This window comes from Streptomyces sp. NPDC102514, assembly GCF_055584525.1.
In genome coordinates, this window is record NZ_JBVJLW010000007.1 from 199,679 (window position 1) to 256,418 (window position 56,740).

Sequence of the window (56,740 nt, forward strand, 5' to 3'; positions counted from 1 at the left end):
TGGTGCCGGCGCCGCGGACGAGCGGCAGCCTGGGGGTGCCGTAGTTGTCCATGAGCGCGCCCTGCCAGCGCTGGGTGAGTTCCTCGTTGGCAGTGTTGGCGGTGTTGGCGGTCATGCGTCAGCGTCCCCCTCCGCATCGGGCACGACCATCGTGCCGATGCCTTCGTCCGTGAAGATCTCCAGCAGGATCGAGTGCTGGACCCGGCCGTCGATCACGCGGGCGGTGGTCACGCCGTTGCGTACGGCGTGCAGACAGCCCTCCATCTTCGGCACCATGCCGCTGGCCAGCTCGGGCAGCAGCTTCTCCAGCTCCTTGGCGGTGAGCCGGCTGATGACCTCGTCGGAGTTCGGCCAGTCCTCGTAGAGGCCCTCGACGTCGGTGAGGACCATCAGTGTCTCGGCGCCCAGCGCCGCAGCGAGTGCCGCAGCCGCCGTATCAGCATTGACGTTGTAGACATGTCCGTCGTCCTGACTGCGGGCGATCGAGGAGACGACCGGGATCCGGCCGTCGGCGAGCAGTGCCTCGATCGCGCCCGTGTCGATCGCGGTGATCTCGCCCACCCGCCCGATGTCGACCAACTCACCGTCGATCTCGGGCTGGTGCTTGACCGCGGTGATGGTGTGCGCGTCCTCGCCGGTGAGTCCCACGGCGAGCGGACCGTGCTGGTTGAGCAGTCCGACGAGTTCGCGCTGGACCTGTCCGGCGAGCACCATGCGTACGACGTCCATGGCGTCCTCGGTGGTGACCCTGAGGCCCGCCTTGAACTCGCTGACGATGCCGTGCCGGTCCAGGGCCGCGCTGATCTGCGGGCCGCCGCCGTGCACGACGACGGGCTTGAGCCCGGCCTGGCGCAGGAACACGACGTCCTGGGCGAACGCGGCCTTCAGGTCCTCGTCGATCATGGCGTTGCCGCCGAACTTGATGACGACGGTCCTGCCGTTGTGCCGGGTCAGCCAGGGCAGCGCCTCGATGAGGATCTGCGCCTTGGGAAGCGCGGTGTGCTTACGGGTGGCGCTCATGACGAGTACGCGCTGTTCTCGTGGACGTACTCCGCCGTGAGGTCGTTGGTCCAGATCGTGGCGGTCTCGGTGCCGGCGGCGAGGTCGGCGACGATGTGGACCTCCCGGTAGCGCATGTCGACCTGGTCGCGGTCCTCGCCCACAGAACCGTTCTTGCAGACCCAGACGCCGTTGATGGCGACGTTCAGCAGGTCGGGCTCGAAGGCGGCGGAGGTCGTGCCGATGGCGGAGAGCACGCGGCCCCAGTTGGGGTCCTCGCCGTGGATCGCGCACTTGAGGAGGTTGTTGCGGGCGATGGAGCGGCCCACCTCGACGGCGTCGTCCTCGCTCGCCGCGTTGATCACCTCGATCCTGATGTCCTTGCCGGCGCCCTCGGCGTCCCGGATCAGCTGCTGGCCGAGGTCGTCGCAGACGGCCCGTACGGCTTCGGCGAACTCCGCGTACTCGGGGGTGACCTCGGAGGCGCCGGACGCGAGCAGCAGCACGGTGTCGTTGGTCGACATGCAGCCGTCGGAGTCGACGCGGTCGAAGGTGACCTTCGTGGCCGCCCGCAGCGCCCTGTCCAGGCTGTCGCTGTCGACGTCGGCGTCCGTGGTGAGGACGACGAGCATCGTGGCGAGGCCGGGGGCGAGCATGCCGGCGCCCTTGGCCATGCCGCCGACGGTCCAGCCGTCGCCCTGCACGACCGAGGTCTTGTGGACGGTGTCGGTGGTCTTGATGGCGATGGCGGCCTTCTCGCCGCCGTGTTCCGACAGGGCCTCGGCGGCCTGCTCGACGCCCGGCAGGAGCTTGTCCATGGGGAGCAGGATGCCGATGAGCCCGGTGGAGGCCACAGCCACCTCGGCGGCGTTCTGGCCGAGGACGTCGGCCACCTTCTCGGCGGTGGCGTGCGTGTCCTGGAAGCCCTTGGGTCCCGTACAGGCGTTGGCGCCGCCGGAGTTGAGGACGACGGCGGTCAGCCGGCCGCCCTTGAGGACCTGCTCGGACCACAGCACCGGCGCGGCCTTCACGCGGTTGGAGGTGAAGACGCCCGCGGCGGCGAAGCGGGGCCCGTTGTTGACCACGAGGGCCAGGTCGGGGTTGCCGTTCTCCTTGATCCCGGCGGCGATGCCGGCCGCCGTGAACCCCTTGGCTGCCGTGACACTCACGGTGCGACTCCGATCGTGGAAAGCCCGGTGGCCTCGTCGAGCCCGAGGGCGATGTTCATGCTCTGGACGGCACCGCCCGCGGTGCCCTTGGTGAGGTTGTCGATGGCGCTGATCGCGATGATGCGCCCGGCGGCCCCGTCGTACGCGACCTGCACCTGAACGGCGTTGGAACCGTGGACGGACGCGGTGGCCGGCCACTGTCCCTCGGGCAGCAGGTGCACGAACGGCTCGTCCGCGTACGCCTTCTCGTAGGCGGTCCGGACGGACTCCGCGGTGACGCCGGGCTTCGCCCTGGCGCTGCACGTGGCGAGGATGCCCCGGGACATCGGGGCGAGGGTCGGGGTGAAGGAGACGGTGACGGGCCCGTCCGCGACCGCGCCGAGGTTCTGGATCATCTCGGGGGTGTGCCGGTGGCCGCCGCCGACGCCGTACGGGGACATGGATCCCATGACCTCGCTGCCGAGCAGATGCGTCTTGGGGGACTTGCCGGCGCCGGACGTCCCGGACGCGGCGACGACGACGGCCTCGTTCTCGGCGAGGCCCGCCGTATATGCGGGGACGAGCGCCAGCGTGACGGCCGTCGGATAGCAGCCGGGGACGGCGATGCGCTTCGACCCTTCCAGCGCCGCGCGGGCACCCGGCAGCTCGGGGAGGCCGTAGGGCCAGGTCCCGGCGTGCGGTGAGCCGTAGAACCGCTCCCAGTCGGCCGCGTCCTTCAGCCGGAAGTCGGCACCCATGTCGACGACGAGGACCTCCGGGCCGAGCTGCTCGGCCACGGCGGCGGACTGCCCGTGGGGCAGCGCCAGAAAGACGACATCGTGCCCCGCGAGCACCTCCGGCGTGGTCTCCTGGAGTACGCGGTCGGCGAGCGGCAGCAGATGCGGTTGCAGGGCGCCGAGCCGCTGTCCCGCGTTGGAGTTGCCGGTCAGGGCGCCGATCTCGATCTCGGGGTGCACCAGGAGCAGACGCAGCAGTTCCCCGCCCGCGTACCCACTCGCTCCGGCCACTGCCGCACGTACCGCCATGGAACCCTCCTCTTGGATGGCATGACTATACGTTTCGCTGCACGTTTATGCAATCTTGCCTGGGTGAGGGCTCGCGTCACAGGGGCTATATTCTTCGTCCTCAGGGCGGAGCGAAGTAACGGTGGCACCGGAACCGACATCCCGCCGCAGAGAGTCTTGGACACCAGCCCCGTCCCTACGGACGCGCGTGTCTCGACTGCCTGGAGGGCGTGTCAGGTGTACCCGCTGCAAGATTCCGACCCGACGAACATGGGCCGCTACCGTTTACTGGGACGGCTCGGTTCCGGCGGCATGGGAAGCGTCTACCTCGGCCGCACGCCCGGGGGACGGCCCGCCGCGGTCAAGGTCATCAACGCCCATCTCCAGTACGACCCGGCGGCGTTGCAGCGCTTCCGTCGTGAGGTGGAGACGCTGGGGACCATCCGCAACGCCTTCACCGCGGCGCTCATCGACGCCGAGGTGGACAGCCCGCCGTTCTGGATGGCCACCGAGTACGTGCCCGGCCCGACGCTGGCCGACGCGGTCGCTGCGGCGGGGCCCTTCCCGGTCGACCTCGGTCGCGCCGTGCTGGCCGCGCTGGCCGAGGGGCTCGCCGACGTCCACGTGCACGGTGTGCTGCACCGGGACATCAAGCCCCAGAACGTCATCCTGTCGGCCACGGGTCCCCAGCTCATCGACTTCGGGATCGCCCGCAGCGAGGACATGGCGAACATCACGCAGGTCGGCACCGCGATAGGCACCCCGGGGTTCATAGCCCCGGAGAGCCTGACCCGCAGCGAGGCGGGTCCGCCGTCCGACGTGTTCGCGCTCGCCGTCACGCTGGCCTACTGCCTCACCGGCCGCGCGCCGTACGGGCAGGGCTCGTTGGCGACCGTCTCGTACCGCACCGTGCACGAGGAGATGGACCTCGCCGGGGTCCCCGCGGAGATGGCCGAGCTGCTCGCCCTCTGCGCGCACAAGGACCCGGCGATGCGCCCGGAGCCGCAGCGCATCGTGGAACTCTGCGCCAGCGAGACCGACATCGTGCGGCACCCCGCCTACCAGCGGATCATCGCCATGGCGCCCGCCTCGGACATGGCGGCGGCCACCGCTCCGCCCACGCCGCCCGCACCCTCGGCGCCGTACGCCCCCACCAGGGTCGACGCCACCGCACCCACCGCGGCGGTCGACGCCTCGGCCCTGCCGGGCGCCCTGCCCTCATCTCCGGCCCCGGCCCCGGCGACCGTCGCGCAGACCCGGTTCCTGGCGTCCGGGCCGCCGACCGAACCGCCCGGCACTCCGCCGCGGGGCACCGGGCGCCCCTGGTACCGCCGCACCCCGCTCATCGCCGCGGGCGCCGTGGTCACGGTCGCCGTCGTGGTGGGCGCCGTGTTCGCCCTGCAAGGCTCCGGCGCGGACGCCGACACCAAGGACCCGAAGGGGTCCGCGAGCCGCGGCGAATCCCACCGGGACACGGCCGACGCCGGCGATCCGGAGGCCGGCAAGGAACCGGAGGCGAGCAAGGAGCCCGAGAGCCCCGCGCCCCTGCCGGAGACGCTGACGGTCGAGCCCCGGCGGACCCTGCAGACGGGCGAGTTCCTGCAGACCGCGCACATGAAGCTGATCATGCAGCCGGACGGCAACCTCGTCGCCTACGACGTGGACGACAAGGCCACCTGGGCGTCCCTCACCTCCGGCGAGAACTACAAGGCCGTGTTCCAGGAGGACGGCAACCTGGTCGTCTACACCGCCGACGACAAGCCGGTGTGGGCCACCAACACGGGATACCCTGACGGAGGGGCCGTCCTCGAACTGCGCGCCGACGGCAGCTTCGCCGTCACGAAGAACGGCCAGGACCTGTTCCTGAGCACCAACGACACCACCGAGAAGGGCTGACCCGTCCTCGCGCGCCGGGGCGGTCCGGACAGCTGTCACCACGCCCGGACCGCCCGGCCGGTCACCCCTTCCTGATCCGCAGGAACGTCACCGAGTTCGCCGGGAAGGTGTACGTGAACTTCCTCGCGACTCCCGGGAAGGTGGACGTGACCGGTGCGACGGCCGTGTCCGTCTCGGTGTTCACGGCGTCGGCCGCGGCGGCGAGTGTCGTCACCTCGGCCTTCGGGCGGACCTTCGCGCTCCCGAGGTCGACGGCCGTACGGGCGTCCACCGCCTGGGCGTTGACCACCTTGACGATCAGGTCGCCGGTCCTCTTGTCCTTGGTGACGACCTGCCGGAACGGCTCGGCGGGCTTGTCGTCGGTGAAGCTTCCCCACTCCTCGCCGTCGAGGTAGAGGGTCACCTGCCGGCCGCGGACCTTGATGTCGATGTCGTAGGCGCGGCCCGTCCCGACCGACCCGGCCTTGGAGATCAGCGTCGACTTGCCGCCGTCCACGGCCTGTTCGACGGCGGACTGGGTGTTGTTCCAGCCGCCCAGGTTCCACCAGTAGTAGTTACCGGTGTCCTTGACGCCGAAGGCGACGAGGAAGCCCTCCTTGCCCGCCTTCTTGGTGGCCTTCACGTGCAGGTCGTAGTCGTGCCAGGCGGGGTCGCCCGCGGAGACCATGGTGTTCTCGGCGGCCTCGTCGCTCTGCACGTACTGCCCGTCCTGGACGCTCCAGTTGCCGCCGCCGGTGTGGGTCCACTGCGAGGCGTCACCGGAGAAGTCGTCGGCGAGCAGTTCCGTGCCGTCCGCGCCGGTGACCTTGACGTCGTCGTACGCGGCGCTCGTCGCCCACGTCGACAGGCCGACCGCGCCCGCGATGGGACCGCTCAGGGACGGTGTGCCGGTCGCGCTCGACGGGACGACCCGGTCGCCGGTGTTGCGCATGAAGAGCTTCTGGACCTCGTAGTTGGCGGAGTTCCAGGAGGCGTGGTTGTTGAACCAGATGAGGTCCGGGCGCCACTGCACGTAGTCCTCGTTGGCGAGCAGCGGGGCGTACGAGGCCAGCTTCACGACGTCCGCGTTGCGCTCCAGGCCGGTCATGAACGCCGCTTCGGAGAGGGCGTTCTTGAAGGTGTTGCCCTGGGAGGCGTACTCGCCGAGGAAGACCTTGGGGCCGCTGCGGTCGTACGAGTCGTAGCGGTCGTTGTTCTGCAGGAACCACTGCGGGCTGTTGTAGTAGTGCTCGTCGACCAGGTCGACGTTCGCCTCCCGGTTGAGCTTCCAGGCCGTGTCGAAGGTCGAACCGCTGTCGTCGGGGCCGGAGTTGGAGACGACGGTGACGTCCGGGTACTTCGCCTCGACGGCCGCACGGAACTGCTTGAAGCGCTCGAAGTATTCGTTCGGCAGGTTCTCCTCGTTGCCGACCGCGAGGTGGGTGAGGTGGAAGGGCTTCGGGTGGCCCATCGCGGCCCGCTTCCCGCCCCACTCACCGGTCACCGGCCCGTTGGCGAACTCGATGAGGTCCAGGGTGTCCTGGATGTGCCGCTCGAGGAGCGCGTCGTCGTCGACGGCCTGGTTCTGGCCGCAGCCGGTGACGAGGGCGGGCACCACGGGCAGCGGCATGGCCCCGATGTCCTCGGAGAACTGGAAGTACTCGTAGTAGCCGAGGCCGTAACTCTGGTTGTAGCCCCAGAAGTTGGCGTTCGTGGCGCGCTGCTCGACCGGGCCGATCGTGTCCTTCCACTGGTACGCGCGCCTGCGCTCCCAGCCGGACCCCTCGTCGTACCCCTTCATGCTGCCGGTGTTGACCAGGCAGCCGCCCGGGAAGCGGACGAAGCCGGGGTCCAGGGCGGCGATCTTCCCCGCGAGGTCCGCGCGCAGGCCGTGGCCCTTGTACGTGTCGCGCGGGACGAGCGAGATCATGTCGAGCGCGGCCGGGCCGTCCGACGCCACCGTGAGACGGCCGGTGGCGCTCGTGCGGGTCGCGGTGAGGCGTGCCGTGTACTTGGCCCAGCCGCCGCGCGCGGTGACACGGCGGGCCTGCGCCAGCTCGCCGTCGGCGTCCTGGAGGGTCACCGTGAGGGCGGAGGAGCCGTCGGCGCGGGCCCATACGGAGAAGTCGTAGGCCTTGCCCGCCTGCACCGAAAGGCCGGAGTTGGTGACGGAGGAGTCCGCACCCAGGGCGAGGTAGGTGCGGTTGCGGGCGTTCAGCCGGCCGTCGTCGTCCGCGGTCGTCGCGGTGCCGGTGGTGGCCCAGGAGGTGAGCGGGGTGTACGAGCGGTTGTCGGCGGTCGAGTACTCGAACGACCGGTTCTGCACAAGCTCCGCGTACAGCCCGCCGTCCGCGGCCCGGTTGATGTCCTCGAAGAAGACGCCGTACATGGTGTCGTCGATCTTCGCGCCCGTGGCTTTCGGGTCGACGGTGATCGCGTAGTCGGTGGCGTCCTCGGCGGCGGCGTCCACGGGCGTGGCGCTCACCGGGGGCGGCACGAGGAAGGAGGCGACCAGCAGTGCGGTGGCCGTGAGGGCGAGTCTCCAGCGAGTGCGGGTGCGGGCATGTGACATGGATCCTCCGCGGCTCTGGGAGGCGTGTCCGAGAAACGTGTCCGAGAGGTCGATGCGTTCGACATGCCGGACGCTGATCAATACTTCGAACGGCAAGATAGGGAGGGGGCAGGATCACGTCAATGGGTTGGACAGGAGAGGCCGCGGTGACGGAGGGGATGGCCGGATTCCGGCCGGTGGGCGACGTACTGGCGTACCTGGCCGGGAGCTGGCAGGTGGAACGCTCGGTGCGGGATCTCGCGAGCGGGGCGACGGGTGCCTTCAGCGGGACGACGGTGTTCGAGCGGCTGGACGGCGACGGCTCCGGCCCCTCCGGGGGGCTGCTCCACCACGAGTCCGGCACCTTCGTGTGGCAGGGCGTGGCCCGGCCCGCCGAGCGCACCCTCAGGTTCCTGCCGGGCGACGGGGCGAGCCGGGCCGACGTACGGTTCGCCGACGGCCGCCCGTTCCACGACCTGGACCTCGCCACCGGCCGGCACGTCACCGACCATCCGTGCTCGGCGGACCTCTACCGGGGCGAGTTCACCGTGTACGACGCGGACCGCTGGCGGACGGTGTGGCGGGTGGGCGGCCCCGCGAAGGACCTGCTCCTCACGACGGACTACACGCGGTCGTGACCGGCCACACGCGGTCGTGACGGACTACACGCGGTCGTACTGAGCGTCGAAGCGCAGGTTCCAGCGGCCCGCCCAGCCGATCAGGGCGGCCGTCGACAGCGGGCGCACGTCGAAGTTCCAGTACGTCGACGGGTGCGCCTTCAGGGCGTAGACGAGCGCGGCGCGGACGACCGCCGGTTCCGCGACGGCGACGATCCGGCCGCCGTCGTCGGCGGGGCGGGTGTCCAGCCAGCCGCCGACCCGCCGGATGAACTCCGCGAGCGGTTCGCCGCCGTGGGCCGCGGAGTACGGGTCGGCGAGCCAGGCGTCCACCGCCTCGGGTTCCCGGGCCATCGCCTCGCCGAGGGTCAGCCCGCGCCAGCGGCCCATGTCACAGTCCCGCAGCGCCGGCTGGACCAGCGGCGCGAGGCCCAGCGCGTCACCGGTGGCCCGGCTGCGCGGAGTCGGCGAGCAGTACCGCAGCTCGGCCGCGGCGAGCGGTATCAGGGCATGGGCGACGCGCTGCACCTCGCCCCAGCCCGCCTGGTCCAGCGGCCGGTCGTCGTCGAAGCGCTCGGCGAGCAACGAGGAACCGCGGGCGGCGGCGATCAGCGTGACCCGAACATGCATGCGGCGATCGTGAGCGCCGGAACTGCGCAGGTCAAGAGCTGATCCACGGCACACACGGAATACTCACGCGAAGGCCCGCACAAAGTACGTGGACGACCCACGGAAGGAGAATCGGGACACCGTCCGTCAGGACACCGTCATTCGAAGCTCAGCGCCATCCACCGGTCGGGCCGGTCCAGCACCCTGAACCCGAGCTTCTCGTACACCCCGTGCGCGTCGTGGGTGGCGAGCAGCACGCGGCGCAGGCCGAGGGGGCGCAGGTGGTCGCGGACGGCGGTGACCAGGGCGGTGCCGAGCCCCTTGCCCCGCGCGGACCGGTCCACGTACACGTCGCAGAGCCAGGCGAAGGTGGCCCCGTCGGTCACCACGCGCGCGTACGCCGCCTGGTCGCCCGAAACCGTCTCGTACGCCCCGAAGTTGAGCGATCCGGCGATCGCCAGCTCCTGCTTCTCGCGCGGTCGGCCGAGCGCCCAGTACGCGTCGTCGGCGAGCCAGCGGTGGACCCGGTCGACGTCGATGCGCGCGGGGTCGGTGGAGATCTCGTAGCCCTCGGGCGGGCCTGGTATGTCGGTCATGGCGGGAGAGTCGCAGGTCAGGCTTCCGCTGTCGAACCGGTTTCGGCGCAGGCCGTGTGCAGCCTGCGGACGCCCTCGGTGATTTCGGCGGTGCTCGCGACCGCCGCGAAGCTCAGGCGCAGGTGGGCCGCCGGGGGTTCGGCGCTGAAGTAGGGGCGGCCCGGGGTGACGGCCACGCCCGCGCGCAGGGCGGCGGACACGAGCGCCCGCTCTCCCCCGGAGCCGAAGGCCTGGGAGGTGCCCCCGGTGCCGTCGGGCAGGCGCAGCCACAGCTGGTAGCCGCCGGACGGGATGTGCGGCAGGGCGAGTTCGGGCAGCCGCAGGCGCAGTGCGGCGGCCATCGCGTCGCGCCGGACGCGCAGTTCGGCCGAGACGGCCCGCAGATGGCGGGGCCAGGCGGGCGAGCCGACGAGTTCGAGGGCCGCCTCCTGGAGGGGGCGCGGCACGAAGAAGGTGTCGACGACCTGGATCGCCCGCAGCCGTTCCAGGACGGGCCCGCGGGCGGCCAGCGCGCTCACCCGGAAGCTCGGCGAGGTGGCCTTGGTCAGCGAGCAGACGTGCACGACGACTCCGTCGGGGTCGTCCGAGGCCAGCGGTCGCGGCAGCGGCCCCGAGTCCTCGTGCACGAGCCGGCGTACGAAGTCGTCCTCGATGACGAACGCGCCTGCCTCGCGGGCGATCCGCAGCACCTCGCCGCGCCGCTCGGGGGCGAGCACCGCGCCGGTCGGGTTCTGGAACAGCGGCTGGCAGACGAAGACGCGGGCGCCGGTGGCCCGGAAGGCGTCGGCGAGCAGGTCCGGTTTCACCCCGTCCCGGTCGACGGGCACGGGCACGGGCCGCAGTCCGGCCGCGCGGGCGATCGCCAGCATGCCGGGATAGGTGGGCGACTCGACGAGGACGGGGGCGCCGGGCGGGGCGAGTGCGCGCAGCGCGGTGGTCAGCGCGGACTGGCCGCCGGCCGTGATGAGCACCTCGGCGGCGGTGATGGCGCCGCCGATGCCCCGCGCGAACCACTCGCGCAGCTCGAGCAGCCCCTCCACCGGCGGGCGCGCCCAGACACCCGGGCGGCGGCCGGCCCGGGACAGCGCCGCGGCCATGGCCCGTTCCGGCTGGAGCGAGGGATGCAGATAGCCGCCGTTGAACTCGATGACTCCCGGCGGCGGGGCGGCCAGCGAGACGAGCACGCCCGAGGCGTCCACGGTGCGGGGTACGAGTTCGGTCGTGGCGTCCGCGCTGAGGGCGACCTCCTGCCAGGAGGTGTCCCCGACAACCGGGCCTGACGCACGCGGCCCGGCCCGGAAGGCTCCCGCTCCGGGCCGGGTGACCACCAGGCCCTCGGCGGAGAGCTGGGCCAGTGCCCGGGACACGGTCACGGGGCTCACGCGGAACCGTTCGACGAGCGTCCGGCTGGACGGCAGCTTTCCACCAGGAGAGTAGCGGTCCAGCTCTCCCCGCAGTCGATCGGCCAGGTCAGCGACACTGCTACGCTCATGCATGAGAGTAGAGAATAGCGCTACCACACGGACCTCGATAGCGGTGTCCGGCACACCCGGAGCGTCCGGCACACCCGGCAGCCCGTCCGGGAACGCCCGGGACTTCAGCCGGCCGAACCCCCGTACCGGGACCCTCATGGCCGCGCTCGGCGTCGTCGCCTTCTCCCTCACCTTCCCCGCCACCGCTTGGGGGCTTGAGGGCTTCGGCCCCTGGTCGCTGGTGGCCGTGCGGAGCGTCCTGGCCGCGATCGTCGCGGGCGGCTGTCTGCTCGCCCTGCGCGTCCCCCTGCCCGGCCGCCGTCACTGGGCGGGGCTCGCCGTCGTCGCCGCCGGAGTCGTCCTCGGCTTCCCGATGCTCACCACCCTCGCCCTGGAGACGTCGACCACCGCGCACGCCGCGGTCGTCGTCGGCCTGCTCCCCCTGACCACCGCCCTGTTCTCGGCGCTGCGCGTCGGCACCCGCCCCTCCCGCACCTTCTGGGCGGCGGCGTCCGCGGGCGCCGCCGTGGTCATCGCGTTCACCGTGCAGCAGAGCGGCGGCGCCCTGAGCAGCGCGGACGCCTACCTCTTCGGCGCCCTCCTGATCTGCGCGGCGGGCTACACGGAGGGCGGCCGGCTGGCCCGGGTGATGCCGGGCTGGCAGGTCATCGGCTGGGCGCTGGTCCTGTGCCTGCCGCTCACGGTGCCGGTGGCCGCGATCGCCCTGTCGTACGAGCCCGTGGAGCTGACCGCGCACAGTGTGACCGGGCTGCTGTGGGTCGCGGCCGGCTCGCAGTTCGTCGGCCTGGTCGTCTGGTACCGCGGGATGGCCGCGATCGGCATACCGAAGGCCAGCCAGCTGCAGCTGGCCCAGCCGCTGCTCACCCTGGTGTGGTCGGTGCTGCTCCTGGGCGAGCACCTGACCCCGGCCGCCCCGCTGACGGCTGCCGCCGTACTCGTCTGCATCGCGGTCACCCAACGGGCCCGGAGCTGACCGATTCGTCCGGCCCGGCCCCAACGCGCGCTACCCGCCGTAGACTTGCGGTCACGAATCGCCACTCCCGTGCGGAACGAGGAGGCCCTACAGATGCAGGCAACCGTAGGCGACCATCTGCTGGTGCACGGCAGGATCGTCGGGCAGCACGACCGGGTCGCGGAAGTCATCGAAGTGCTCGGGCAGCAGGGGAACCCCCCGTACCGGGTCCGCTTCGAGGACGGTCACGAGACCCTGATGTCTCCCGGCCCCGACTGCGTGGTCCAGCACCACGAGGACACTCCCCGCTGAATCAGCGTGAGGGCTTCGCCGGCTGCTGGTAGTGGTCGGCGACCACCCTCGCCATGGCTCCGATCCGGTCGGCGGCCACTTCCTTGGCCGAGAAGAAGACGTGCCCGCCCACCTGCGGATGGTTCGCAGCCAGCGTGAGATGCGCGGACAGCTCGGCCGGGTCCTGCCAGGCCGCGGGCTGCGCCGGGTCACCCGCCTTGTACAGCGCCTCACCCACGTACAGCTTCGTCCTGCTGCCCTGTGCGACCTGCGACCACCAGGGGACGAGCTTCGCGTAGTCGGCCGCGGCGAAGCCGATGTTCCAGTACAGCTGCGGGCAGATGTAGTCGATCCAGTTCTCCCGGACCCATTTCCTGGTGTCCGCGTGCAGGTCGTCGTACGTCTGCACGCCGGCGCGGCTGTCCGAGCCCAGCGGGTCGGTCGTGGCGTTGCGCCACACCCCGAAGGGGCTGATCCCGAACTGTGTGCCGGGCCTGACCTCCCTGATCCGGGCAGCCGTCTCCAGCACCAGGCGGTCGATGTTGTTGCGCCGCCACGCGGCCCGGTCGGGGAACTGCCCGCCGTGCGCGGCGTACGCGGCGTCGTCGTCGAAGACCTGGCCCGCGACCGGGTACGGATAGAAGTAGTCGTCCCAGTGGACGGCGTCCACGGCGTACTTCCCGACCGCGTCCAGCATCGCGTCCTGCACGAAGGCGCGGACCTCGGGCAGCCCGGGGTTGTAGTACAGCTTCCCGCCGTAGGGCACGATCCAGTCGGGGTGGACGCGGGCCGGGTGCGAGGCGACGAGCCGCGTCGGGTCGGTGTGGTTGGCGACGCGGTACGGGTTGAACCAGGCATGCAGTTCGAGCCCCCGCGCGTGGGCCTCCGTGACGGCGGTGCCCAGCGGGTCCCAGCCGGGGTCCTTGCCCTGGACCCCGGTCAGGTACTGCGCCCAGGGCTCGAAGGGCGAGGCCCACAGGGCGTCGGCCGTGGGGCGCACCTGGAAGATCACGGCGTTCAGCCGGCGCTCCACCGCCGTGTCGAGGTGCGCGAGCAGCTCGGCGCGCTGCTGCGCCGCGGTCAGGCCCGGCTTCGAGGGCCAGTCGCGGTTGGCCACGGTCGCCAGCCACATCCCGCGCAGCTCACCCGCGGGGTCGCGGCGCCGACGCCGGTGCCGGCGGCCGTCGTGCCCGCCTCCGCCTCCCCCACCGCTCCCTCCACCGGACATCTCCGCCGCCACGGCCACTCCCGCGGTGACGAGTCCCGACAGTCCGGCCGCCGCGGTCATCGCGAATCCCCGTCGTGACATACGCCCCATGCCGTACCCCAAACACAGTGGGTCCGCCCGGTCACGGACCGTCTACCTCGCACAGCATGCACGACCCGCCCCGTCGTACGGGGACAGATCCGGAGTAACGTGCGTGGCGTCGGCGGGTACCGGACAACGGACACCCGCCGGACCCATGACAGTGAGAGCGGACAGTCAGAGCGAAAGGGACGATGTGACCGACATCGAACGCGTCGGAGTGGTGGGCTGCGGCCAGATGGGAGCGGGCATCGCCGAGGTGTGCGCCCGCGCCGGCCTGGATGTGAAGGTCGCCGAGACCACTGGTGAGGCGTTGGAGATTGGCCGGACCCGGCTCTACAACTCGCTCTCCAAGGCCGCCGAGCGCGGCAAGATCTCCGAGGAGGAGCGGGACGCCACCCAGGCGCGGCTCTCCTTCACGACCGACCTCGGCGAGTTCTCCGACCGCGATCTGGTGATCGAGGCGGTCGTCGAGAACGAGCAGGTGAAGACGGAGATCTTCCAGGTCCTCGACCAGGTCGTGCTGCGCCAGGACGCGATCCTCGCCTCGAACACCTCCTCCATCCCGCTGGTGAAGCTCGCCGTCGCCACCTCGCGTCCCGACCAGGTCATCGGCATCCACTTCTTCAACCCGGCCCCGGTGCAGAAGCTCGTCGAGCTGATCCCGGCGCTGACCACGTCCGAGGGCACCATCAGCCGGGCGCAGTCCCTGGTGGAGAAGATCCTCGGCAAGCACGCGATCCGTGCGCAGGACCGCTCGGGCTTCGTGGTCAACGCGCTGCTGATCCCGTATCTGCTCTCCGCGATCCGGATGTTCGAGTCCGGTATGGCGAGCCGCGAGGACATCGACAACGGCATGGAGCTGGGGTGCGCGCACCCCATGGGGCCGCTCAAGCTGTCCGATCTGATCGGGCTCGACACGGTGGCTTCTGTCGCCTATTCGATGTACGAGGAGTACAAGGAGCCGTTGTACGCGGCTCCGCCGCTGCTTCAGCGGATGGTTGACGCCGGTCGGTTGGGGCGGAAGTCGGGATCCGGGTTCTATACGTATCCGTAGGCGGTCCCGGCCGGCGGTTCAGGGGCCGCGGGTTCGTTGTCGGGTGCGGAGCCGCTGTGGCTGGTCGCGCAGTTCCCCGCGCCCCTTAAAAGCAGGGGCGCCGGCGCCCCCTAAAGCGCCCGGGCCCCCCGCCAAGCCGAAATAGTCACCCTCCGTATAAGTTTTGGCCTGTGCGGGCCCGGCTCTCTTTTGAGGGCCGGGCCCGCCGTATTCACACACCGTGTGCGCTCCGGGCCCGCATATGCCCCTCGCACACGCTCCCCACGCACCCACCAGGCCTGTTGACTTTCCGTGCACATGTTAGGGATGTGACGACTACGGAAAGGAGCGGACACGTGACCGCCGACCCGGAGCATCCCGTGGTCCGAGGAGAAGTCGCAGAGTTACGTCGCCGTCTCGATGTGGCCCATGCCACCGTCGAGGGGTGCATGACTCTGCTCAGTCATCGCGCCGAACAGACCGCCAAGGAGCTCGACGACCTGAGCAGTCGGGTCATCGCGCTGGAGCACACCCGCTGGCCGCTGCGCGCGGTCGCGGTCGTCACGGCGGTGGGAGCGCTGGCCGTGGCGGTCTGGCAGGCTCTGGGCCATTGAGCCCATGGACGCGGTGGGGGATCAGGGCAAGGCGTCCTGCCCGAGCCTCAGATGATGCAGGAGGAGCAGCGCGGCAGCCATATTGGCGGCCGGAACCTCACCGCGGGCGACCATGTCGGGAGCGAGCTTCAGGGGAACCCATTCCCGGCGGTCGGACTCGAAGTCGTCCACAGGATGCCCGATGTACGCGCCTTCGTCGGCCCAGTAGATGTGGTGCCGGGCGTCGGTGAGCCCGTTCGAGGGCTCGACGCTCATCAGATGGCGCAGAGGTCCCGGCCGCCAGCCGGTCTCCTCCTCCAGTTCGCGGGCCGCCGCGACGGCGATGTCCTCGCCGTCCTCGACGACGCCCGCCGGAAGCTCCCATCCCCAGCTGTCGGTGATGAAGCGGTGCCGCCACAGCAGCAGCACCTCGTTCGCCTCGTTCACGACAGTGGCCACGGCGACGGGACGCAGCCGGATTAAGAAGTGATCGAGATGCCGGCCGTCGGGCAATGCGACATCTGCGAGATTGACGCTGAACCAGCGATTTGCGTACACGATTTGTTCGTTCTGTTTCGTCCACTGCACTTTTCTGCCACCTTTCGACGGGTAGGTGGCAATATCGCAGCAGGAGTGTCCGCACAGCAGGCTCGCAGTGGGCCGCTACCGGCGCAGTGGCAGGCGCAAAGGCACCCGCCAGGAGGGCTCGTGGCCCCCCGGCGGTCGGGACGGTCGGTCGTCGAAGCGATGTCTAGAGCGGCACGCGCAGTGCTCCGTCGATGAGTTCGGCGGCCTCGGAGGTGCCCGCGCAGCCGCTGGCCACCAGGTGTTCGCGTACCGCCCGCAGTCTGTCGCGCAGCCGCTGGGACTCCATCCCGCGCGCCCGTTCCGCCATTTCGACCGCGGTGACCACCGCTCTGTCGGCGTTCCCCTGGCGCAGTTCGATCTGGCTGAGCATGGCGAGCCGGTGCACCCTGCCGCGGTCGTGCGCCGGATTGTCCACGGCTGCCGCGGCGTGCTCCTGGGCGGCGCTCAGGTCGCCGAGGCTCAACAGCGCCTCCGCCACCTGCACGTTGACCAGGCCCGGCTGGACATAACCGGTCTCGTCCGGCTCGTAGCCGCGCCGGATGCGGTCGGCGGCCTGCTCGGCCCGCCGGATGCAGGACAGCGCGCTGCTGCCGTCACCGAGGTGCGCGTACGCCTTGGCCTGCATCGCGGAGAGGTCCGACGCGAGCGCCGGCGTGATGTGGCGCCCCGCGGCGCGCAGCGCGGCCTCGGCGAAGGCCACCGCCTGCCGGTGCTCACGCATGAACAGCGCCTGGTTGACGAGGAGCGCGATCACATAGGCGCCGAGTCCCCTGTCCCCGCTGGCCTTCGCGAGCCTGAGCGCCTGGTGGAAGTAGCGCTGGGCGAGCCCGTGCGCGTCGGAGTCGTACGCGCAGATGCCGGCGATCGCCACCAGGCCGCCGGTGGCGCGGTGGAGCTGACGGCCGGTGGCGTCGGTGTAGCTGCCGCGCAGGAGGGGCGCGGTCTCGGAGTTGAGGAATCCGACGATGCGCGTACGGGTCGCGACACCGCCGGCCTTGCGGTACATCTGCTCGTAGTGGGCGCGGGCGGCGCGCAGCATCTCGATGTCGGACATGCGGACGCGGTGACGTCCGCCGCGTGAGACGTCCACGTCCTCCGGCGGGTTCTCCCACTCCCACACGGGCATCACGGCGGGCGTGCCGGTGACGGCGGGGGCGCCGAGTATGTGCGGGCGCTGCTGTTCGTCGGAGCGCCACAGCGCGGTGGCCCGCTCGACGAAACCGGAGAGCGTCGTGCCGTGCGGGGTGGCCGGTTCGCCGGGTACGCCGAGGCCGATGTCGTCGAGTGTGACGGGCCGTTGGAGCCGGACGGCGAGGACCTCGCAGATCAGGTCGGGCACCTGGCCACGGGGTCGCTGGCCCTTCAACCACCGTGCCACGGCGGTGTGTTCGTAGCGGAGTGCGAGACCGCGCACCCGTCCTGCCTGGTTCACATGTGCCGCGAGTCCCGCGTGGGAGATTCCGGCCTCGTCGAGGATCGCGTCGAGCAGAGTGTTGGGCTGCATGAAGGCCATCCGATGGCTGGGTGCAGACGGTGCTTTTCAACCTAGCGCCTCTCCCTTCACACGGGGTGTGAACGGAGTGCCCGGATCCGGGCAGTGCGCGCGCTGTCGCGGAGAGTTGTGAGCCGGTTGACTGAACTGCCTCGCAAGAGGCCGGCCGGGCCGCCGGCTCCCCCTCGTACAGTGCGGCGGCCCGGAATTACGCCGTCCGTCCCGCTGCCTGCCCGACACTCCGTGGCGGGCGGACGGCTCCGCCGGGTTGTGCCGGGGCACTGGGCGTTGGTTGTCTGGTGCGGGTTCGATGTGGCTGGTCGCGCTCACGCGGCGGAGCCGCATATGTCACAGCCCCACGCCCCTAGGCCCTGTCGTCAAATTCCCGCCTGCCGGCCGACGCCTGGCACGCCCTCTCGCCGCACCGGGCGAAAGCCCAAGTACGTCCAGTACGCGGACTTCCGCCCGGCACACCGAGAGCACGCACCAGACGCCGCCCGGCCCGCCCTCCGGGCGGACGTCGGGAATTTGACGACAGGACCTAGAGGGGCGTTGCCAGTTGCTCTCGGTGGGCTGTCTGAACCTGGGTTCTGCCGTTGGCCACCACCAAGAGGGCTACGTCGTCCGTCGGGAAACCGCCTGCGTGGCCGAGCAGTTGGGTGAAGACCGTGCCCAGGACCTCCTGGGGCGAGGTCGGGTGGGTGCGGGTCGCCTCGGTCAGGGCGGTGGGGAGGGGGAAGAAGCGGCCGGTGCTGTCGCGGGCGTCCTCGACACCGTCCGTGTAGAGGAACAGTGCCTCGCCCGGCAGCAGCGGTCCGCAGCAGGTGACGGGCAGTTCGGCGGGGAGCGGGAAGGTCCCGAGCGGCGGCAGCGGATCCCCGAACCCCAGATGCGCCACCCGGTCCCCGCTCCCGGCCCCGCCCCCGCGCAGCAGATACGGCCATGGATGCCCGCAGTTCAGGGCGCGCATCTCGCCGTCGCGGCCGATCTCCAGCAGCAGCACGGTGACGAACTCCTCGGCGACCGGGCTGTCGGGGTCGGGTCCGGACGGCCCGCACGAGGGGTGCTCCGCCTTGGCGCGCTCCCTGAGGTGCCGGGCCATGGCCCGCTCCAGTTTCCGCAGCACGCCGGGGAGTTCGGGTTCGTCGTGGACGGCCTCGCGGAAGCTGCCCAGTACGGCGGCGACGGTCCCGATGGCGGCCAGTCCGTGCCCGCGGACGTCGCCCATCACGACCCGGACGCCGTGTTCCGTACCGATCACCTCGTACAGGTCGCCCCCGACGGCGGCCCCACGGTCCGCGGACACCTGGGCGGCGGCGACGTTCAGGCCGTCGACGCTCGGCGGCAGCGGGCGCAGGAGAACGCCCTGGGCGGCCCCCGCCACTCTGCGGATCTGCCGCAACTCCCGCAGCAGCCCTAGTCTGACGTGCAGGATCAGCCCCGTGCCGACGGCGAAGAAGACGGCACAGGTGGCGATCCGCGCCCCGAGCCCGTTCTGCTGGGCGAGCGGACAGGCCAACTTGTAGGTGATCGCCACCGCGCCCCAGGCGGTGGGCAGGCCCAACGCGAGCAGACGGCGCAGCCGCTGCCGGCGGCGGGCGCCGGCCCTGGTACGACCGAAGGTCAGGTGTTTCCCCCGGTGCCCCGCCCGACGGGGCACCCCAGCCTTGAAACGGATCATGCCGACGGCCCCCCTAGGCCCTGTCCAGCACAGGCACCGGCCTCATCGGCCGGGTCGATTCTGTCGACCCCGTCCCCCGCCCACCCCGAACCCCCCACACTTGTCACCCAAATGAGTGAGCCCCCCACAAACAAGACAAAGGGCGCCTCCCAAGGAGACGCCCTGTGCCTTCAGGGGCGCGGGGTTGTATCGATGTGCGGCTCCGCCGCGTGGGCGCGACCAGCCACATCGGACCCGCACCCGCCGAACGACCCGCAGCCCCACCCCCCACCCCGCCGAACCAGCGGAGCTAACTGCGCAGAACAGCCCCCGCACGCTCGCCCGCGAGGGCAACCGCCGAGTCCCGCGCAGCGGACGCCTCGTCCACGGTCAACGTGCGATCCCCCGCACGGAAGCGCAACGCGTAGGCGAGCGACTTCCGCCCCTCACCGAGCTGCTCCCCCTCGTACACGTCGAACAGCCGCACGGACTCCAGGAGTTCACCCGCGCCCTCACGCAACGCGGCCTCGACGTCCGCGGCCGGCACGTCGCGCGCGACGACGAGCGCGACATCCTGCGTGGCGACGGGGAACGCGGAGATGCGCGGCGCGGCCGGCACACCCGCGCCCGCCTGCTCCAGGAGATCGAGCTCGATCTCCATGGCGCAGCTGCGCTCCGGCAGATGCAGCGCCTTGACGACCCGCGGATGCAGCTCACCGGCGTGCCCGACGAGCGTCTCCTCGCCGTTCACCGTGACGTACAGCGCGGCGCAGCGCCCCGGGTGCCAGGGAGCGTGCCGGTCACCGCGCACGGTCAGTTCGACACCGGCCTCGCGGGCGACGGTACGCGCGGCCTCGACGGCGTCCGCCCAGTCGGCCGGGCGGCCCTTGCCCCACCAGCCGGCCTGCTCGCGGGCGCCCGCGAGGACGACGGCGGCTCGGCGCGGCTGACGCGGCAGCGCGGAGTCGATCCCGGCGATCTCCTCGTCGGTGGGCCGGCGGTCGACGGGCAGCCGCTCGGCCCTGTGCTCCTGGCCGGTCGGCCGGAAGACCAGTCCGGTCTCGAAGAGCGCCAGGTCGTGCGAGCCGCGGCCGTCGTTGCGGCGCAGCGCGCCGAGGAGCCCCGGCAGCAGCGTCGTACGCATCGCGGGCTCTTCGTCGGAGAGCGGGTTGGCGAGCGTCACCACGGTGCGGCGCGGGTCGTCGGCGTCCAGGCCGAGCTGGTCGAGCACCTCGGTGCCGATGAACGGGTAGTTCAGCGCCTCCACGTACCCGGCGCCGGCCAGCGCGCGGCCGACCCGGCGGTGCAGCCGCTGCCGGTCGGTCAGGCCCAGGCCCGCGGGGGGCTTGGGCAGCGTCGAGGGCAGGTTCTCGTAGCCCTCAAGCCGGATGACCTCTTCGGCGAGGTCGTTCGGGTCGGTGAGGTCGGGCCGCCACGACGGGACGGTGACGATCAGCTCGTCCTGGCCGTAGACGTCGCAGCCGACCTGCTGGAGGCGGCGTACGACGGTCTCGCGGCCGTAGTCGACGCCCGCGACCTTGTCCGGGTGGTTCGCCGGGATGGTGATGGTGTGCGGCGCGGACGGGGAGATGACCTGGGTGACACCCGCGTCGGCGGTGCCGCCCGCGAGGAGGACCAGCAGGTCGACCGTGCGCTGGGCGGCGGCGGCTGCGGCCTCGGGGTCGACGCCCCGCTCGAAGCGCTTGGACGCCTCGGAGGCCAGCTTGTGACGGCGGGCCGTGCGGGCGATGGAGATGGGGTCGAAGTGCGCGGCCTCGACGACGACCTCGGTGGTGGTGCCCTCGGTGTCGTCGATCTCGGTGTTGGCCCCGCCCATGACTCCCGCGAGACCGATGGGCCCGCGGTCGTCGGTGATCACCAGGTCCCCGGCGTCCAGCGTGCGCTTGGCGCCGTCGAGGGTGACGAGCTTCTCGCCCTGCTCGGCCCGGCGCACGCCGATCGCACCCTGGACGCGGGAGCGGTCGTACGCGTGCAGGGGCTGCCCCAGCTCCAGCATCACGTAGTTGGTGATGTCGACGGCCAGCGAGATCGGGCGCATGCCGGCCTTCTGGAGGCGGCGCGTCAGCCAGATCGGGGAGTTCGCCTCGGGCGACAGACCGGTGACGGTCCGCGCGGTGAAGCGGTCGCAGCCCAGCGGGTCGGCGACCTGCACCGGGTACCCGAAGGCGTTGGGGCCGGGCACGTCGAGCAGTGCCGGGTCGCGCAGGTCGAGGCCGTAGGCGGTGGCGGTCTCCCGGGCCACGCCGCGCATCGACAGGGCGTAGCCGCGGTCGGGTGTGACGGCGATGTCGAGGACCTCGTCGACCAGTTCCAGCAGCTCGATCGCGTCCGTGCCGACCTCGTGCTCGGGCGGCAGGACGATGATGCCGCCGCTGCCGTCGTCGCCCATGCCCAGCTCGTCGCCGGAGCAGATCATGCCGTGCGAGGTCTTGCCGTACGTCTTGCGCGCGGCGATCGCGAAGTCGCCGGGCAGGACGGCGCCGGGCAGGACCACGACGACCTTGTCGCCGACGGCGAAGTTGCGGGCGCCGCAGACGATCTCCTGCGGCTCACCCGTGCCGTTGGCGGCGCCGACGTCGACGGTGCAGAAGCGGATGGGCTTCTTGAAGCCCTCCAGCTCCTCGATGGTCAGCACCTTGCCGACGACGAGCGGCCCCTTGAGGCCGGCGCCGAGCTGCTCGACGCGCTCGACCTCAAGGCCGGCGGACACGAGCTTGGCCTGCACGTCGCGGCCGGTCTCGGTGGCGGGGAGGTCGACGTACTCCCGCAGCCAGGAAAGCGGGACCCGCATCAGATCTCCATCCCGAACGGCCGGGTGAACCGGACGTCACCCTCGACCATGTCTCGCATGTCTTCGACGTTGTGGCGGAACATCAGCATCCGCTCGATGCCGAACCCGAAGGCGAATCCGCTGTACTTCTGGGGGTCCACACCGCAGGCGACGAGCACCCGCGGGTTGACCATGCCGCAGCCGCCCAGCTCGATCCAGCCCTCGCTGGAGCAGGTGCGGCAGGGACGGTCGGGGTTGCCGACGGACTCGCCCCTGCACACGTAGCAGAGCATGTCCATCTCGGCGGACGGCTCGGTGAAGGGGAAGAAGTTCGGCCGCAGCCGGGTCTTCATGTCGGCGCCGAAGAGCGACTGGACCATGTGGTCCAGGGTGCCCTTGAGGTCGGCCATGGTCAGGCCCTCGTCGATGGCGAGCAGCTCGATCTGGTGGAAGACCGGGGTGTGCGTGGCGTCCAGCTCGTCCGTGCGGTACACGCGGCCGGGGCACACGATGTAGACGGGCGGCTCGCGGTCCAGCATGGCGCGGGCCTGCACCGGCGAGGTGTGGGTGCGCAGCACGACACCGGACTCGCCGTCCGTGTCCTTGGAGCCCTTGGAGCCCTCGGAGGTCTTCGAGCCCTTCGGGCCCTGCACGAAGAAGGTGTCCTGCATCTGCCGGGCCGGGTGGTCCGGGGTGAAGTTGAGGGCGTCGAAGTTGAACCACTCCGCCTCGACCTCGGGGCCCTCGGCGATCTCGTATCCCATGGACACGAAGACGTCCGCGACCCGCTCCATCATGGTGGTCAGCGGGTGCCGGGCGCCGGCCGGTACCCGGTCGTGGGGCAGCGTGACGTCCACGGCCTCCTCGACCAGCACACGGGCGTCCCGCTCGGCCTCCAGTTCGACCTGGCGGGCGGCGAGTGCCTTGTTCACCGCGCCACGGGCCTGGCCGACGAGCTTGCCGGCGGCGGCCTTGGCGTGCGGGGGCAGGGCGCCGATCTCGCGGTTGGCGAGGGCCAGCGGCGAGGCGCCACCGGTGTGGGCGACCTTGGCCTCCTGGAGCGTGTCGAGGTCACCGGCGGCGGCGAAGGCGGCGAGCGCCTCGTCCCGCATGCGCTCGATCTCTTCCGGTTTCAGTGCCTCGACCTCAACAGGGTCGTACGACTTGTTCGGTGCCGACATCTCTTCCCGTGCTTCCGATTGGTTGGCCGACGGTCCCCGTCGCGACTCGCGGGACGCTGTGTCCCTGAAAAGCCCTGTCCCTGAAATGGGGACGCAAAAGTGCCAAAGGCCAAGTCTAACGGGGGTGAGCGCCCGGCTCGGACGCCTGGTCCGGGCCGAGCCGGGTGTGCGGATGCGCCCGTGGGGGCCGCTTCGGCGTTACTGCAGATACGCCGGGGTGCCCACGGGCAGCGTAAATCGGAACTCGGCGCCGCCCTCGGGGGCGCGGCCGACGGTGATGGTGCCGCCGTGGGCTTCGACGATGCCCTTGACGATGTACAGCCCGAGGCCGGTGCCGCCGCGCTTGCTGCCCCGCCAGAAGCGGGTGAAGACGCGGTTCATGGACTCCTCCGGGATGCCAGGGCCTTCGTCGCTCACCGTGACCGACGTGCAGACCTCTTCCCCTTCACGGGGTGAGGGCGCGGGCGCTACGTCGATGGTGACGGTTCCCTCGCCGTGCCGCACCGCATTTTCCAGCAGATTGCTGAGCACCTGGTCGACCTTGTCGGGGTCGGCCCACAGGTCCGGCAGCGGCTGGCCGATGCGCAGCAGGAAGCGGTCGGCGGACTGTCCTGAGGCCACGTACGCCTGGATGTGGCGGCCGACGGCGGCGCCTATGTCCACCGGCTGACGCCGTACCTCCAGGCGTCCGGAGTCGATGCGGGAGATGTCGAGGAGCTCGGCGATCAGGCGGGTGACCCGGTTGGCGTCCGCGTCGACCGTCTCCAGCATCAGCTTCTTCTGGTCGTCGGTGAAACGCTCCCACTTGGCGAGCAGTGTGGCGGTGAAGCCCTTGACGGAGGTGAGCGGCGAGCGCAGTTCGTGGGCCACCGTGGCGATCAGCTCGGCGTGGCTGCGCTCGGTGCGGCGGCGGCCCTCGGTGTCGCGGAGCGAGACGACGACCCGGCGGACCGGGCCGGTGGGCCGCACCCGTACGTAGCGCGCCGTGACCAGGACCTCCCGGCCGCCCGGCAGCAGGAGGTTGCGCTCGGGCTGTCCGACGCGGATCGCGAGTCCGCCGTACGGATCGGTGAGCTGCCACCAGCGGCGGCCTTCGAGGTCCTCCAGCGGCAGGGCCCGCTCCAGATGGTGGCCGAGGGCCTCGGCGGCGGGGGTGGCGGTGATCCGGGCGGCGGCGGAGTTGAAGCAGATCACCCGGCCGCGTTCGTCGGCGATCACGAGGCCGTCGGGGAGGTCGTCGGGGTCGATGCCGAGTTCCGCGGGATCGGCGTGCCGGGGCGCGGGAGCGCTCCGCACCTCGTGTGCCCGCAGCGCGCTCTGCGCACCGCTCGTGCCGACACCCATCCCCGTACCCCACCTCTCGTCCGGCATCCGGGGCAACCTCCCTGCTCAAGCGCAGCCGAGAGCTTGGGGGGCGGGTCCCCGGGCCCGTCACCCTACTAGCTGGGAGTGACCGGACGGACCCCCTCAGGAACGAGCACGGCGGGCACGCTGCGCGCGAGCCGACGCGTAGAGACATACGGCGGCGGCCGTCGCGAGGTTCAGGCTTTCGGCCTTGCCGTGGATCGGTACGCGCACGACGGCGTCCGCCAGCGCCCGCGTCTCCGCCGGGAGCCCCCATGCCTCGTTGCCGAAGACCCAGGCGGTCGGGCCGCCCATGGTGCCCTTGTCGAGTTCGTCGTCGAGGTCGTCCTCGCCCGCTCCGTCGGCGGCCAGGATGCGTACGCCGGCGTCCCTGAGCCCCTGCACGGCCTGCTCCACGGGGACGCCGACCGCGACGGGCAGGTGGAACAGCGAGCCGACCGACGCCCGTACGGACTTGGGGTTGTAGAGGTCGACGGAGGCGTCGGTGAGGACGACGGCGTCGGCGCCGGCCGCGTCGGCGCAGCGCAGGACGGTGCCCGCGTTCCCGGGGTCGCGGACGTGCGCCAGGACGGCGACCAGCTGGGGCCGGGCCGCGACGATCTCGTCGAAGGGGGTGTCCAGGAAGCGGCAGATGCCGACGAGGCCCTGCGGGGTGACGGTCGTCGAGATGTCCGCGATCACGTCGTCGTCGGCGAGGTGCAGCCGGGCTCCGGCGTCCCGGGCCTCCCCCACGATGTCGGCGTACCGCTCGGCGGCGTCGACCGTGGCGAACAGGTCGACGAGCGCGGGCTCGCCGTCGACGCGGTGGGCGGCGGCCTCCCGTACGGCCTGGGGCCCCTCGGCGAGGAACAGCCGCTCCTTGCCCCGGAAGCTCCGCCTCGCGAGCCGCCGGGCGGCGGAGACGCGCTGCGAGCGGGGGGAGATCAGCTCGGGGCCGCTGGACATGGACTCACCTTCGGTTCACGGGCGGGGCGTACCGCGTGCCGCGCCGAGAGGGGTGCCCCTCTTGAAGATCTTGAAGAGAACACTCGAACAAAACAAATGTGGGCCCGCAGCCCTGAGGCAAGCGAGCCCACACGGAGGTTCCGGCCGAGGCCAGCGCCAGCGTCACGCAGCCTTGGGCGCGTTGACGTCCGACGGCAGGGCCTTCTGCGCGACCTCGACGAGCGCGGCGAACGCGTTGGCGTCGTTGACGGCCAGCTCAGCGAGGATCTTGCGGTCCACCTCGATGTTGGCGGCGTTCAGACCCTGGATGAGGCGGTTGTACGTCATGCCGTTCTGGCGGGCCGCAGCGTTGATGCGCTGGATCCACAGCCGACGGAAGTCGCCCTTGCGCTTCTTGCGGTCGTTGTAGTTGTAGACCAGGGAGTGGGTGACCTGCTCCTTGGCCTTGCGGTACAGACGCGAACGCTGACCGCGGTAGCCGCTGGCGGCTTCGAGGATCGCCCGGCGCTTCTTGTGGGCGTTGACTGCCCGCTTGACGCGTGCCACTTGTTAACTCCTTGTAGCGGGACCGTGGTGGTCGTCACACGGTCCGAAATCGATGGGGTCCCGGTCCTGACGTACGGCGCCGAAGCGCCGGACGTCACTTGCCGAGAAGCTTCTTGATCTTCTTGGCGTCGCCGGGAGCCATCTCGGCGTTGCCGGTGAGGCGGCGCGTCACGCGCGACGACTTGTGCTCGAGCAGGTGGCGCTTGCCGGCACGCTCGCGGAGCACCTTGCCGGAGCCGGTGATCTTGAAGCGCTTGCTGGCACCGCTGTGCGACTTGTTCTTCGGCATGGCGCCGTTCTCTCCTCGTCGGTGGCGTTCCTGTGCCCGGTCGTCAGACCGGGCACAACGGAACGTCATATGTATCGGTTGACGTCCCCGGACTCGCGTCCGGAAACCCCTGGGACTCGCACCCCGGGATCAGGCTTCGGCGGGAGCCTCGGCCGGGGCCTCTGCGGCCTCGGTCGCGGCGACCTCCTCGTCGGAGATGTCGTCACCCGCGTGGTTCTGCGACTTGCCCGGGTTGGCCTTCGCCTCCGCCTTGCGGGCCGCCTGGGCCTCGCGGGCTTCGGCCATCGCCTCTGTCTTCTTCTTGTGCGGGCCGAGAACCATGATCATGTTTCGGCCGTCCTGCTTCGGGTTCGACTCGACGAACCCGAGGTCCTCGACGTCCGAGGCGAGCCGCTGCAGCAGTCGGTAGCCGAGTTCCGGCCTGGACTGCTCGCGACCACGGAACATGATCGTGATCTTGACCTTGTCGCCCTGCTTGAGGAACCGGACGACGTGACCCTTCTTGGTGTCATAGTCGTGCGGGTCGATCTTCGGCCGGAGCTTCATCTCCTTGATGACCGTGTGCGCCTGGTTCTTGCGCGCCTCACGGGCCTTCATGGCCGACTCGTACTTGAACTTCCCGTAGTCCATGAGCTTGCAGACCGGCGGACGCGCGGTCGCGGCCACCTCGACCAGGTCGAGGTCGTACTCCTGCGCAAGCTCCAGGGCCTTGGCAAGCGGAACAATCCCGACCTGCTCACCGCTGGGACCGACAAGTCGTACCTCGGGAACGCGAATCCGGTCGTTGATGCGGGGCTCGGCGCTGATGGATCCTCCTCGGATAGCACCACACGGCTGTCTGGCAGACAGCTCGCGTACGTCTTCTCACTGAACCAACCGCCATGGGACATGAAAAATGCCCCGGACGGGACACAGGCGGTGGCTCCAAGGATGACCGGAGCACCGCCGCGGTCAACCGCGGGGCGCATATCCAGCGGCTCCATCGTCCGTACGGAACGATGGGGGCCGCCTGACCGGGTGACCCGCCTTCCCTGAGGATGGCCGGGTGGGAGTTCGGAGCCTCCACTTGTGGGCCGGGCACAGGAGTGTCCGGCCGGTCGTTACACAAGGTTAGCAGTTCCCCCCGGGTGGTGCGAATCGGTGTGCGCGCACCGGTTCCGGGCGTTCGCGCGACGGGCGTACGCGTCTCCCGCGGGCAGGGCCCGGCGGGCCGGGGCCTATCGTGTGGGGCATGAGTGACACCCCTCCTGAGTCCCCCGGTTTCGACGACATGACCCGCGACATCGCCGAGGTCCCCGCGGTCGAGGTCCTGGTCACGGTCGCCGTGAACCTGATGAGCGCCGCCGCCGTGAAGCTCGGCCTGTCCGAGGAGGGCGACAAATACAAGGACCTCGACGAGGCGCGCAAGCTGGTCCACGCCCTGGCCGGGCTGCTCGACGCGAGCGCGACCGAGATCAGCTCCTTCCACGCCTCGCCGCTGCGCGACGGCCTGAAGTCGCTGCAGCTGGCGTTCCGCGAGGCGTCGCTCGTCCCGGACGAGCCGGGCCAGGGCCCGGGCGAGAAGTACACGGGGCCGGTCTACGGCTGAGCCCGGCCGCCTCCTGACACGGGCGGATCTACCGGCGTACGTACAGGGGCTCGCCCGGTGGCGTCGCCTCGGCCGGCAGAACTGCCAGGTCGAGGCCGCGCACCAGGCGGGCCCTCAGTGTTTCGTCGGCCGCGAGCCGCCGGGCCACGGCCTGGGCGGTGTCGGCCGGGGCGGCGGCCGGGTCCAGTACGAGGGCCAGGGTGCCGTCGGCCCGTCCGGGACCGAGGTGGGCGCGGAGCACCAGGGACTCGGCGGCGACCGCGGCCCGTACCGCGGCGACCACGGCGGGGTCGGCGAGCGGGTCCGTCGTCGTACGCCCCTCGGCCAGCGCCAGCAGCGCGGGGCCCGTCAGCTCGTACGCGACCGGTCCCGCCAGGTCCAGGACGACCGTGTCGGCCTTCTCGTGCGCGGCGGCCTGGAGGGCCTGGTGCAGCGGTACGGCGACGGGGCGGGCCGCCGGATCCCAGCGGGCCAGCGACGCGGTGGAGGTGAAGGCGGGCAGCGCGGTGCGGTCGCCGGCCTTCAGGGTGGGGACGGCCATGTCGCTGGTCTTCTCGCGGCGCAGACCGTTCTCGTCCTCCTCGACCTCGCCGAGCACGGCGACCACGGGTACGAGGAGCCGCGCGCCCTTGAGGGCCGCCAGGACGGGGCCGTGCGCGGACCTGTCCTCGGCCCAGGCCGCGAGCGCCGCGCTCAGCCGTGGATCGGCGGAGCCGTCGTCGTCGGAGAAACCGGGGTCGGGGATGTTCTTGTTCGCCACGGGCACCGAGCCTAGCGGGGGCGGTCGCCCGCCCGGTCCGCCGGGCCGACCGCGCGCTTTGCCCGTACCTGCCCGTGCCTGCCCGTCCCGGAAACAGGCTGTTCACGGGACTCAGGGGTTTCTCAGCGATCCCTGACACGGTTCTCACACGCGTCTAACCGGGCACACAGTGGCACGCCCCAGGCTCGCGGCATGTTCCCTCACAGAGCACGCCGGCACGGTGACCGCCCGTCCCGCGCCAGGCCGCTCGGGCACGCGGCGATCGCCTCCCTCGTCCTGCTCGGCGCCACGGCCTCGGGGGCGGTGTACGTGAGCGCGCGGGCGCACGACGCCGGTGAACTCGTATCCTCCTCGGCGTCATCCCGGACGACGACCACGAAGGAGGCGACCGTGGAACCTGTGACGGCACCCACGTCCGCAAAGCCCACCCCCGTGTCCGGGGACGCGCTGCTCGCTGAGGCGATGGGCTCCGTCCCCGTCGAGACCGGGGCGCGGCTGTCGGTGGCGGTGCTGGACACGGAGTCCGGGCTGAGCGCGGTGTACGGGGACGCGGCCTTCGACACCGCGAGCATCGTGAAGGCCGACATCCTGGCCACGCTGCTGCTGCAGGCGCAGGACGCGGGGCGGGAACTCACCGCCCAGGAGAAGACGTACGCCTCCGCGATGATCCGCGACAGCGACAACGCGTCCGCCGGCGCCCTGTGGAAGGCGATCGGCCGGGCACAGGGGCTGGCGGCGGCCAACGCGCGTCTCGGCCTCGACGGCACCGAGGGCGGGGACGGGATGTTGTGGGGGCTGACGCAGACCACGGCCGCCGACCAACTCGCCCTGCTGCGGCAGGTGTTCGGGGACGCGGACGACTCGGAGCTGGACGCTGGCTCCCGGTCCTATGTGCAGGGGTTGATGGGGGAGATCGCCGCAGGGCAGGACTGGGGGGTGTCGGCCGCGGGGCCGACCGGGTTCGCCCTGAAGAACGGGTGGCTGCCGCGGACCGCGACCGGGCTGTGGGACATCAACAGCGTCGGGCGGGTGGTGGTGGACGGCCGCGCGTACCTGGTCGCGGTGCTGTCGGACGGCAACTCCACGAAGGCCGGGGGGATCTCGATGGTGGAGGCGGCGGCGAAGGCAGCCGTGAGCGCCCTGGCGGGGGCCGGGAGCTGAGGCTTGCGGGAGGTCGCTGACGCCTACGGGGTGTCGGGGTGGCGGGGTCGTCTGCTGCCTCGCCAGAGGATGGTCGCCACGACGAGGAGGACGCCTCCGACGCTGCCCGCCAGGGGGCCGGCCCAGGCGGTCGACGGCCCGTCGTCCTCGGCGGTGTCGGGGCCCTTGCCGAAGTACTGGTCGGAGTTGGCCGCCGCCCTCAGGTTCTCCGGCTTCAGACCGGCCGCCGCCCTGATGGCTGCCGCCGGGTCCACGAAGCCGTATCCCAGGGAGTCGTCGCGCCCGCCGGAGGGCGCGTTGCGGGCCGTGTCCTCAAGGAGGTCCTTGATCTGCGCCGGGGACAGCCCGGGGTGGGCGGCCTTGATCAGGGCGACGGCCCCGGAGACGAAGGCCGAGGCGGCGCTCGTGCCCCAGCCCTCGTAGTACTTCCGGTCCGGGTCGGCTATCACCACGTCGACGCCGGGCGCGCTGACGGTGGCGTACCAGCGGCGGGTGGAGAACGAGGCGCGGGTCCCGTAGCGGTCGACGGCGGTCGCGGCGATCACGCCCGGGTAGGCCGCCGGGTACGAGATGTGGTCGCCCTTCTCGCCGCCGTTCCCGGCCGAGGCGATGACGGCGGCGCCCTTCTCCAGGGCGTACTGCACGGCGGCGTCCTCGGAGGCCTCCGGGTGGGCGGACTTGGAGTCGTCGCCGAGGGAGAGGTTGATGACGTCGGCGCCGTGGTCGGCGGCCCAGCGGATGCCTTCGGCGAGGGCGTTGCCGCGGGTGTTGCGGGCCTTGGCACGGGCCGAGTCGCCGTCTTCGAGGATCACGCGGACGGGGAGGATCTTCGCTTCGGGGGCGATGCCCATGACTCCGTCGTCGTTGCCCGAGCCGTGTCCGTGGCCCGCGATGATGCCGGCCATCGCCGTGCCGTGCCGGGCCCAGGGGCGGTCCCCGCGGCCCGCGCCGAACCCGACCATGTCCTTGCCCGCGAGGACGTTGCCCGCGAGGTCCGGGTGTTCGTCGTCGACGCCCGTGTCGAGGACGGCGACGGTGATGCCGGCGCCCTTCGTCGTCTGCCACGCCTCGGTCGTGTGCATCGCCTCCAGCGCCCACTGCTTGGCGCGGATGCCGTCGGCGTGGGCGGCGGTGGAGGGCAGGAGGGCGAGACCGGCGGCCAGCGTGACGACCAGCAGGCCCCTTGCACGGGGCGCCCCGCGGCTCATGACGGCTTCTCCGTGGCCGAGCCGACGGTCTTGCGGAGGCTCCGCTCGACGCGGTCGGCGAGGCCCCGTGCGTCGTGGCCGAGGCCGGCCTGGGCGGGCACGGTGGTGGCGCCGGTCCTCATCGCGTCCGCGGCGGGCTGCGGTTCGCCGACGGGACGGCCGTCGGCGAAGCCGGAGACCGCGTAGGTGACGACCGGGGCGTCGGTCAGGACCGACAGGGCCCATGACGCGCGCTGGTCGTCGCCGAAGCCCGCGGCGACGGTGTCCTTCGCCGCGTACGTACGGGGCATGAGGTCGCGCCGGCTGTCGAGCTTCTGCTCCTCGAAGCGGCGGTGCAGTACGGCCATGGCGGCGGAGTCGGCCTTCGTGAACAGCAGGCCGACCGTGGTGACGTGGCTGCGGGTCGCGTCCGTGTACGTGGCCCGCAGCAGGCGCAGGCAGCCTGCGGGCGCGAGGGCTTTCTGCAGGAGGGGGTCGAAGGCGTCGCCGCAGCCGCTGTCGGGGGCCACGGCGATACGGGTCCAGGTGCGGTCGGAGCCGCCGGGGCCCGCGCCGTCGCCCTTGACCGTGGGCGGGAAGAGTTCGTCGACGGGCACGCTGTGCCAGAGGCCGCCGGCCGCGGTGAACGCGTCCGGTGTCCCGGTTCCGTCCGAGCTGTCCCCGGTGAGCCAACTCCCCGTCAGCGCACCGCCGATGAGCCCGAGCCCCAGCACCACGCAGGCCGCGGCGGCGGCCACGCTGCTGCGCCGGCGGGGGCCCGTCGGACGCACCCGTGCGGTGTCGGCGTCGTACGTGTCCGGTTCCGCGAGGGACACGAACGGTCTGATCGGCGGCTCGGCGGGAGGCGCGGGTGCGTGCCGTACCGAGCCCGCGAAGGGTTCCCCCGTGAAGGACTCGCCGATGAACGGCTCACCGGGCCCGGACATCGTCCTGCCGGGCGGGGCCGTGCGCGGCGGCACCGGAGCGGGCTCGGCGGGAACGGGCCGCAAGCGGGTCGTGGTCTCCGACGGAGGCTGCGCGGCCGGCCCACCCCGCCCCGCAAAGGCCTGATGGGCCCCGGGCACCGGCGGAGCAAACGGCCGCAACGGCAGCCCGGTCGCGGCGCGCCGAGCGGCGTCACCGCCGGCTGCTCGGGGCTCGGCCGGCCCGGCACCGGGCCGCTGCGCGGTGTCGGCGCCGGTCGCTCGCGGCTCGGTCGCCGAGGTCGGCCGTTCCGGGGTGTGCGGTGCGGTGGGGCGGGGAGCGCTCGTGGGACGCGGTGGGGCCTCAGGGCGTCGGGGGCCCGGGGTGGAGGCACCAGGTTCGTTCGCGGGGCGGAGCGGGAAATCCTGCTGGTCGGGACGCGGAGGCCGCCCGGGAGCCGCGGCCGGACCCGACGGCGTACCCGCTTCGTCCGCCGGACGTGAGGCGGAACGCGATGGGGGCTGCGCCGAAGGGACGTGCGGCGAGGCGGGGGCGGTCGTCCACTCCGCGCCTGCCATGGGCGCGCGCGGTGCCGTCGTCGGACGTGGTGGGGCGGCGGGACGGCCCGCGTCCGCGGCTGGACCGGCGTTCGGGCGCGGTGTGACGCCCGCCCACTCGGCGCCGCCCGGAGGAACCTCGCGGGGCGGCGTGCCCGTCTCGGGGGTGTGGCGTTGCCCGCCGTCGCCGGGGCCGAGGTTCGGGAAACGTGGTGTCCCGGTGGGCGCGGCCTGCTCGGAGGTACGCGGTCGCGGCGGCGCCCCCACAGGGCGGCGCGGTCCGAACCAGTCGCCCCCGGTGGACTCCCCGCCGTCACGATCCGACGCCGACGCCGAAGTCGGAGTCGGAGCCGAGGGTGCAGACGGTCGCCGGTCCGTGTTCCCCGGCCACTCCGACGGGTCGCGGTCACCGTCCGCCACAGGCGTCCCCACAGGCGTCCCCGGCGGCGTCGTCGGACGTGGAGGAATGGAGGCGCGGCGCGCTTCCGTGCTCATGCACCCCCCGTTTCCTCGACCCCGGACGACCGAGACTGACCGAAGGAACCCCTCCGGATCCGTTCCCCGCTTGCGTGCGCGTCACTCTACGGGCTGACACGGTGCCCGTGGGAACCAGTCCGCAGGCCCGGGGCATCTGCCCGGAACGTCCCCCTACCCTGCGGTAATCCGGTCTGGCAGGCTTCGCACATGACAGCCCGCGCCGCAGACCGAGCCCGCTACGACCGGGCCACCGCCCACCTTGACGCACCCGTCGCGATCGTGGACCTGGAGGCCTTCGACGCCAACGCGGACGACCTCGTACGGCGGGCGGCGGGCAAGCCCGTACGCGTCGCGAGCAAGTCGGTGCGCTGCCGGGCACTGCTCGAACGCGTCCTCGCCCGGGACGGCTTCGCCGGACTGATGTCCTACACGCTCGACGAGTCCCTGTGGCTGGCCCGCTCCGGTTTCGACGACGTACTGCTCGCCTACCCGTCCGCCGACCGGACCGCGTACGCGACGCTCACCGGTGATCCCAAACTCGCCGCCGCCGTGACCGTCATGATCGACGACCCTGCGCAGTTGCAACTGATCGACGACGCCCGGGACGGCGGGCGCGAAGAGGTGCGCGTCTGCCTGGAGTTGGACACCGCGCTGAAGATGTTCGGCGGCCGGGTCCGGGTCGGCGCCCGCCGCTCGCCCCTGTACTCCGCCGCCCAGGTCGCCGACATGGCGCGTACGGTCGCCCGCCGGCCCGGTTTCCGGCTCGTCGGGATCATGGCGTACGAGGGGCACATCGCCGGTGTGGGCGACGACCTGCGGGGGCGCCCTTTGCGGTCGCGTGCGATCCGGCTGATGCAGGCGACGGCCCGCAAGGAGCTGGCGCAGCGCCGCGCGGACGTCGTGCGGGCGGTCCGGGCGGTCGCGCCGGACCTGGAGTTCGTCAACGGCGGCGGCACGGGCAGCGTCCAGCACACCGCGGCCGAGGACTCGGTGACCGAGATCGCGGCCGGGTCGGGTCTGTACGTCCCGCGTCTCTTCGACAACTACACGTCGTTCAGCGGGCGTCCGGCCGCGCTCTTCGCGCAGCCCGTCGTCCGCCGGCCGGGCGTCGGCGTGGTGACGGTCCTCGGCGGCGGCTACCCGGCGTCGGGTGCCCCCGGCCCCGACCGGCTGCCCGTGCCGTATCTCCCCGAGGGGCTGAAGTACGACTCGCAGGAGGGCGCGGGCGAGGTGCAGACGCCGCTGCTCGGCTCGCCCGCCGACGATCTGCTGATCGGCGACAAGGTGTGGTTCCGGCACGCGAAGGCCGGGGAGCTGTGCGAGCGGTTCGACGTGCTGCACCTCGTGGAGGGCGACACGGTGACGGCGTCGGTGCCGACGTACCGCGGCGAGGGCCATACGTTCCTGTAGGCCCCGGCCCGGGCGGGCGCCACCCGGCGGGCGGCGGGCGTTACTGCGTGGGTCCGATGCTGCTGCCCACGCCCCCGCCCGTGTCCTCGTCGCCGACGGGCCGGATCCCCTTGGTGATCCGGTCCATGTCGGCGAGGGGCGGTCCCTCCGCGCCCGCGTCGAAGACGAACCGCACCATGACCAGCGACTCCGAGCCGACGCTGGACGGGAACGCCATCGACTGGACGTAACCGCCGGGCCCCACCTCGGTCCTGACGCGCCAGCGCACGAAGTATCCGGTGCGCCCCGCGACCGCGACCGGGCCCTGCTCGACCAGCCGGTGGGACGTGATGCCGTTGAAGGGCCGCTCGTCGACCCTGTTGCGGTCGTACGCCAGATCGGCCGCGTCGGAGATGTCGTCCCGGGCGAGCGCCGCGGTGGACTTCTCGTCGTTCGCGGTGACCGTGCGCGAGAGGACCGTGCCGTGGCGGCAGAGGCCGTCGTCGCCCGGGCAGTCGTACGTCCCGGGTGTGGTCATCACCACATCGGTGTCGGACACGTTCTCGGGTCTCGCCCAGCCGTCGAGGAGCGGCAGGGTGATGCCGTTCAGTTCGTCCACGACGAGGTCGGGATCGGCGGACGGCTCCGGAGCGGACTCCGAGGACGAGGACGAGGACGGTGGGGCGGCCGGGACGGAGTCCGTGGGCGCGGTCGCCGCCCCGGGGTCGCCGTCGTCCTTGCTCAGGACGACGGCGCCCGTGACGATGGCCGCGACGAGGACGGCCGCCGCGGTGGTGAGGGCGACCGCCTTCGCACGTCCGGAGCCGCCGGCCGCCGGCATCGGCGCCGTCGGGGCCGGCCCGTAGGACTGCGCGTACGGCTGCGCGTACGGCTGCTGCTGTCGATACTGCTGCTGGTGCGGTTCCTGCTGCTGCGTCCCGGGGGTGCGGCGGTGCTCGGTCCAGGCGGTCCCGTCCCACCAGCGCTCCGCGTGCGGGGCGGAGGGGTCCCGGTACCAGCCGGGCGGGGTCGTCATGCTCATCCCGGCACTCTAGGCGCCGCCCGGCACGGGCACAGGGCCGTCCGCCCGACGGGCACCGCAGCAGTGTCCCGACGGGCCCTACAGCGGTGTGACGTACGCGCCCGAGATCCCGCCGTCCACCAGGAAGTCCGTGGCGTTCACGAACGAGGAGTCGTCGCTGGCGAGGAAGGCGACCGCGGCGGCGATCTCGTCCGCCTCCGCGAACCGCCCGAGCGGGATGTGCACGAGGCGCCGCGCGGCCCGCTCCGGGTCCTTGGCGAACAGCTCCTGGAGCAGGGGGGTGTTGACCGGACCGGGGCACAGGGCGTTGACGCGGATGCCCTCGCGGGCGAACTGCACGCCCAGCTCACGGGTCATCGCGAGCACCCCGCCCTTGGAGGCGGTGTACGAGATCTGCGAGGTCGCGGCGCCCATCCTGGCCACGAAGGACGCGGTGTTGATGATCGATCCCTTGCCCTGGCGCCGCATGTAGGGGATCGCGGCCTTGCAGCACAGGTACACGGAGGTGAGGTTGACCTCCTGGACGCGCTTCCAGGCCTCCAGTCCTGTCTCCAGGATCGAGTCGTCGTCGGGCGGTGAGATGCCCGCGTTGTTGAAGGCGATGTCGACGGACCCGTACGTGCTGTTCGCGGTCCCGAAGAGCGCCTCGACCTGGTCGGGGTCGGTGACGTCGACCTTGACGAAGATCCCGCCGATCTCTTCGGCGGCGGCCCTGCCCCGGGTCTCGTCGACATCGCCGCAGACGACATGGGCGCCCTCGGAGGCGAGCCGGCGTGCGGTGGCGAGGCCGATGCCGCTGCCGGCGCCCGTGATGACGGCGGTGCGGCCGACGAGACGGCGGCAGACGACGGCGTCGGTCGGTGAGGTCGATGCGGTCACTGTGCGGGGCCCTCCGTGCTGATGAAGACGTTCTTGGTCTCGGTGAAGGCGGTCAGGGCGTCCGGGCCGAGTTCGCGGCCGATGCCGGACTGTTTGAAGCCGCCGAAGGGGGTCCAGTAGCGGACACTGGAGTGGGAGTTGACGGACAGGTTCCCGGCGCGGACGGCGCTCGACACGCGCAGGGCGCGGCCCACGTCCCGAGTCCAGATGGAGCCCGCGAGGCCGTAGTCGGTGGCGTTGGCGAGCCGGATCGCGTCGGCCTCGTCCTCGAAGGGGAGGACCACGGCGACCGGCCCGAAGACCTCTTCGACGGCCACGCGCGCGTGGGGCTCGACCCCGGTCAGGACGGTGGGCGGGAACCAGAAGCCGGGCCCGTCGGGCGCGGTGCCCCGGATACCCGCCAGGTCGTCGGTGACGTACGACCGTACGCGTTCCAGCTGGGCCCGGGAGATCAGCGGGCCCATGGCGGTCTTCTCGTCGGACGGGTCTCCGACGACGACGGACTCGATCGCGGGGGCGAGGAGTTCGAGGAAGCGGTCGTACGCCGAACGCTGGACGAGGATGCGGGTGCGGGCGCAGCAGTCCTGGCCGGAGTTGTCGAGGAAGGACATCGGGGTGGCTGCCGCGGCGGCCTCGATGTCGGCGTCGGCGAAGACGATGTTGGGGCTCTTGCCGCCGAGTTCGAGGGTGACGCGCTTGAGCTGGGCCGCCCCCTTGGCCAGCACCTGTTTGCCCACGGTCGTCGATCCCGTGAAGACGATTTTCGCGACCCCGGGGTGCTCGACCAGTGCGTCGCCCGTGATGGGGCCCGCGCCCGGCAGGACCTGGAACAGATGCTCGGGAAGGCCTGCTTCCAGGGCGAGTTCGGCCAGTCGCAGGGCCGTCAGCGGGGTCGTCTCGGCCGGCTTGAGGATGACGGCGTTCCCGGCGGCGAGCGCGGGAGCCGTGCCCCAGGCGGCGATCGGCATGGGGAAGTTCCAGGGCGCGATGACGGCGACCACGCCCAGCGGTTCGAGGATCGTGACGTCGAGGCCGCCCGCCACGGGGATCTGGCGGCCGGTCAGCCGTTCCACTCCCCCGGCCGCGTAGTCGAGCAGATCGCGGACGTTGCCCGCCTCCCAGCGGGCGTTGCCGAGGGTGTGCCCGGCTTCCCTGACCTCCAGCCGGGCGAGTTCTTCGAGGTGTCCGTCGACGGCGACGGCGAAGCGGCGCAGCAGCCGGGCCCGCTCGCCCGGTGCGAGGGCGGCCCAGCGGGCCTGCGCCGCACCGGCCCGTACGACGGCCGCGTCGACGTCCGCCGGGCCGGCACCCTGGACGGTGGCGACGACTTCTTCGGTGGCCGGGTCGAGCACGACGAGTTCGTGTCCGTCGTGCTGTGCGGACGGGGTGGGGGTGTGCGACAACGAAGGACCTCTCACATGCGTTCGAAGGAGCGGCGCAGCTCCCAGTCGGTCACCGCGGCGTCGAAGGCGTCCAGTTCGACGCGCGCCATGTTGCGGTAGTGGGCGACCACCTCGTCACCGAAGGCGGCCCGGGCGATCGGGCTGTTCTCCCAGGCCTCGGCGGCCTCGCGCAGGGTGGTGGGCACGTGCGCGTAGTCCGCGGTGTACGCGTTCCCCGTGCACGCCTCGGGGAGCTCCAGCTTGTGCTCGATGCCGTACAGCCCGGCCGCGACGAGTCCCGCGACGGCGAGATACGGATTGACGTCGCCGCCGGGCAGCCGGTTCTCGAAGCGCATCGAACGGCCGTGCCCGACGACACGCAGCGCACAGGTGCGGTTGTCGTACCCCCAGGCGACGGCGGTCGGCGCGAACGAGCCGGGCTGGAAGCGCTTGTACGAGTTGATGTTGGGCGCGTACAGGAGGGAGAAGTCGCGGAGTGCGGCGAGCTGCCCGGCGAGGAAGTACCGCATGACCTGCGACATGCCGCCCTCGCCGTCACCGGCCATGACGTTCGTGCCGTCGGCGTCGGCGAGCGAGAGGTGGATGTGGCAGGAGTTGCCCTCGCGCTCGTTGTACTTGGCCATGAAGGTGAGCGAGACGCCCTCCTGGGAGGCGATCTCCTTGGCCCCGGTCTTGTAGACGGCGTGCTGGTCGCAGGTGACCAGGGCCTCGTCGTACTTGAACGCGATCTCGTGCTGCCCGGGGTTGCACTCGCCCTTGGCGGACTCGACGGTCAGCCCGGCCGCCGCCATCTCGTTGCGGATACGGCGCAGCAGAGGCTCGATGCGCCCGGTACCGAGGACCGAATAGTCGATGTTGTACTGGTTGGCCGGCGTCAGTCCCCGGTAGTTGGCGTCCCAGGCGTGCTCGTAGGTGTCCTTGAAGACGATGAACTCCAGCTCGGTGCCCACCTGTGCGGTGAAGCCGTGCTCCGCGAGCCGCTCCAGCTGGCGGCGCAGGATCTGCCGGGGCGCGGCCACCACGGGCGAGCCGTCGTTCCAGGCGAGGTCGGCGACGAGCAGGGCCGTGCCCTCGTTCCAGGGAACGCGGCGCAGCGTGCTCAGATCCGGATGCATGGCGAAGTCCCCGTAACCACGCTCCCAGGACGACATCGCGTAGCCGTCGACCGTGTTCATGTCGGCGTCGACCGCGAGGAGGTAGTTGCAGCCCTCCGTGCCGTGCCGCAGGACGTCGTCGAGGAAGAAGCGCGCGGCGAACCGCTTGCCCTGGAGCCGGCCCTGCATGTCCGGGAAGGCCAGGACGACCGTGTCGATCTCGCCGCTCGCGACGAGGGCGTGCAGCTCCTCGACGGTGAGCGGGGGTGTGCGGTCTGCCACGGAAAAGGCCTCCTTCGGTTCGGCCAGGAACCGTCCCCGGCCATCCCCTGCCATCTCTGGCCGTCAATGATCGGCAATGGCCCTAAGGTATTGCGGGGAACCATTGCTTGGGAAGGGGGCGCGGCCGGATGCCGGACTCTGATCCACACGGCCACGGTGACCGGCTGGCACCGGTGCTGCGGCCGGTGCGCGCGGGCAACGGCTTCGAGGAGGCGCTGGAGCAGATCCTCCAGGTCGTCCGCCTGGGTCTGGTCCCCGGCGGTGAACGGCTGCCCTCCGAGCGGGAGTTGGCGCAGCGGCTCGGGATCAGCCGGGTGACGCTCCGCGAGGTCCTGAAGGTGCTCCAGGACCAGGGGCTGGTCGAGTCCCGGCGCGGCCGGTACGGGGGCACGTTCGTGCGGGCCCGTTCCGGGGCGGCCGGGGCGACGGGCGGGGCCGCGCTGCGCCGGCGCGTCGAGGGCGTCGACATCGAGGACGTACTGCGCTTCCGTGAGGTGCTGGAGGTCGGCGCCGCGGAACTCTGCGCGGCCCACGGGCTCTCCGGGGCGCGGGCCCGGCTCCTGCGCGAGGCGCTGGCCCGCACGCGGGACGCTCCGCTGGCCGACTACCGGCGCCTGGACACCCTCCTCCACCTGACCCTCGCGGAACTGTCCGGTTCGCCGACCCTCACCGCCCAGTACGCGGCCGTCCGGTCGACCGTGAACGACCTCCTGGACTGCATCCCCCTGCTGGTACGCAACCTGGAGCACTCGCAGCGTCAGCACGCGGCGCTCGTCGAGGCGGTCCTGGCCGGGGACGCGGACGGGGCGCGCGGGGCGATGCGTGAGCACTGCGCGGGTACGGCGGCGCTGCTGCGCGGCTTCCTGACGTAGCCGGGCGCACGCCCGCGTCAGCGGCAAAGGTATGAGTTCGCACACTTTGGACAACTCTCGGCGGGAGTGGTGGATGTGGGGAGCACGGGGACGGCCTACCGGCCGCTGATCGGGGTCAGTACGTATCTGGAGACGGCGCGGTGGGGGGTGTGGGAGCTGGAGGCGGCGCTGTTGCCGGCCGGCTATCCGCGGCTCGTCCAGGCGGCGGGCGGGGTGGCCGCGATGCTGCCGCCGGACGATCCCGCGTACGCCGCGGGGGCCGTGGCCCGGCTCGACGGGCTGGTGATCGCGGGCGGCCCCGATGTGGACCCGTCCCGGTACGGGGCCGAGCGCGACCCGCGCTGCGGGCCGGAGGCGCGGGCGCGTGACAACTGGGAACTCGCGCTGATCGAGGCGGCGCTGGCGTCCGGGACGCCGCTGCTCGGCATCTGCCGGGGGATGCAGCTGCTGAACGTCGCGCTCGGCGGGACGCTCGTGCAGCACGTCGACGGGCATGTCGAGGCGGTGGGGGTGTTCGGACGGCACGCGGTGAAGCCGGTGCCGGGGTCGCTCTGCGCGGACCTGCTCGGCACGGAGGCGGCGTCCGTACCGACGTATCACCACCAGGCGGTGGGTCGCTTGGGAACGGGGCTCGTGGCGAGCGCGTTCGCGGAGGACGCCACGGTGGAGGCGGTGGAACTGCCTGGGCCCGGCTGGACCCTGGGAGTCCAATGGCACCCGGAAATGGCCACGGACGCCCGCCTGATGAAGGGCTTGGTACGCAGTTCCACCCCCACGCTCCCCTGACCCGGGGCTCCACCCCTGCCCCACGAAGCCGGGTTTCGGCGGGGGCCGGGGGGGGTCGGCTGCGGGTCGGTGGGGGTTGCTCGCGCAGTTCCCCGCGCCCCTAGGGGGGTAGGACCTCCGCCGGGGTGTCGGCTGCACGCCGGTGGGGGCTGAGCGCGCCGTTCCCCGCGCCCCTAAAGGCCCTCAGGTCGGTTGTCGGCTGCGGGTTGTCGACGGTTGCTCGCGCAGTTCCTCGCGCCCCTGACGGGGCGGAGGCGAGCGGGTTGCGTCATGCCACGGGACACCCCCACGAACCACCCTCCACCCCCCACCCAGGGGCGCGAGGAACGGCGCGACCAGCCACACCGGACCCGCAGCCGACAACCCGGCCAGAGGCCCCACCCCCCTAGGGGCGCGGGGAACTGCGCGGGCAACCCCCACCGGCGTGCAGCCGACCATCCCGGCCGCAGCCCCACCCACCCAGGGGCGCGGGGAACTGCGCGAGCAACCCCCCACCGGCCCGCAGCCGACAATCCCGCCGGAGGGCCCACCCACCCAGGGGCGCGGGGAACGGCGCGACCAGCCACAGCGGACCCGCAGCCGACAACCCGGCCGGAGGCCCCCGCAGGTGACCGAACCCCCCGCCCCCTACGACCGCGTCAAAGCCAAAAGATCCCGCGCAGGCCCCGCGGGCCGATACCCGGTCGGCCACACCGCCCGCAGGGCCCGGCTCAAGCGAACCCCCTCCACCGGAATCTCCACCAACCGCCGAGCGGACAGCTCCTCGCCGAGAGCGAGCTCGCTCAGGACCGCCGGCCCCGCCCCGGACGCCGCGGACGCCTTCACCGCCGTCGTCGACGACAGCTCGATCAGCGGGCGGGCCAGCCCGCCGAGCGCCGCGTCCAGCACCTGCCGCGTCCCCGACCCCTCCTCCCGCAGGATCAGCGGCGTCGCCGCCAGCTCCCCCGCGTCGAGGGCCCGCCGCCGCGCCCACGCGTGCCCCGGCGCGGTGACCACGATCAGCCGGTCGTGTGCGATCACCACCGAGTCGAGCCCCGCCGCCACGGACACACCCTCCACGAACCCGAGGTCCGCCTCTCCCGATAGCACCCGCTCGGCCACCACCGTCGAGTTCCCCGCGAGCAGGGACACCGCCGTGTCGGGCCGCTGCCCGCGCAACGCGATCAGCCACCCCGGCAACAGGTACTCCGCGATCGTCATGCTCGCGGCAACCCGCAGTCGCGAGTCCCGCCGGTCCCGCAGCGCCTGCGCCCCCGCGTCGAAGACCTCGGCCGCCTCCACCACCCGCCGGGCCCAGTCCGTGACGAGTGCCCCCGCGTCGGTGAGCCGTGACCCCCTGGGTGACCGTTCCACGAGCGCGACCCCCAACTGCCGTTCCATGGAACGGATGCGGCTGCTGGCGGCGGGCTGGGTGATACCGAGTTCCCGCGCCGCCCGGCCGAGGCTCCCGAGCCGCGCCACGGCGAGCAGCAGCTCCAGCGCGCCCAGTTCGGGCACCCGGTGCGACAGCCCGCCCCCTGTCCCCGCCGCACGAACTGGCTGGTCACCCGTCCCGTCACTCCGACTCATAAACCCACCTTATGCCCCCATAGGCCGGTACTCCCTGGTGACCGCCCCGCGCGGACGGCACCGTGGAGCCATGGTCACCGCCGTCCCCCGCCTTCCCACCCACAGAGGGCACACCGAACACCTCGGCCCCACCCGGCCCCGCAGCGCCGCCGGCGCCGTCCGTCACCTCGGACCCAACTGGTACGCCCCCGTCATGGGCACCGCGATCGTGGCCACGGCGGGAGCCGGACTGCCGTTCGGCGCCCCCGGCCTGCGTACCGTCTGCGCGGCGTTCTGGGCGCTCTCCCTGGTCCTGCTCGCCGGCCTGCTCGTCGCGCGGGCCGTGCACTGGATCCAGCACGGGGACCGGGCGAGGGCCCACCTCATGGACCCGGCGGTGGCACCGTTCTACGGGTGCCTCTCGATGGCCCTGCTCGCCGTCGGCGGCGGCGCCCTCGTCGTCGGCCGGGACTGGATCGGCACCCCGGCGGCGGTCGCCCTGGACGCCGTCCTGTTCACCGCCGGCACCCTGACCGGTCTGACGGCCGCCGTGGCCGTCCCGTACCTGATGATCACCCGTCACCGGCCGGACGCCTCGCAGATCACCCCCGTGTGGCTGCTTCCCCTCGTCGCCCCGATGGTGTCCGCGGCCGTCGGCCCGCTGCTCGTACCGCATCTGCCGCCGGGCGCGCCCCGCGCGACGCTGCTGCTCGTCTGCTTCGCGCTGTTCGGCCTCAGTCTGCTGGCCACGCTGGTGACGCTGCCGATGATCTTCGCCCGGCTCCTCACGGGCGGCCCGCTGCCGCTCGCCCTCACCCCGGCCCTGTTCCTGGTCCTGGGCCCGCTGGGGCAGTCGACGACGGCCGTGGACAAGTTCGCCGTCGCAGCGCCGGGGGTCGTACCGGCCCCGTACGACCAGGGTCTCGCCGTTCTCGCGGTGCTCTACGGCGTGCCGGTGATGGGTTTCGCGCTGTTCTGGCTCGCGCTGGCCGGCGCGATGGTGGTGCGGGCCCACCGCCGGGGCATGCGTTTCACGATGACCTGGTGGGCGTTCACCTTCCCGGTGGGCACCTGTGTCACGGGCGCCGAGGGCATCGGACGGCATACGGGGCTCGTGGTCTACGACGGCCTCACGATCGCCCTGTACGCCCTGCTGCTCGCCGCCTGGGCCGTGGCCGCCGCGCACACCGCCCGGGGCCTGCTCAGCGGACGGCTGCTCGCAGCGCCTCGGCCAGTACCCGCGGGGCCTGCGCCAACGACGGCCCGTACCACGTGAGATGGCGTCCGTCGACGAGCGCGCAGGGCACCCCGGGGAACTCCTCGGGGCCGTCGTCCCGGGTGAAGCGGTACGGCTCGTCGGGCAGGACGACCAGGTCGAGGCGGGAGGCGCGCAGTGCGTCGGCGGGGACCCGCGGATAGCGCTCGGTGTGGTCCGCGTACGCGTTGTCGACGCCGAGGCGCGCCAGCAGGTCCCCCGCGAAGGTGTCCCGGCCGACGACCATCCAGGGGCGCCGCCAGATCGGCACGGCCGCGCGCAGCCGGACCGGCGGGCGGGGCGGGTCGAGCCACGCCGCCTCGGCCTCGTCCAGCCAGCGGGGCCGCCCGACGCCGCACGCCGCGGTCACGCGCTCCAGTTCACGCAAGGCCCCCGGCAGATCCCGTACCTCGGTGACCAGGACCTCGATGCCCGCCTGCCGCAACGCTGTCAGGTCGGGCTCGCGGTTCTCCTCCTCGTTGGCGACGACCAGGTCCGGGGCGAGCGCGATGATCCGCTCGACGGCCGGGTTCTTGGTGCCGCCGACGCGTACGACGTCGAGCCCGGCGGGGTGACTGCACCAGTCGGTCGCCCCGACGAGGGCTCCCGGGGCGGACACGGCGACGGCCTCGGTGAGGGAGGGCACCAGTGACACCACCCTCGGCCACGCTCTCGCGGCCGGGCCGACGTGCTGCTCAACGGCTGAGATCGTCGACCGCCTCGATGTGGTCCGCGACCGCGACGACCAGGACACGGGTGTCCTCCTCGGTGGCCCGCCAGCGATGGCGCACCCCGCCGGTCAGATACAGGGTGTCGCCCTTGCCCAGGCGGTACGCGCGGCCCTCCGCCTCGACCTCGACGACGCCTTCGGCCACGTACATCAGCTCGTCGTTGCGGTGCTGGAACTCCCGGCCGGCGTCCTGGTCGCCGGAGAACTCCATGGCGTGCAACTGGTGGTGACCGCGCACCAGGGGGCGCACACGGGGCTCATGGGTGAACTCGGAGTCGTCGGCGCGCACCACGTCGACGCTGCGCGCCGGGTCGGCTGCCGCCAGCAGTTCCACGCGGGTCGTGCCGAGGGCGTCGGCCACCCGTTCCAGGGAGCGCGTACTGGGCCGGGCCCGTTCGTTCTCGACCTGGCTGAGGAACGGCACCGACAGGCCGCTGCGCTCGGCGACGACGGCGAGGGTCAGCTCCAGCGCCCGGCGCCGCCGCCTGACGGCCGCGCCCACTCGAAGGGATTCCTTGTTCTCGTCCATCGCCTCGGCTCCCCCCTGTGCGTCGTCGGTGCGCGGGTTCCTGATGTGTTGTCTGCACCCTACGGGTGTTCGCCAAACCGTTTCATGCGGCCGTCACATCCCCATAAACATTGCCGCATCCGTCGTGTATATACCGCGAGGGGCGGACGGCACCGTACAGTGCCGTCCGCCCCTCGCTCGTCGTGCTCGTCCGCTACTGCGGAGTCATGCGTTCCACCATGTCCGGGTGCTCCTTGAGCCACGCGGCCACGGCGTCCTCCTCGTGTCCCTGACCCTGGTCCTTGATCTCGGCCTCCAGGCTGCCGAGTTCGCCCTCGGTCATCTTGAAGTTCTTGATCCACTTGGTGAGCTGCGGATACTCGCCGGGGAACTTCTTGTTGGAGATGGTCCGGATCGTGTTGCCCTCACCGAACAGCTTCTTCTCGTCCGAGAGCTTCGTCAGCTTGTACTCGCTGTAGGCCCAGTGCGGGGACCACAGGGTGACGGCGACGGGCTCCTTCTTGGCGTACGCGCGCTTCAGCTCGGCGAGCATCGCGGGCGTGGAGCCGTCGACGACCTTGTACTCCTTGTCGAGGCCGTAGCCCGGAAGCACGTCCTTCTTCAGGAGGTTCATCTCGCCGGTGCCCGGCTCGATCCCGATGATCCTGCCGTCGAAGGTGTCGGCCTTGCCCTTGAGGTCCGCCAGGGACTTGACGTCCTTGACGTAGGAGGGCACCGCGACCTCCAGGGACGTCGGCTCGTACCAGGTGCCGAGGTCCGTCAGGTTGTCCTTGTGCTTGTTCCAGTAGTTCGACTGCGCGTACGGGAGCCAGGCGTCGAAGTTGAGGTCGATGTCGCCGGAGGCGAGGCCCGTGTAGACCGGGCCGACGTCCATCTGCTTCAGGTTCAGCGTGTAGCCGCGCCGGGCCAGGACGTTCTTCCACAGGTACGTGACGGCGACGTCCTCGTCCCACGGGAACCAGGCGACGTCGATGGCCTTCTTCGCCTCGGCCGGGGTGCCGGAGGAGGAACTCGCCACCGGGGCCAGCTCGTCGACGACCTTGGAGTTGCTCTTCAGCCAGGTGCGCACGGCGTCCTGCTGAGCGCCCTTGCCGGCCTTGTTGATCTCCGCCTCAAGACCGGTGAGCTGGTCCTCGGTCATCTTGAAGTTCTTGAGCCACTTGCCGACGACCGGGTCGTCCTTCGCGAACCCCTTGCGGGACAGCGTGTGCACACCGTCGCCCTTGCCCCAGGCGTTCTTGGTGTCCTTGAGCTTCTTCAGCTTGTACTCGCTGTACGCCCAGTGCGGCGACCAGAGCGTGCCGACGAACGGCTCCTTCTTGGCGTACGCGCGCTTCAGCTCGGCGAGCATCGCGGGCGTCGAACTGTCGACGACCTTGTACTCCTTGTCGAGCCCGTACTCCTTGAGGACCTTCTTCTTGAGAAGACCCATCATTCCGGCGCTGGACTCGATGCCGGTGATCTTGCCGTCGAACTCCCCGGCCTTGCCCTTGAGGTCCTCCAGGGTCTCGATGTCGTCCATGTAGGCGGGCACGCTCAGCTCCAGGGACGTCGGGCCGAACCAGGAGCCCATGTCGTCGAGCTGCTTGCCGTACTTCTTCCAGTACTCCGCGTGGGTGACGGGCAGCCAGGAGTCGGTCTGGAAGTCGATGTCGCCCTGCGCGAGGGAGGTGTAGAGGGGGCCCGCGTCGAACTGCTTGACGTCGACCTTGTAGCCGCGCTGCTCCAGGATCTCCTTCCACAGGAAGGTGGAGGCGACGCCCTCGTCCCAGGGGATGTAGCCGATGGTGATCTTCTTGCCCTGGCCGACGTTCTTGGAGTCGGACGCGGCCGTCTCGGTGTCGTCGGAGCCGAACATGCCCATGCCGCCCGCGACGAGCGCCAGCACGACGACACCGACCACGGCCACGGTGGGCTGCGGACGGTAGGTCCAGATCTTCAGGCCCTGTGCGGCGCGCAGCTTGGCGGCGGCGCGGCGGCCGAGCGGCGAGACCTGGGTGCCCAGCGCGCTGGTCATCCGGTCCAGGTAGATGGCGAGGATGACGATGGCGACGCCCGCCTCGGAGCCGAGGCCGACGTTCAGCTGGCCGATCGCCTCGTTCACGTCACCGCCGAGCCCGCCGGTGCCGACCATCCCCGCGATGGCGGCCATGGACAGACCCAGCATGATGACCTGGTTGACGCCCGCCATGACGGTGGGCAGGGCCAGCGGCAGCTGGACGCGCAGCAGGATGTTGCCGGGGGTGGTGCCGAACGCGTCGGCGGCCTCGACCAGTTCCTTGTCTACCTGCCGGATGCCCAGCTCGGTCATCCGGACGCCGGGTGCCAGCGCGAAGATCAGGGTGGCCACGATGCCCGCGGGGGCGCCGGTGCCGAAGAACAGGATCGCCGGGATCAGGTAGATCATCGCCGGCAGCGTCTGCATGAAGTCGAGCACGGGCCGCACGATGCTGCTGACCCGGTCCGAGCGTGCCGCCCAGATGCCGACGGGCACCGAGATGACGAGCGCGATGATCGTCGCCACCAGGACGAGCGACAGGGTCACCATCGCGTTCTCCCACAGTTCGAGGGAGTCGATGAACGCGAATCCCACGAAGGTGAGGAGACCTGCCGAGGTGCCGCGCAGCCAGAACGCGATGACCGCGAAGATGCCCGCGAGGAGGAGCGGTTCGGGGGCCTGGAGGACGGCGTTGATGCCGTCGTAGGCGCCGAGGAAGACGGTCTTGAAGAAGTCGAAGAGCCACGCCATGTGGTTCAGCAGCCAGTCGACCGCGTCGTTGACCCAGTCGCCGAAGGGGACTCTAGGCATCGGTCTTCACCGCCCCGAGGGTCTTGCCGCCGGGAGAGTCGCAGGGCGCGGGTTCCCCCTGTTCGTCACCGAGGAAGCCGACGAGCCGCCGCCGTGGCACGACTCCGACCAGCTTCCCCTTCTTGTCGACGACGGCGACGGGATGCGTCAGCCGCGCGCTGATCGCGCACAGCTCACCGAACGACGAGTCGGGCCGGGCGGTCTCGCAGCCGCAGTCCGCCTCGTCGCCGCGCAGCTCCGTGTCCATGACCGAGGCCGCGGTGAGGACGCGGGAGCGGTCGACGTCCTGGGTGAAGGAGGCCACGTAGTCGTTCGCGGGGCGCACGAGGATGTCCTCGGCGGTGCCTATCTGTACGATCCGGCCGTCCCGCATGACGGCGATGCGGTCGCCCAGGCGCATGGCCTCGTTGAGGTCGTGGGTGATGAACACGATGGTCTTCTTGAGTTTCTTCTGCAGTTCGATCAGCTGGTCCTGCATGTCGCGGCGGATCAGCGGGTCGAGCGCGCTGAACGACTCGTCCATCAGCAGCAGGTCGGCGTCGGTGGCGAGCGCGCGGGCGAGGCCCACGCGCTGCTGCATACCGCCGGACAGTTCGTCGGGCCAGGACTTCTCCCAGCCGGCGAGGCCGGCCAGGATCAGGGCCTTGTTGGCGCGCTCGTGGCGTTCGGCGCGCGGCACCCCCTGCACCTCAAGGCCGTACGCGGCGTTCTCCAGGACGCTGCGGTGCGGGAAGAGCGCGAAGTGCTGGAAGACCATGCTCACCTTGCGGGAGCGGACCTCGCGCATCTCACGGTCGTTCAGCGCGGTCAGGTCCTGCCCGTCGAAGACCACGCGTCCCTCGGTGGGCTCCAGAAGCCCGTTGAGCATGCGCAGCAGTGTGGACTTGCCGGATCCCGAGAGTCCCATCACGACGAAGATCTCGCCGGGTTCCACCGTGAAGGAGGCGTCGATCACCGCGGCCGTGATGCCGTCGGCGCGCAGTTCCTCGCGGTCGGCTCCCCCTCGCAGTCGCTCGACGGCCTCGCCGGGTCGTCTTCCGAACACTTTGTAGAGCTTTTCCGCCTGCAGCCTGGATGACACAAGTACCTCTCCGGTCGAACGAAGACGGCCCGCCTCCCCCGCCGGCGGGCCGTGGAGCGATGCGGGTTCCGCCCGCTCATCCGGTCCGCGCATGTTCAGGTGTGGTTGAAAATGCGACCGGGTTCGCTCCGGTTGCGCCCCTGCCCCGACTCCCTTGGCGCAAACCCGACCGTGTCCCAGTTCACATTTTGTTTACTTCCCGACGGTTGCGGAACTCGCCTTCGCCCGCCTCACCGTGCGCGGCCTTTCGCACACCGTCCGCGCCGGGCGGTGACTGTCAGTGCCGTACGGCATGATGCGAGACGTGACGCAGCAGACTCAGCAGCCCCGGCGAACCATGCTCCTCGACACCGCATCCCTGTACTTTCGCGCCTACTTCGGGGTGCCGGAATCCGTGAAGGCCCCGGACGGCACTCCCGTGAACGCCGTGCGGGGCCTTCTTGAGTTCATCGACCGCCTGGTGAAGGACCACCGGCCGGACGACCTGGTGGCCTGCATGGACGCCGACTGGCGCCCGCAGTGGCGGGTCGACCTGATCCCCTCCTACAAGGCGCACCGCGTGGCCCAGGAGACCGAGACCGGCCCGGACGAGGAGGAGGTGCCCGACACCCTCTCGCCGCAGGTGCCGGTCATCGAGGAGATCCTGGACGCGCTGGGCATCGCGCGCGTGGGCGTCGAGGGGTACGAGGCGGACGACGTGATCGGCACGTTCGCCGGCCGCGCCACGGGCCCGGTCGACATCGTCACCGGCGACCGCGACCTGTACCAACTGGTGGACGACGAGCGGGGCGTCCGCGTGCTGTACCCGCTCAAGGGCGTCGGCTCCCTCCAGCTCACGGACGAGGCCTGGCTGCGCGAGAGGTACGGCGTGGACGGGCCGGGGTACGTGGATCTGGCGCTGCTGCGCGGCGACCCCAGCGACGGGCTGCCGGGCGTGCCGGGCATCGGCGAGAAGACGGCCGCCAAGCTGCTGGCCGAGTTCGGGGACCTGGCCGGGATCATGGCGGCGGTGGACGACCCGAAGGCCAAGCTGACCCCCTCGCAGCGCAGGCGCCTGGACGAGTCGCGGCCGTACGTGTCGGTCGCGCCGAAGGTCGTCAGGGTGGCCGGTGACGTGCCCCTGCCGCCGGTGGACACCGCGCTGCCGCACACACCGCGCGATCCGGCGGCCGTCGACGCTCTGGCGGCTCGCTGGGGTCTCGGCGGTTCCTTGACGCGGCTGTTGTCGACTCTGGGGTCCTGAGAGGGACACTGGACGGGTGGGGTCGCGTCACGAGTTCCCGTTCACCTGAGGCGTGTCACGAGGTGTGGCCTAGGGAGAGGTGCTAACTTAGGTAAGCCTTAGCGAACTTATCCAGGAGGCCGTTATGGCAGAGCGTCCGGCACGCAAGGCTCCCAAGCCGCACTCCGCGCGAGTGGTCCGTACGGAGCGGCTGACACCGCACATGCAGCGGGTGGTCCTCGGAGGCGAGGGGCTCGCCGACTTCACCGCGGGCACCAGCACCGACCATTACGTGAAGCTGCTGTTCGCCGCCGAGGGCGTGACGTATCCGGAGCCCTTCGACATGGCGCGGATCCGCGAGGAGTTCCCCCGTGAGCAGTGGCCCATCACACGTACGTACACGGTGCGCGCCTGGGACCCCGAGCAGCGTGAACTGACCCTCGACTTCGTGATCCACGGCGACGAGGGACTTGCCGGGCCCTGGGCCGCCCACGTACAGGCGGGCGAGCTCGTGCGCTTCCTCGGACCGGGCGGGGCGTACGCCCCCGACGCCGAAGCCGACTGGCATCTGCTGGCCGGTGACGAGAGCGCGCTGCCCGCCATCGCCGCCTCCCTGGAGGGCATGCCCCACGGAGCGCAGGTGCGTGCCTTCGTGGAGGTCTCCGGGCCGGAGGAGGAGCAGAAGTTCGACTCCGCCGTGGAGGTCGTCTGGCTGCACCGCGGCGACCGGCCGGTCGGCGAGGCCCTGGTGGCGGCCGTCCAGGCACTGGAGTTCCCGGCGGGCCGCGTGCACGCGTTCGTGCACGGCGAGGCGGGCTTCGTGAAGGAGCTGCGGCGGCTGCTGCGCGTCGAGAAGGAGATTCCGCGTGAGGACATCTCCATCTCCGGGTACTGGCGGCTGGGCCACAACGAGGACGGGTGGCAGGCCGCGAAGCGGGACTGGAACGCGCAGGTCGAGGCCGAGCAGGAGGCTGCGCCTCCTGCCGCCTCTGCCTGAGGGGTCCCCCTTTCGCTTTCGCCCCCCCCTCTCGCGACAGAGCGCGTTGAAGGCGGCCCCTCTGCGTACGCTGACCAGGTGAGACGCAAAAGCAGGATTCCGCCCTCTCCCCTGCCCCAGCGCGAAGGGGTGGATCCGGTGCGGATGCGGCTGCCGGCCGACGGCGCCTGGAGCACCGTACGGGAGCATCTGCTGGAGCGGCTCGCACCGCGGGCCGCGGTGATCGAGGGGATGCTCGCCGCGGGACAGATCGTGGACGCGGACGGACGGCCGGTGACGGCGGACACGGCCTACGTGCCGGGCATGTTCGTGTGGTTCCACCGGGAACTGCCCGACGAGGAGCGGGTGCCGTTCCCCGTCGAGGTCGTCCACCGCGACGAGCACATCGTGGTCGCCGACAAACCCCACTTCATCGCCACGACCCCCCGGGGCAGCCATGTCACCGAGACGGTCCTCGCACGGCTGCGGCGGGAACTCGGGCTGCCGGCGCTGGGCGCCGCGCACCGGCTCGACCGGCTCACCGCGGGGCTCGTGCTGTTCACAGTGCGCCCCGAGGAACGGGGCGCGTACCAGTCGCTGTTCCGCGACCGGCTCATACGCAAGGAGTACGAGGCGGTGGCGGCGTACGCGCCGGAGCTGGACCTGCCCGTGACGGTCCGCAGCCGGATCCTGAAGGAGCGGGGCGTGCTCGCCGCCCAGGAGGTGCCGGGCGAGCCGAACGCCGAGACCCGGGTCGAGCTGATGGAGCACCGGGAGGGTCTGGCCCACTACCGGCTGCTGCCGCACACCGGGCAGACCCATCAACTGCGGGTGCACATGAACGCGTTGGGTGTGCCGATCCTCGGCGACCCGCTGTATCCGGTGGTCACCGGCCCCGTGCCGGCCGGTGACTTCCGGCGTCCGCTCCAACTGCTGGCGCGGGTGCTGGAGTTCACCGATCCGGTCACGGGGCACAGCCATTCGTTCCGCAGCGCGCGGACCCTCCGGGCCTGGTCCGCGTACGACGACTGGGCCGGTGACGGCCGGGCTCAGTAGCCGCGCCACCAGCGCACGAAGCGCTGCCAGGCGCCGAGCCGCTGTCCTCCCGCTCCGGTGGCCGGTTCGGCGGCCGGGGGCTCCGGCAGGTCGATCGTGGGACGCGGCACCGGGGTGGCGTCCGGCGACGGGTCGGAGAGGTCCCAGTCGGGGCGCGGGCGGGGCACGTCGCTGACGCCGGGCCGCTCCATGACGTCCTGCGGTGAGGCCGGGGCGAACACGACGGGCAGTTCCGCCAGGTGCCGCGAGGAGATCGACGCGGTCCACGCCAGGTCGTCCTCGTCCACGGAGAGCTGGACGTCAGGGAGCCGCTTGAGGAGCGCGTCGACGCCGACGTCCGCGATGGCACGGCCGATGTCCTGGCCGGGGCACTCGTGCGGGCCGCCGCCGAAGGCGAGGTGCGAGCGGTTGCCCATCATGTTCGCCTTGAGGTCCGGGCGGACGTGCGGGTCGACGTTGCCCGCCGCCATCCCGAGGAGCAGCCCGTCACCCTTGCGGATGCGCTGACCGCCCAGCTCCGTGTCCTGCTTGGCGAAGTAGCCGAGGACGTTGCTGAACGGCGGCTCGTTCCACAGGGACTGCTCCACCGCCTGGGGCACCGTCATCTGGCCGCCGTTGAGCTGGGCGCGGAAGCCCGGGTCGGTGAGGACCACGCGCAGCACGTTGGCCAGGAGGTTCGCCGTGGCCTCGTACGCGGCGAGGAGGACGACCCGCAGGTGCTGGCCCACCTCCTCGTCGGTGAGTCCGGCCGGGTGGTTGATGAGATGGCTGGTGAAGTCCTCGGCGGGCTCGGCCCGGCGGCGGACCGTGAGCCGCATCAGCACGCTCATGACGTACTCGTTGCTGGCGATCGCGGTCTCGGTGCCCTTGAGGAGGTCGCGGGTGGCCTGCACCATCCGGTCGTCGTACTCCTCGGGCATGCCGAGGATCTCGCACAGCACGGCCATCGGCAGATGTTCGGCGAACTGGGAGACCAGGTCGGCGGTGCCGCGATGGCAGAAGTGGTTGACCAGCTCCTGGGTCCAGTGGCTGATGTGGCGGCGCAGGTCACGGGAGTTGATGGTCGACATCGCGCCCATCACGGAGCCGCGCAGACGCTGGTGTTCGTCGCCCTCGGCGTGGGAGCAGATGGGCTGCCAGGTGATGAGCGGCATCAGCGGGTGGTCGGGGCCCGCCGTGCCGTCCAGCAGGGGGGTCCAGATCCGGCTGTCGCGGGTGTAGACCGAGGGGTTGCTGATCATGTGGAGGTTCTCGCCGTGTCCGAGGACCATCCAGATGGGCACGTCGTTGTGGAGCAGCACGGGCGCGACGGCGCCGTGCTCGGCGCGCAGCTTCTCGTACAGCCCCGCCAGGTCCTGCGCGTCGGGTCCGTACAGCCGGCGCAGCCCGCCGGGCCCCGTGCCATGGGCCGGACAGCCCGGCGGCGGCCCGGCCACAGGCTCGTCGGTTTCGGTCAGAGAATGAGATTCAGGCGTCACGGTGATCGCTTTCGGGAAGGGATTGTTGGGGGGAGACAGTGCTCGCGGGGCGGGTTGAAAGACAGGGGCGCAGCCCCGTCCTTCAGGGGCGCGGGGCTGTGTCGTTCTGCGGCTCCGCCGCGTGGGCGCGACCAGCCCCCACGGACCCGCAGATCACCACGGCGCCCCACAGCGGAACGTCTACGCCGAGGCCATCGCCATCGAGTGCAGAAACCGCATCAACGTCATCAGAACGTCCCGGCTGGAAGCCCGCCGCCGCGCATCGCACGTCATCATGGGAATCTCCTCGGACAGATCGAGCGCCGCCCGCAGGTCCTCCATGGGGTAACGGGGCCCGTCCGGAAAGTCGTTGACGGCGACCACGAACGGCACCCCGCGCTCCTCCAGGCGTCCGATGACGTCGAAGCTGACCTCCAGGCGCCGGGTGTCGACCAGGACGACCGCGCCCAGAGCGCCCTCGAACAGGCCGTTCCACAGGAACCAGAAGCGTTCCTGCCCGGGGGTGCCGAACAGGTACAGCACCAGCTGTTCGGTGATGCTGATGCGGCCGAAGTCCATCGCGACGGTGGTGGCCGTCTTCGTGTCGGAGCCGTAGTTGTCGTCGACCCCGATGCCGGCCTGCGTCATGGTCTCTTCGGTGGTCAGCGGCCTGATCTCGCTGACGGAGCCCACCATCGTCGTCTTGCCGACCCCGAACCCGCCCACGATCACGATCTTCACCGCGGCGGTCGCCGACTGCGGGAGATGGTCCTCGGCGCGGGGCCCCGGGACGGTGTCAGAGCTTTTGAAGTCCATGCATCACCGCTTCGAGAAGGGAACGGTCGGGCAGCTCCGCGCGGACTATCGGAGCGCGCGCCTGTACCAGTTCGGCCGTCAGCAGCTCCGTCAGCAGTACGGTCACCACGCTGAACGGCAGATTGAGATAGGCCGAGACCTCGGCCACGGACATGGGGGCCTGGCAGAGCCGGAGCAGCGCCGACTGTTCCGGCTGAGCGGTGGGCGGGGCATCGGCGCACGCCACGATTAAGGTCACCAGGTCGAGTTCGGCGCGGTCGCCGCCCTCGACCTGGCCGGTGACGACATACAGCCGTTCCGGCTCGCGGGGCCGGCCCGGCCCGCCCAGCCCGGCGTGTCCGCCGGGCCCTTCCGGCGGGGGCGCGGGTTTCGGTTTGTGCGCCGCCTTGGGCAGGCGGCGGCGTCGTTGGGGAGGGCTCATACGGTCTGCCCGTTCCGCCGGGGCGGACTCGTGAGATGCGCGCCGATCCGGACGACGAGGTCACGCATCCGGGCGCTCATGAGTCCGGCGTCGACGTGGGCCTCCGCCAGCACCGCGAGATAGGCGTTGGGGCCCGCGGCCATCATGTAGAAGTAGCCGCCCTCCATCTCGATGATGACCATGCGCATCTTGCCGTCGGTGTCGGGGATCTCGGTGGCGACGGCCCCGGCGAGGCTCTGGAGGCCGGCGCAGGCCGCGGCGATGCGGTCGGCGGCGTCGGGGTCGCCGCCGTACCGGGCGATGCGCAGACCGTCGGCGGAGAGGACGACGACCTGCCGGGTGCCGTACACCCCGTCGGACAGCTCCTTGAGCATCCAGTCGAAATTGGCGCGCTGCTGGATCACTTGAGGTCCCCCTCGTCGTCGGCCTCGGTGCGGGCCGGACTGTTCGTCGCTCCGGGCGTCTGCTGCTGGTCGCCGTCGCCTTTGAGGCCGGCCATGAACGCCTCGACCCACAGCCCGGGTTCCTTCTCTTCCTTCTTCTTCTTGGGCACCTGGGTGGACGACCTGGTCCAGTCGATGACGGGGCGGCCCTCCTTGCGCGCGGCCTCGGCCTCCGCCGCGGCGGCCCTGGCCTCCTTCACCCGCTGGCTGTAGGGAACCGTGACCCGGCTGCGGCGCTGCGGCAGCCCGTTGGCCGTCCACTCGGTGACCTCGGGGACGTCGTCCTCCATCTCGTCCGGCTTGGAGGTACGGGGTCCGGTGGTGGGGCGGCGCTTCTTCTCGACGCGCAGGGGGCCCTCGACGCCGTCGAAGTCGACCTTGGGCACGGCCGCCGCGCCGATGCCGTGGGCGAGACCGGGGGCGTTGTCCTCGGTGAGCAGCTTGCGCGGTACGACGAGGACCGCGCGTACGCCGCCGTACGCGGACTGGCGCAGGGAGACCTGCATGTCGTACATGTCCATGAGGCGGCCGACGACGGCGAGGCCGAGCCGGGGGTCCTCGCCGAGCTGGTTGAGGTCGGGGCCCTCCGCCGCCTGCGCGAGCATCCGCTCGGCCCGGGTGCGGGCCTCCTCGCTGAGGCTGACTCCGGCGTCCTCGATCTCGATGGCCACACCGGTCTGCACCTCGACCGCGGTGACGTGGACCTTGGTGTGCGGCGGCGAGTAGCGCGTGGCGTTGTCGAGGAGTTCGGCGGCGGCGTGGATGACCGGCTCGACATGGATGCCGTCGACGCTCACCTTGGCGATGGAGTGCAGCTCGATGCGCCGGTACTCCAGGATGCGGGACATGGCACCGCGCAGCACGCTGTACAGCGGGACCGGCGCGGGCCACTGGCGGCCGGGACGGCCGCCGCCGAGGACGGCGATGGAGTCGGCGAGGCGGCCGATCAGCGCCGTGCCGTGGTCGATGCGCAGCAGGTCGTCGAAGACCTCGGGGTTGCGCCCGTGGTCCTCCTCCATCTCACGGAGTTCCACGTTCTGCTGGTGGACGATCGCCTGTACACGGCGGGCGATGTTGACGAAGGAGCGCTGCGCGGCCTCGCGCTGCAGTTCCTCGTTGTCGATGATCCGCAGCAGTTCGATCAGGAGTGCGCGCTGGGAGCGGGGGATGTTCCGCTGGGCGGGGTCGTTGTCGACGAGCCGCCGGACCGTCTCCTGGGGGGAGCGTCCGCCGCGCATCGCCTTGAGCACGGTGGGCAGCAGGTGCTCGCGGAGGTGGTCGATCTCCGCGTCGTGCAGGGAGACGCGCCGTTCCATGGACTCTGTGCGGCGGGCGAGTTCGGCCCGTGCCGCGCGGATGACCCGGCCGCGCCGGACCGCTTCCGCCGCTGTGGCGATCACAAGCAGGGTCGCGACGGCTCCGCACCAGCCGACGGCCGCGCGAGCCGGCTGCGTCACCAGGGCGACGGCGGTGCCGGTCGCGGCGGCCATCACTATGGCCGGCAGCAACAGCACGCGCGCGTAGGGAACGTCACGGCCACCGGGAGGCAATTGAACACTCACCATGTATGCCCTCTGAGACAAGTCGACTGGAGGTCGGGGGGGGGGAGGTATCTGGATCTTCAGAACTTGGGGGAACAAGCGCACGAATTCATCTCAACTCGGTGCGCTGCGGGCGAGCTTAGTCCGACCGGATCATCGCTGTGTCATATTCAGCAACCACCTGAAATCGCCCTCGCAACAGGAGTACGCTCGGCCCCATTTACACGCCACGCATCCGAACGAACACCCAGTGTGACGACGTACGGGCATACGAAAACCCCTCATCACAAGGGGTGATGAGGGCTTTCGCGGCGCTGCGGCACATGCCCGGACCGGGACAACCCGGACCCGGGCGCCCTCACGATCAGGGCCCCGGGTCCGTCCAGCCGTCCAGCGGTTCAGCGGTTCAGCGCATGGGTCGTGTCAACGCCTGGGGCGTGTCAGCCCACCGACGAGTACGCCACCACTCCGCGCAGCAGTTGGTCGACCGCCTTGCGGGCGTTCTTC

The 56,740-nt window shown here is 71.5% G+C and carries 51 protein-coding genes and 1 pseudogene (2 of these 52 cut by a window edge); 15 read left to right on the plus strand and 37 right to left on the minus strand.

The genetic code is table 11. The annotated features are described in order from the left end of the window. The 4 genes in view from ACZ60E_RS19830 to argC are tightly spaced (each overlapping or abutting the next) and all read right to left on the minus strand, a layout consistent with a single transcriptional unit that may run on beyond the window. Positions 1–115, minus strand: the 5' end (the start) of a protein-coding gene (locus ACZ60E_RS19830; RefSeq protein WP_385837266.1) for an acetylornithine transaminase. It extends 1,124 nt beyond the left edge of the window; the window shows 115 of its 1,239 coding nt (coding positions 1–115); it begins with the start codon at positions 113–115; its stop codon lies beyond the left edge, outside the window. Continuing rightward, on the minus strand, positions 112–1,020 hold the full coding sequence (gene argB, locus ACZ60E_RS19835) for an acetylglutamate kinase (protein ID WP_384808327.1): 909 nt from the start codon (positions 1,018–1,020) through the stop codon (positions 112–114). Before argB ends, ACZ60E_RS19830 begins: the two co-directional genes overlap by 4 nt. Beyond that, entirely contained in the window at positions 1,017–2,168 is a 1,152-nt protein-coding gene (argJ, locus tag ACZ60E_RS19840) for a bifunctional glutamate N-acetyltransferase/amino-acid acetyltransferase ArgJ (protein ID WP_469442004.1), read from the minus strand. Before argJ ends, argB begins: the two co-directional genes overlap by 4 nt. Then, positions 2,165–3,193: an N-acetyl-gamma-glutamyl-phosphate reductase gene (gene argC, locus ACZ60E_RS19845; protein ID WP_469442006.1), complete on the minus strand. Its 1,029-nt coding sequence runs from the start codon at positions 3,191–3,193 to the stop codon at positions 2,165–2,167. Before argC ends, argJ begins: the two co-directional genes overlap by 4 nt. Positions 3,194–3,409: 216 nt before the next feature. Here argC and ACZ60E_RS19850 point away from each other — a divergent pair, with 216 nt between their 5' ends. Further along, positions 3,410–5,068, plus strand: coding sequence for a protein kinase domain-containing protein (locus tag ACZ60E_RS19850; protein ID WP_469442007.1), 1,659 nt, complete (start codon positions 3,410–3,412; stop codon positions 5,066–5,068). Positions 5,069–5,129: 61 nt separating this feature from the next. Here ACZ60E_RS19850 and ACZ60E_RS19855 read toward each other — a convergent pair whose 3' ends face one another. Continuing rightward, positions 5,130–7,619: an alpha-L-arabinofuranosidase C-terminal domain-containing protein gene (locus ACZ60E_RS19855; RefSeq protein WP_469442008.1), complete on the minus strand. Its 2,490-nt coding sequence runs from the start codon at positions 7,617–7,619 to the stop codon at positions 5,130–5,132. A gap of 158 nt (positions 7,620–7,777) precedes the next feature. On the opposite strand from ACZ60E_RS19855, the gene ACZ60E_RS19860 reads away from it, so the two are divergent. Continuing rightward, positions 7,778–8,236 carry a DUF6314 family protein gene (locus ACZ60E_RS19860; protein ID WP_469442279.1) on the plus strand — a complete coding sequence of 153 codons (459 nt, stop codon included), beginning with the start codon at positions 7,778–7,780 and terminating at the stop codon, positions 8,234–8,236. Between the two features lie 24 nt (positions 8,237–8,260). Here the strand turns inward: ACZ60E_RS19860 and ACZ60E_RS19865 are convergent, their stop codons facing one another. From ACZ60E_RS19865 to ACZ60E_RS19875, 3 genes are all read right to left on the minus strand, one after another. Further along, complete coding sequence (locus tag ACZ60E_RS19865; RefSeq protein ID WP_385837260.1) at positions 8,261–8,845, minus strand: histidine phosphatase family protein; 585 nt, start codon at positions 8,843–8,845, stop codon at positions 8,261–8,263. Between the two features lie 137 nt (positions 8,846–8,982). Then, a complete protein-coding gene (locus ACZ60E_RS19870; protein ID WP_469442011.1) occupies positions 8,983–9,420 on the minus strand; it encodes a GNAT family N-acetyltransferase in 438 nt (145 codons plus the stop codon). A gap of 17 nt (positions 9,421–9,437) precedes the next feature. Then, positions 9,438–10,916, minus strand: coding sequence for an aminotransferase-like domain-containing protein (locus ACZ60E_RS19875; protein ID WP_469442013.1), 1,479 nt, complete (start codon positions 10,914–10,916; stop codon positions 9,438–9,440). Between ACZ60E_RS19875 and ACZ60E_RS19880 the strand changes: the two genes are divergently transcribed. Then, positions 10,915–11,886: a DMT family transporter gene (locus ACZ60E_RS19880; protein WP_469442015.1), complete on the plus strand. Its 972-nt coding sequence runs from the start codon at positions 10,915–10,917 to the stop codon at positions 11,884–11,886. The genes ACZ60E_RS19875 and ACZ60E_RS19880 overlap by 2 nt on opposite strands. Before the next feature lie 93 nt (positions 11,887–11,979). Beyond that, positions 11,980–12,177, plus strand: a complete 198-nt coding sequence (locus ACZ60E_RS19885) for a DUF1918 domain-containing protein (RefSeq protein ID WP_384808341.1) — start codon at positions 11,980–11,982, stop codon at positions 12,175–12,177. A 1-nt stretch (position 12,178) separates the two neighbouring features. Here the strand turns inward: ACZ60E_RS19885 and ACZ60E_RS19890 are convergent, their stop codons facing one another. Beyond that, the gene (locus tag ACZ60E_RS19890; protein WP_469442018.1) at positions 12,179–13,474 is read right to left on the minus strand and encodes a glycoside hydrolase family 10-like protein; all 1,296 of its coding nucleotides are present in this window, start codon (positions 13,472–13,474) and stop codon (positions 12,179–12,181) included. Positions 13,475–13,619: 145 nt separating this feature from the next. On the opposite strand from ACZ60E_RS19890, the gene ACZ60E_RS19895 reads away from it, so the two are divergent. After that, positions 13,620–14,519, plus strand: a complete 900-nt coding sequence (locus ACZ60E_RS19895; RefSeq protein ID WP_384808345.1) for a 3-hydroxybutyryl-CoA dehydrogenase — start codon at positions 13,620–13,622, stop codon at positions 14,517–14,519. A gap of 335 nt (positions 14,520–14,854) precedes the next feature. Beyond that, positions 14,855–15,112 carry a hypothetical protein gene (locus ACZ60E_RS19900; protein WP_210891992.1) on the plus strand — a complete coding sequence of 86 codons (258 nt, stop codon included), beginning with the start codon at positions 14,855–14,857 and terminating at the stop codon, positions 15,110–15,112. Positions 15,113–15,133: 21 nt separating this feature from the next. On the opposite strand, the gene ACZ60E_RS19905 is transcribed toward ACZ60E_RS19900, so the two are convergent. From ACZ60E_RS19905 to infC, 10 genes and pseudogenes are all read right to left on the minus strand, one after another. After that, positions 15,134–15,679, minus strand: a complete 546-nt coding sequence (locus ACZ60E_RS19905) for an NUDIX hydrolase (RefSeq protein ID WP_107019813.1) — start codon at positions 15,677–15,679, stop codon at positions 15,134–15,136. A gap of 163 nt (positions 15,680–15,842) precedes the next feature. Beyond that, positions 15,843–17,183, minus strand: a complete 1,341-nt coding sequence (locus tag ACZ60E_RS19910; protein ID WP_385837252.1) for a transcriptional regulator — start codon at positions 17,181–17,183, stop codon at positions 15,843–15,845. A gap of 529 nt (positions 17,184–17,712) precedes the next feature. Further along, complete coding sequence (locus ACZ60E_RS19915; RefSeq protein ID WP_469442022.1) at positions 17,713–18,852, minus strand: PP2C family protein-serine/threonine phosphatase; 1,140 nt, start codon at positions 18,850–18,852, stop codon at positions 17,713–17,715. Between the two features lie 289 nt (positions 18,853–19,141). Continuing rightward, positions 19,142–21,643: a phenylalanine--tRNA ligase subunit beta gene (pheT, locus tag ACZ60E_RS19920; protein ID WP_469442024.1), complete on the minus strand. Its 2,502-nt coding sequence runs from the start codon at positions 21,641–21,643 to the stop codon at positions 19,142–19,144. Next, positions 21,643–22,803 (minus strand): phenylalanine--tRNA ligase subunit alpha, encoded by a 1,161-nt coding sequence (pheS, locus tag ACZ60E_RS19925; protein WP_469442025.1) that lies wholly within the window; start codon positions 22,801–22,803, stop codon positions 21,643–21,645. Before pheS ends, pheT begins: the two co-directional genes overlap by 1 nt. Positions 22,804–23,001: 198 nt before the next feature. Then, complete coding sequence (locus tag ACZ60E_RS19930; RefSeq protein ID WP_384808444.1) at positions 23,002–24,147, minus strand: sensor histidine kinase; 1,146 nt, start codon at positions 24,145–24,147, stop codon at positions 23,002–23,004. Positions 24,148–24,270: 123 nt separating this feature from the next. Next, positions 24,271–25,113: a TrmH family RNA methyltransferase gene (locus tag ACZ60E_RS19935; RefSeq protein ID WP_469442028.1), complete on the minus strand. Its 843-nt coding sequence runs from the start codon at positions 25,111–25,113 to the stop codon at positions 24,271–24,273. A gap of 162 nt (positions 25,114–25,275) precedes the next feature. Further along, positions 25,276–25,659: a 50S ribosomal protein L20 gene (gene rplT / locus ACZ60E_RS19940; RefSeq protein ID WP_024494113.1), complete on the minus strand. Its 384-nt coding sequence runs from the start codon at positions 25,657–25,659 to the stop codon at positions 25,276–25,278. Positions 25,660–25,753: 94 nt separating this feature from the next. Next, positions 25,754–25,948, minus strand: coding sequence for a 50S ribosomal protein L35 (rpmI, locus tag ACZ60E_RS19945; RefSeq protein ID WP_019065473.1), 195 nt, complete (start codon positions 25,946–25,948; stop codon positions 25,754–25,756). A 129-nt stretch (positions 25,949–26,077) separates the two neighbouring features. Next, a pseudogene (gene infC, locus ACZ60E_RS19950) lies at positions 26,078–26,780 on the minus strand (translation initiation factor IF-3). 399 nt (positions 26,781–27,179) lie between these two features. On the opposite strand from infC, the gene ACZ60E_RS19955 reads away from it, so the two are divergent. Beyond that, the gene (locus tag ACZ60E_RS19955; RefSeq protein ID WP_107019820.1) at positions 27,180–27,536 is read left to right on the plus strand and encodes a DUF1844 domain-containing protein; all 357 of its coding nucleotides are present in this window, start codon (positions 27,180–27,182) and stop codon (positions 27,534–27,536) included. A gap of 28 nt (positions 27,537–27,564) precedes the next feature. Here ACZ60E_RS19955 and ACZ60E_RS19960 read toward each other — a convergent pair whose 3' ends face one another. Beyond that, positions 27,565–28,296: an SseB family protein gene (locus tag ACZ60E_RS19960; protein WP_469442030.1), complete on the minus strand. Its 732-nt coding sequence runs from the start codon at positions 28,294–28,296 to the stop codon at positions 27,565–27,567. Between the two features lie 192 nt (positions 28,297–28,488). On the opposite strand from ACZ60E_RS19960, the gene ACZ60E_RS19965 reads away from it, so the two are divergent. Continuing rightward, positions 28,489–29,457, plus strand: a complete 969-nt coding sequence (locus ACZ60E_RS19965) for a serine hydrolase (RefSeq protein ID WP_469442032.1) — start codon at positions 28,489–28,491, stop codon at positions 29,455–29,457. Between the two features lie 23 nt (positions 29,458–29,480). Here the strand turns inward: ACZ60E_RS19965 and mycP are convergent, their stop codons facing one another. Further along, positions 29,481–30,665: a type VII secretion-associated serine protease mycosin gene (gene mycP, locus ACZ60E_RS19970; RefSeq protein ID WP_469442034.1), complete on the minus strand. Its 1,185-nt coding sequence runs from the start codon at positions 30,663–30,665 to the stop codon at positions 29,481–29,483. Beyond that, positions 30,662–31,654, minus strand: coding sequence for a hypothetical protein (locus ACZ60E_RS19975; RefSeq protein WP_469442036.1), 993 nt, complete (start codon positions 31,652–31,654; stop codon positions 30,662–30,664). Before ACZ60E_RS19975 ends, mycP begins: the two co-directional genes overlap by 4 nt. Positions 31,655–32,809: 1,155 nt before the next feature. Here ACZ60E_RS19975 and ACZ60E_RS19980 point away from each other — a divergent pair. Then, positions 32,810–34,012, plus strand: a complete 1,203-nt coding sequence (locus ACZ60E_RS19980) for an amino acid deaminase/aldolase (RefSeq protein WP_384808365.1) — start codon at positions 32,810–32,812, stop codon at positions 34,010–34,012. A gap of 40 nt (positions 34,013–34,052) precedes the next feature. Here ACZ60E_RS19980 and ACZ60E_RS19985 read toward each other — a convergent pair whose 3' ends face one another. The 4 genes from ACZ60E_RS19985 to ACZ60E_RS20000 all read right to left on the minus strand — a co-directional run bounded on the left by ACZ60E_RS19985 (position 34,053) and on the right by ACZ60E_RS20000 (position 38,691). Next, positions 34,053–35,033 (minus strand): DUF2510 domain-containing protein, encoded by a 981-nt coding sequence (locus ACZ60E_RS19985; RefSeq protein WP_469442038.1) that lies wholly within the window; start codon positions 35,031–35,033, stop codon positions 34,053–34,055. A gap of 78 nt (positions 35,034–35,111) precedes the next feature. Then, on the minus strand, positions 35,112–35,912 hold the full coding sequence (locus ACZ60E_RS19990; protein WP_469442040.1) for a 3-oxoacyl-ACP reductase: 801 nt from the start codon (positions 35,910–35,912) through the stop codon (positions 35,112–35,114). Beyond that, positions 35,909–37,315, minus strand: a complete 1,407-nt coding sequence (locus ACZ60E_RS19995) for an aldehyde dehydrogenase family protein (protein WP_469442042.1) — start codon at positions 37,313–37,315, stop codon at positions 35,909–35,911. Before ACZ60E_RS19995 ends, ACZ60E_RS19990 begins: the two co-directional genes overlap by 4 nt. 11 nt (positions 37,316–37,326) lie before the next feature. Next, entirely contained in the window at positions 37,327–38,691 is a 1,365-nt protein-coding gene (locus ACZ60E_RS20000) for a glutamine synthetase family protein (RefSeq protein WP_469442043.1), read from the minus strand. A gap of 128 nt (positions 38,692–38,819) precedes the next feature. Between ACZ60E_RS20000 and ACZ60E_RS20005 the strand changes: the two genes are divergently transcribed. Further along, a complete protein-coding gene (locus tag ACZ60E_RS20005) occupies positions 38,820–39,563 on the plus strand; it encodes a FadR/GntR family transcriptional regulator (RefSeq protein WP_469442046.1) in 744 nt (247 codons plus the stop codon). 75 nt (positions 39,564–39,638) lie between these two features. After that, positions 39,639–40,349: a gamma-glutamyl-gamma-aminobutyrate hydrolase family protein gene (locus ACZ60E_RS20010; RefSeq protein ID WP_469442048.1), complete on the plus strand. Its 711-nt coding sequence runs from the start codon at positions 39,639–39,641 to the stop codon at positions 40,347–40,349. Positions 40,350–40,976: 627 nt separating this feature from the next. Here the strand turns inward: ACZ60E_RS20010 and ACZ60E_RS20015 are convergent. Further along, entirely contained in the window at positions 40,977–41,918 is a 942-nt protein-coding gene (locus tag ACZ60E_RS20015) for a LysR family transcriptional regulator (RefSeq protein ID WP_469442050.1), read from the minus strand. 70 nt (positions 41,919–41,988) lie between these two features. On the opposite strand from ACZ60E_RS20015, the gene ACZ60E_RS20020 reads away from it, so the two are divergent. After that, positions 41,989–43,173, plus strand: a complete 1,185-nt coding sequence (locus ACZ60E_RS20020; protein WP_469442051.1) for a TDT family transporter — start codon at positions 41,989–41,991, stop codon at positions 43,171–43,173. Here ACZ60E_RS20020 and ACZ60E_RS20025 read toward each other — a convergent pair. The 4 genes from ACZ60E_RS20025 to ACZ60E_RS20040 form a co-directional block, all read right to left on the minus strand. Then, positions 43,100–43,798, minus strand: a complete 699-nt coding sequence (locus ACZ60E_RS20025) for a helical backbone metal receptor (RefSeq protein WP_469442053.1) — start codon at positions 43,796–43,798, stop codon at positions 43,100–43,102. The genes ACZ60E_RS20020 and ACZ60E_RS20025 overlap by 74 nt on opposite strands. A gap of 49 nt (positions 43,799–43,847) precedes the next feature. Continuing rightward, positions 43,848–44,411 (minus strand): helix-turn-helix domain-containing protein, encoded by a 564-nt coding sequence (locus ACZ60E_RS20030; protein ID WP_107019833.1) that lies wholly within the window; start codon positions 44,409–44,411, stop codon positions 43,848–43,850. Positions 44,412–44,604: 193 nt separating this feature from the next. Continuing rightward, positions 44,605–47,220 carry an ABC transporter permease/substrate binding protein gene (locus tag ACZ60E_RS20035; protein ID WP_469442055.1) on the minus strand — a complete coding sequence of 872 codons (2,616 nt, stop codon included), beginning with the start codon at positions 47,218–47,220 and terminating at the stop codon, positions 44,605–44,607. Beyond that, a complete protein-coding gene (locus ACZ60E_RS20040) occupies positions 47,213–48,301 on the minus strand; it encodes a quaternary amine ABC transporter ATP-binding protein (protein ID WP_384808387.1) in 1,089 nt (362 codons plus the stop codon). Before ACZ60E_RS20040 ends, ACZ60E_RS20035 begins: the two co-directional genes overlap by 8 nt. Before the next feature lie 295 nt (positions 48,302–48,596). Between ACZ60E_RS20040 and ACZ60E_RS20045 the strand changes: the two genes are divergently transcribed. The 3 genes from ACZ60E_RS20045 to ACZ60E_RS20055 all read left to right on the plus strand — a co-directional run bounded on the left by ACZ60E_RS20045 (position 48,597) and on the right by ACZ60E_RS20055 (position 51,555). Continuing rightward, positions 48,597–49,544 (plus strand): 5'-3' exonuclease, encoded by a 948-nt coding sequence (locus ACZ60E_RS20045; RefSeq protein WP_384808446.1) that lies wholly within the window; start codon positions 48,597–48,599, stop codon positions 49,542–49,544. A 124-nt stretch (positions 49,545–49,668) separates the two neighbouring features. After that, positions 49,669–50,520 (plus strand): siderophore-interacting protein, encoded by an 852-nt coding sequence (locus tag ACZ60E_RS20050; protein ID WP_469442058.1) that lies wholly within the window; start codon positions 49,669–49,671, stop codon positions 50,518–50,520. 78 nt (positions 50,521–50,598) lie between these two features. Continuing rightward, complete coding sequence (locus ACZ60E_RS20055; protein ID WP_469442060.1) at positions 50,599–51,555, plus strand: RluA family pseudouridine synthase; 957 nt, start codon at positions 50,599–50,601, stop codon at positions 51,553–51,555. Here the strand turns inward: ACZ60E_RS20055 and ACZ60E_RS20060 are convergent. The 6 genes from ACZ60E_RS20060 to ACZ60E_RS20085 form a co-directional block, all read right to left on the minus strand. Then, positions 51,549–53,033, minus strand: a complete 1,485-nt coding sequence (locus tag ACZ60E_RS20060) for a cytochrome P450 (protein WP_469442062.1) — start codon at positions 53,031–53,033, stop codon at positions 51,549–51,551. The genes ACZ60E_RS20055 and ACZ60E_RS20060 overlap by 7 nt on opposite strands. Positions 53,034–53,213: 180 nt before the next feature. Then, positions 53,214–53,828: a GTP-binding protein gene (locus ACZ60E_RS20065; RefSeq protein WP_384808392.1), complete on the minus strand. Its 615-nt coding sequence runs from the start codon at positions 53,826–53,828 to the stop codon at positions 53,214–53,216. Next, entirely contained in the window at positions 53,809–54,249 is a 441-nt protein-coding gene (locus ACZ60E_RS20070; protein ID WP_469442064.1) for a DUF742 domain-containing protein, read from the minus strand. Before ACZ60E_RS20070 ends, ACZ60E_RS20065 begins: the two co-directional genes overlap by 20 nt. Then, the gene (locus ACZ60E_RS20075) at positions 54,246–54,653 is read right to left on the minus strand and encodes a roadblock/LC7 domain-containing protein (protein ID WP_107019841.1); all 408 of its coding nucleotides are present in this window, start codon (positions 54,651–54,653) and stop codon (positions 54,246–54,248) included. Before ACZ60E_RS20075 ends, ACZ60E_RS20070 begins: the two co-directional genes overlap by 4 nt. Next, positions 54,650–56,257 (minus strand): sensor histidine kinase, encoded by a 1,608-nt coding sequence (locus ACZ60E_RS20080; protein WP_469442066.1) that lies wholly within the window; start codon positions 56,255–56,257, stop codon positions 54,650–54,652. The genes ACZ60E_RS20075 and ACZ60E_RS20080 overlap by 4 nt, the downstream gene beginning before the upstream one ends. A gap of 416 nt (positions 56,258–56,673) precedes the next feature. Continuing rightward, positions 56,674–56,740 carry the end of a DEAD/DEAH box helicase gene (locus ACZ60E_RS20085; RefSeq protein ID WP_384808397.1) on the minus strand. 2,795 nt of this gene lie beyond the right edge of the window, so 67 of the gene's 2,862 nt are visible here — the last part of the coding sequence; its start codon lies off the right edge, out of view; its stop codon occupies positions 56,674–56,676.

Coding starts and splice junctions, on each gene's coding strand:
- ACZ60E_RS20035 (WP_469442055.1), bottom strand. CDS start 47,220: ATGCCTAGAGTCCCCTTCGGCGACTGGGTCAACGACGCGGTCGACTGG.
- ACZ60E_RS20065 (WP_384808392.1), bottom strand. CDS start 53,828: ATGGACTTCAAAAGCTCTGACACCGTCCCGGGGCCCCGCGCCGAGGAC.
- ACZ60E_RS19935 (WP_469442028.1), bottom strand. CDS start 25,113: ATGTCCAGCGGCCCCGAGCTGATCTCCCCCCGCTCGCAGCGCGTCTCC.
- ACZ60E_RS19855 (WP_469442008.1), bottom strand. CDS start 7,619: ATGTCACATGCCCGCACCCGCACTCGCTGGAGACTCGCCCTCACGGCC.
- ACZ60E_RS20020 (WP_469442051.1), top strand. CDS start 41,989: ATGGTCACCGCCGTCCCCCGCCTTCCCACCCACAGAGGGCACACCGAA.
- ACZ60E_RS19880 (WP_469442015.1), top strand. CDS start 10,915: ATGAGAGTAGAGAATAGCGCTACCACACGGACCTCGATAGCGGTGTCC.
- ACZ60E_RS20070 (WP_469442064.1), bottom strand. CDS start 54,249: ATGAGCCCTCCCCAACGACGCCGCCGCCTGCCCAAGGCGGCGCACAAA.
- ACZ60E_RS19875 (WP_469442013.1), bottom strand. CDS start 10,916: ATGCATGAGCGTAGCAGTGTCGCTGACCTGGCCGATCGACTGCGGGGA.
- ACZ60E_RS19885 (WP_384808341.1), top strand. CDS start 11,980: ATGCAGGCAACCGTAGGCGACCATCTGCTGGTGCACGGCAGGATCGTC.
- argB (WP_384808327.1), bottom strand. CDS start 1,020: ATGAGCGCCACCCGTAAGCACACCGCGCTTCCCAAGGCGCAGATCCTC.
- argC (WP_469442006.1), bottom strand. CDS start 3,193: ATGGCGGTACGTGCGGCAGTGGCCGGAGCGAGTGGGTACGCGGGCGGG.
- rpmI (WP_019065473.1), bottom strand. CDS start 25,948: ATGCCGAAGAACAAGTCGCACAGCGGTGCCAGCAAGCGCTTCAAGATC.
- ACZ60E_RS20045 (WP_384808446.1), top strand. CDS start 48,597: ATGCGAGACGTGACGCAGCAGACTCAGCAGCCCCGGCGAACCATGCTC.
- ACZ60E_RS19980 (WP_384808365.1), top strand. CDS start 32,810: ATGACAGCCCGCGCCGCAGACCGAGCCCGCTACGACCGGGCCACCGCC.
- pheT (WP_469442024.1), bottom strand. CDS start 21,643: ATGCGGGTCCCGCTTTCCTGGCTGCGGGAGTACGTCGACCTCCCCGCC.
- ACZ60E_RS20080 (WP_469442066.1), bottom strand. CDS start 56,257: ATGGTGAGTGTTCAATTGCCTCCCGGTGGCCGTGACGTTCCCTACGCG.
- ACZ60E_RS19955 (WP_107019820.1), top strand. CDS start 27,180: ATGAGTGACACCCCTCCTGAGTCCCCCGGTTTCGACGACATGACCCGC.
- ACZ60E_RS19915 (WP_469442022.1), bottom strand. CDS start 18,852: ATGATCCGTTTCAAGGCTGGGGTGCCCCGTCGGGCGGGGCACCGGGGG.
- ACZ60E_RS19930 (WP_384808444.1), bottom strand. CDS start 24,147: ATGGGTGTCGGCACGAGCGGTGCGCAGAGCGCGCTGCGGGCACACGAG.
- ACZ60E_RS19890 (WP_469442018.1), bottom strand. CDS start 13,474: ATGGGGCGTATGTCACGACGGGGATTCGCGATGACCGCGGCGGCCGGA.
- ACZ60E_RS19895 (WP_384808345.1), top strand. CDS start 13,620: ATGACAGTGAGAGCGGACAGTCAGAGCGAAAGGGACGATGTGACCGAC.
- ACZ60E_RS19985 (WP_469442038.1), bottom strand. CDS start 35,033: ATGAGCATGACGACCCCGCCCGGCTGGTACCGGGACCCCTCCGCCCCG.
- ACZ60E_RS19865 (WP_385837260.1), bottom strand. CDS start 8,845: ATGCATGTTCGGGTCACGCTGATCGCCGCCGCCCGCGGTTCCTCGTTG.
- ACZ60E_RS19910 (WP_385837252.1), bottom strand. CDS start 17,183: ATGCAGCCCAACACTCTGCTCGACGCGATCCTCGACGAGGCCGGAATC.
- pheS (WP_469442025.1), bottom strand. CDS start 22,803: ATGTCGGCACCGAACAAGTCGTACGACCCTGTTGAGGTCGAGGCACTG.
- ACZ60E_RS20015 (WP_469442050.1), bottom strand. CDS start 41,918: ATGAGTCGGAGTGACGGGACGGGTGACCAGCCAGTTCGTGCGGCGGGG.
- ACZ60E_RS20005 (WP_469442046.1), top strand. CDS start 38,820: ATGCCGGACTCTGATCCACACGGCCACGGTGACCGGCTGGCACCGGTG.
- ACZ60E_RS19860 (WP_469442279.1), top strand. CDS start 7,778: ATGGCCGGATTCCGGCCGGTGGGCGACGTACTGGCGTACCTGGCCGGG.
- ACZ60E_RS19965 (WP_469442032.1), top strand. CDS start 28,489: ATGTTCCCTCACAGAGCACGCCGGCACGGTGACCGCCCGTCCCGCGCC.
- ACZ60E_RS20050 (WP_469442058.1), top strand. CDS start 49,669: ATGGCAGAGCGTCCGGCACGCAAGGCTCCCAAGCCGCACTCCGCGCGA.
- mycP (WP_469442034.1), bottom strand. CDS start 30,665: ATGAGCCGCGGGGCGCCCCGTGCAAGGGGCCTGCTGGTCGTCACGCTG.
- ACZ60E_RS20030 (WP_107019833.1), bottom strand. CDS start 44,411: ATGGACGAGAACAAGGAATCCCTTCGAGTGGGCGCGGCCGTCAGGCGG.
- ACZ60E_RS19870 (WP_469442011.1), bottom strand. CDS start 9,420: ATGACCGACATACCAGGCCCGCCCGAGGGCTACGAGATCTCCACCGAC.